This is a genomic window from Pantoea sp. Ap-967 (assembly GCF_011752565.1).
GTDB lineage: Bacteria > Pseudomonadota > Gammaproteobacteria > Pseudomonadales > Pseudomonadaceae > Aquipseudomonas.
The window spans coordinates 115,344-172,425 of record NZ_VWXK01000010.1 but is presented as its reverse complement, the minus strand read 5'-3'; the positions used below and the strand labels follow the sequence as shown (position 1 = coordinate 172,425).

Here is a 57,082-nt window from a genome sequence, read left to right as displayed (position 1 = left end):
CGCGCGGTGGCAAGGTGCAAGAAGTCGAGGCCAACGTGGTCGCCGACCCGCCCAAGAAGCCGGACAACAAATACGGCAGCCGCCCTATCTGAGTGGCTGAGTACAGAAAAGCCCGCCGTCGCTGCGGGCTTTTTTGTGGGCGCCTATCGGCGCTTCGCGAGCTTTGCTCGCTCCTACGGGGTCGGTGCGCGGGCTGGTAGGAGCGAGCGCAGCTCGCGATGCGCCGTCAGGCGCTCAATCTGTCAGCGCCAGCGCGATAGCACGTCAGGCAATTGCGACAACCGCTGAATCTCGGCATCCGGCGCCTGCTCACCCGTCCAGGCCTTGCCCTGTGGGTTGAACCACACGGCCCGCAAGCCGGCCCGCTGGGCTCCGGCGATGTCATCGCCGGGGTGATCGCCGACGTGCACCGCCGCACTGGCCTGCGCCTCGCCGCGCTTGAGCGCTTCGAGGAATGGCGCCGGGTCCGGCTTGCCGATGCCCAGGTCCTCGGCGCACAAGGCGAAGCGGAAGTAATCGGCAAGCCCCAGCCGGCGTACGTCGGCATTGCCATTGGTCACTACGCCCAGGGTGTAGTGGTGGCGCAGGATTTCCAGTACCGGCACCACCTCGGGGAATACTTCCACCTGGTGGCGGGCGTGCAGGAACACCTCGAACCCTTCGTTGGCCAGATCCTGGGCCTGTTTATCGCTGTAGCCGACCGCTTCCAGGGCATGGAACAGCACGCGCCGGCGCAGGGCGCTGATGCGGTGCTTGAGCCCCGGCTCGGCCTGAACCAGGCGCTCGCGGATGGCGAACAGGTGTTCCACCGGCACGCCACCGAGCACCGGAGCGTTGGCCTGCAGCCAGTCGCGCAGCACCACCTCCGCGCTGGCAATCACGGGTGCGGTATCCCACAGGGTGTCGTCGAGGTCGAAGGTGATCAGCTGGATGCTCATGAGTCTGTGCCTTTGCTGCGTTTGGCCCTGGGGTGGGCGCTGTCGTACACCGCGGCCAGGTGCTGGAAGTCCAGGTGGGTGTAGATCTGCGTGGTGCTGATGTCGGCGTGGCCGAGCATTTCCTGCACCGCGCGCAGGTCCTGGGACGATTCCAGCACGTGGCTGGCGAAGGAATGGCGGAGCATGTGCGGGTGCAGGTGCTGGCCCAGCTCGCGCTCGCCGGCGGCCTTGACCCGCAGCTGAATGGCCCGGGGGCTCATGCGGTTACCCTGGCGGGTGATGAACACCGCGCTGTCGCGTGGGCCGCCGATGCCGCGCAGCTTGAACCAGGCCTGCAGGGCCTCGCGCGCCTTGCGCCCAACGGGCAGCACGCGGCTCTTGCTGCCCTTGCCGAGCACCTGCACCAGGCCGGCGGCAAGGTCGAGCTGTTCCAGGTCGAGGTTGTTCAGCTCCGACAGGCGCAGCCCGGAGGAATAGAACAGTTCCAGGATGGCCTGGTCGCGGCGGGCGATGAAGTCGTCATCCACGCCGCCATCGAGCAGTTGCAGGGCGCGGTCAGTGTCCAGCACCTTGGGCAAGCGCCGCTCGCCCTTGGGGGCGCTCAGGCCGCTGGCCGGGTCGTGCTGGCAGTGGCCTTCGCGGTTGAGGTAGCGGTACAGGCCGCGCACGGCCGACAACAGCCGTGCCAGGCTGCGTGAGGACTGGCCCTGGTGGTGCTGGCGGGCGATCAGCTGGCGCAGTTGCTGGATCTGCAACGCGCCCCAGCCGGCGATGCCCTGGCTGTTGCAGTAGTCGATGACCTTGTCGAGGTCGCGGCGGTAGGCCAGCAGGGTATGCTCGGACACCTGGCGCTCGTTGCGCAGGTGTGCGCAATAAGCCTCCAGCAGGCGCTCCATCAGCGCACCGGGCGCAGGGTCTGGGTGACGCGCGGCACCACGCGGCCGAGCACTTCGGCAATGTAGCCGAGGAACAGGGTGCCGACGCTGCTCTTGTAGTGCTGCGGGTCGCGGCTGCCGATCGCCAGTACGCCGTGCAGGCCTTGGTACTCCAGGGCGGCCACGGCGCTGGAACCCACTTCCTGGTGCTGCTCCTTGCCGAACAGGAATGCCAGCTCGTGCTCGCGCAGGTTGCCGCTGACGGTCTTGCCGCCGCCAAGCAGGCCGCCGATGGCCTGTTGCGCCTCGGCGCTGCTGACCCAGCGGCCAACGGGTGCTGCGTTGTCGCCGAACAGGATGAGGCTGACGAAGGGCACGTGGAATTCCTGGCGCAGGCTGTCTTCGACGGCCATTACCACTTCTTCCAGGCTGCCAGCGTCGAGCAGGTCGAGGATCAGCCGGCGGGTCTTGTCGAACAGCCGGTCGTTGTCGCGGGCCACGTCCATCAGTTGCGACAGGCGGTGGCGCATCTCGATGTTACGGTCACGCAGCAGCTTCAGCTGGCGCTCCACCAACGACACGCTGTCGCCGCGCTGGTGGGGAATGCGTTGCTCGACCAGCAGCTCGTCGTGCTCGGCGAAGAACGTGGGGTGGGCGCGCAGGTAGGCGACCACCGCGTCGGCGTCGAGCTCATCGGGCTGCTGGGGTACTGGCTGATCGGTCATGGCGGTTACTCGCTTAGAGACGAACCTGTCCTTCGTAGACGCGCACGGCCGGGCCGGTCATCAACACGGGCTTGCCGGGGCCGGCCCACTCGATGTTCAGGCGGCCACCGGGCAGGTCCAGGGCCACTGGGGAGTCCATCCAGCCCTGGCTGATCGCGGCCACGGCCGCGGCGCAGGCGCCGGTGCCGCAGGCCTGGGTTTCACCGGCACCGCGCTCCCACACGCGCAGGTTGGCGCGATGGCGGTCGATGACCTGGAGGAAGCCGACGTTCACCCGTTGTGGGAAGCGCGGGTGGTGCTCGATTTTCGGGCCCAGCGCATGCACAGGCGCGGTGTCCACGTTATCGACGCGCAGCACGGCGTGCGGGTTGCCCATGGACACGGCGGCAATCGAATGCACCTGGCCGTCGACTTCCAGCGGGTAGTTCAGGGCCTGGGCGTCGGCGACGAAGGGGATGTCAGCCGGGATCAAGCGCGGCGGGCCCATGTCGACACACACCTGGCCGTCGTTCTGCACGTCCAGCTCGATGACGCCGCCCTTGGTTTCCACGCGGATGCGCTTCTTCGCGGTCAGGCGCTTGTCCAGCACGAAGCGGGCGAAGCAGCGCGCACCGTTGCCGCACTGCTCGACCTCGGAGCCATCGGCGTTGAAGATCCGGTAGCGGAAGTCCACTTCCGGGTTGCTCGGCGCCTCGACGATCAACAGCTGGTCGAAACCGATACCGGTGTGGCGGTCACCCCATTGCCTGGCATGCTTGGGCTGGATGTGCGCGTGCTGGCTGACCAGGTCGAGAACCATGAAGTCGTTGCCCAGCCCATGCATCTTGGTAAAGCGCAGCAGCATGGGTTTACTCCGGCAGCAGGCTTTCGCCAGCGTACAGTTCGGCAATGGTTTCGCGGCGGCGAACTTCGAAGGCCTGGTCACCGTCGACCAGGATCTCGGCGCAACGGCCACGGGTGTTGTAGTTCGAGCTCATGACGAAACCATAGGCGCCCGCCGACTGAACGGCCAGCAGGTCGCCTTCGGCCAGGTTCAGCACGCGCTCCTTGGCGAGGAAGTCGCCGGTTTCGCAGATCGGCCCGACCAGGTCGTAGGCACGGCCTTCACCTTCACGTGGGGTGACCGCGCTGACACCCATCCAGGCCTGGTAGAGGGCCGGGCGGATCAGGTCGTTCATCGCCGCATCGATGATGGCGAAGTCCTTGTGTTCGGTGTGCTTGAGGTATTCCACGCGGGTCAGCAGGGCGCCGGCGTTGGCCACGATGTAGCGGCCTGGTTCGAACACCAGGGCCAGGTCACGGGTGCCGACGCGCTCGCGGATGGCCTTGATGTAGTCGGCCACCAGTGGCGGCTCCTCGTCACGGTAGCGCACGCCCACACCGCCACCCAGGTCCAGGTGGCGCAGGTGGATGCCGCACTCGGCCAGGCGGTCGACCAGGGCCAGCAGGCGGTCGAGGGCATCGAGGAACGGGTCGACGGTGGTCAGCTGCGAGCCGATGTGGCAGTCGACACCGACCACGTCCAGGTTCGGCAATTGCGCGGCGCGCACGTAGATGGCTTCGGCGTCGGCAATGGCGATGCCGAACTTGTTTTCCTTGAGGCCGGTGGAAATGTACGGGTGGGTGCCGGCATCGACGTCCGGGTTCACCCGCAGCGAGATCGGCGCGACCTTGCCCATCTCGGCAGCCACCACTTGCAGGCGCTCAAGCTCGTCGGTGGATTCGACGTTGAAGCAGTGCACGCCGACTTCCAGGGCGCGGCGCATGTCTTCGCGGGTTTTGCCCACGCCGGAGAACACCACGCGGTCGGCACGGCCGCCGGCGGCCAGCACCCGCTCCAGCTCACCGCCGGAGACGATGTCGAAGCCTGCGCCAAGGCGCGCCAGGACGTTCAGCACGCCGAGGTTGGAGTTGGCCTTGACGGCGAAGCAGACCAGGTGCTCGGTGCCTTGCAGGGCATCGGTGTAGCTGCGGTACTGGGCCTCGATGTGGGCGCGCGAGTACACGTAGGTAGGGGTGCCGAAACGTTCGGCGATGGCCGAGAGGGCCACGCCTTCCGCGAACAGTTGACCGTCGCGGTAGTTGAAAGCGTTCATCTGATTTCCTTACTGCTCTGGCGACTGCTCGGGCTGGATCGGCTGCTCATCTTGCGGCTGGACCGCAGGGGCGTGCTGGTGCTGGTGCGATTTTTTCGGGCCTTTGCCGTCCTTGCCATCTTCAGGCAGGTACAGGGGGCCCTTCTGGCCGCAGGCCGAAACGAGGCAGGCAACCGCGACCAGCGCCGCGAGCGAGGAAATCAGGCGCTTCATGGGTGAAATCCTTTGAAATATGCAGTATTGCGCCCGAGTATACCGAGCGACCGGCGGCTTGCCTATGCAAGAGCCGGTCCGTCGGGCGGGCTATGCTTGGGTGTTGCCTGTGCCGGCACTGGCCCCCCTGTGGCAGCGGGTTTGCCCGCCAAGAGGCCGCTGCAGGCAGTCGCTAGCCTTTGCATTCAGGGCTCGGCGCCCGTATCTTGCCCGGCTTGCCCGTGAAGCAGTCAATTTCGAGGTTCCTGCAATGAGTTTGAGCGAAGCGCGTTTCCATGATCTGGTCGACGCGACCCAACAGGCCCTGGAAGACCTGTTCGACGAGAGCGGCCTGGACCTGGACATGGAGAACTCCGGCGGTGTTCTCACCATCAAGTTCGAAGGCGGCGCCCAGCTGATCTTCAGCCGCCAGGAGCCGCTGCGCCAGCTGTGGCTGGCCGACCGCTCCGGCGGCTTCCACTTCGACTACGACGAAGAAAGCGGCAAGTGGGTGTGCGAGAAAAGCGAAGAGCTGCTGGGTGAAATGCTCGAGCGTATCGTCTGGGAGCGGGCCGGCGAGAAGCTGGACTTCGACGAGATCTGACATGAGCACTCCGGCGCGGCCAGCCAAGCCGCTCTACAGCAATGTCAGCCCCGCAGTGCCGTCGCCCTGCATCAGCGTGTGCCGGCTGGACGAACAGCGGGTGTGCACCGGTTGCCACCGGCATGTCGAGCACATTCGCGAGTGGCGTTCGGCCGATGACGAGCGGCGCCGGCAGATCTGCCGCGAGGCCCAGGCGCTGCGCGCGCGGGCTTGAGTATTTGCCCGGCTGTGGTAGTGTCGGGTTGTGCGTCACCGACGCGAAAGCATTGACAAACCCCGCCCTTGGGCGGGGTTTTGCTTTATCTGCCTGTGCAAAATCGCCTGTTCAAAGGAGTCTGACTGGATCATGAGCACCAAGCCTTCCCTTATCCTCACCCGACTGGACGTACAGCGTCTCGAGCGCCTGATCGACAGCCTCGATGACAGCGCCCCGGGCGTGCTTGCCTTGCAGGAGGAGCTGGACCGTGCCGGGCAGGTGGTTGGGCATGAGGAAGTGCCGGCGGGCGTGGTCACCATGAACTCGCGGGTGCATTGCCGTGAATTGGCCAGTGGCAAGGATTACCACCTGACCCTGGTGTACCCCAAGGATGCTGGCGGCGAGGGCAAGGTGTCGGTGTTGGCGCCGATTGGCTGTGCGCTGCTGGGGTTGTCGGTGGGCGAGCAGATCGATTGGCCGGCGCCGGGGGGCAAGACCCTGAAGCTTGAGTTGCTGGATGTGGAGTATCAGCCAGAGGCTGCTGGGGATTTCGACCTTTGAGATCTTGGGGGCGCTTTGCGCCCCATCGCGAGCTTTGCTCGCTCCCACAGGTGATCGCATACCCTTGTAGGAGCAGGCTTGCCTGCGATGGGCTGCAAAGCAGCCCCGGCTTTATCTAAGGTTCCAACGTGGCGTGCAATTTCGCCAACCCCTCGTTCAGCGCCTGCTCCAGCTCGCGCTTGTAGCGCAGGTAAAGGCTGGTCGAGCCTTGCTCGTCTTCAAGCAGCTCGGACAAATCCAGGTCCGTGATGTAACAGCGGTAGTGCCCGGCGCTGCGGCGCTGGCCGAGGATCTGCCGGGCGACCACCTCATACAGCTGCTCGCCATGGTCCAGCTCGGAGAACTCCAGCTGGTCGCAATACAGCGTGACATGCACCTCATCCCCCGCACCGGCCTGCAGGATGGCCTGAACCTCGTAGTACGGCTGGTCACTGGCATCGCTCGGTGCCGGGCGTGGCTCCACGCTGCGCGCCTTGCCTGGCCCGCTTGGCAGCAATTGGCCGTAGTGGATATCCAGTGAAGCCTGTTGCAGGCAGTCCAGCGGCAGGCGTGCATCGTGGCGCATCAGCACCGAGCGCAGGAAACGCTGCAGCGGCAGCAGCAGGTGGTTTTCATCGTGCAGCGGCAGGCGTTGCTGCCACAGCGCGTTGTACTCGTCGAGCACGTAGAGGTCGGCCCAGCCGTCGAACAGGCGGTAGAACACCTGGATGCAACCCGGCTGCTCCTGTGCCAGCACCAGCGGCAGGTCGTGGTCCTGCAGGGCGTTGGCGTCGAGGTACAGCGGGCTGTAGGTGCTGCGCTCCTCGCCCAGGCAACCCAGCACGGCCTCATGCCCGGCCAGGGTCGCCAGGCTGACCTGGCCGGGCAGCAACTCCAGCACGTGGGTGTACTGGGCCACCTGCAGCACGTAGCGGTGGTTGCGGCCCTGGTCGAGCAGCAATTGCACGGTGTCGAAAATCTCCTCCACCCGCTGGCTGATGGCCTGGGCGCGGTTGTGGCAGAAGCAGCGCACCCGCACCCGCGGGCGGTGGCTGCGCTGGCCCAGGCTGTTGAGGAAATCGCGCAGGCAACGCAGCAGCGCGTGCTCGCCGTCATAGCGCTGCACCAGCACTTCGTTCCAGCTGTTGAGGGTGACCTGATCGAGCGTCAGCACCAGGTTCTCGCGTACCCCGGCATAGCTCAGCGAGTCGGTGCGCTCGGTGGTCATCATGATGTTCAGGTCACGGTGGTGGCGCAGTGGGTCGACGCCGACGTTGACCAGCAGCAGGATTTCGTCGGCCACGCTCGGTTGCAGCAGGCGTACTTCGCCAACGCCCTCCAGGGGCAGCGGGATGCCCTGCTGCAAGCTGCCGACCAGGTTGAACAGCTCGAACTCGGTCAGGTCGCTGTCGCCTGGGTGCAGTGCCAGGCGCGTGCTGCTGTCGATGACGCCGTTGCGGTGGGCCCAGGTCAGCAGTTCCAGCAGCTCGCGGCAGCGCTTGATCGGGCTGAAGTGCTCCCACTCATGGGTGCCCAGGTTGCCGTTGTACAAGCCCCAGTGATGGCTGCCGGGTTCCTTGCGGTTGGGCGAGTGCACCAGGGTGACGGTGTCTTCGGCGATGTCCGGGGCAATGCCTGGGTTGATCGCTTCGATCTTGCCGGCGCGGCGCTCGAAGGCGGCGTACAGGCGCCGGCCCAGCACGTTGAGGTCGCGCTGGTCGGCGCGGGTGCTGGCGTTCTGCTGCTGCGCGAACTGGTTGAGAAAGCGGTAGCTGTGGTTGAGCTCGGCCACCAGTTCCCGGCGCTCCACGGCCACCTGGCGCACTTTCCACTGGCTGCGGCTGTCGAGCAGCGCCAGTTGGCGCTCGTCCCAGCCCCACTCATCGGCCAGGCGCTGCAGCAGCTGGCGTTGCCAGCCGTGGTTGCGGTTGCGCTCCAGGCCGCTGAGCTTCTTGTTCACCTTCAGGTACAGGCTGCGCCGCACCAGCTCCAGGCGCGCGGTTTCGCCCCGGGCCTGCAGGTAGCGCTCGATGCGCCGGTACACCATCACGTAGGGGTCGAGCTCGTCGAGGTCGAGCTGGTTGGCGAACACCGCCTGCTTGTAGTCCAGGCTCAGGCAGCGCACGTTGGGGTGTTCGCTGGCATAGACCTCGGTCAGCAGCAGCTTGAGCAGCGACTTGTAGGGCGAGTCGATGCCCTTGAACAGTTGCCACAGGCCGGCCCCCACGTATTCGCCAGGCGGAATGTGCGCCAGGTGGCCAAGGTCGAGGGCATCCTGGTTGCGAATGAAGCGCTTGGACAGCAGGGTTTCGGCATAGCCCTGGTAGTTGTGCTCTTCATACGCCGGCACCAGCCACCACAGCGGTGTGCGCCCGGCCAGCCAGATGGCGGTGCGGTAGAACTCGTCGAGCAGCAGGTAGTGCTGGGTGGTGCCACAGTCGTCGGAGCTCAGCTGGCCGTCGCGCAGGCCCTGGGCGAAATGCTGCGGGTCGATCAGGAAGAAGTGCGCCTCGGCGCCCTGGCTGGCGGCCCAGGCTTCGAGCAGCTGGCACTTGCGCCGCAGTTCGTCGCGCTGGGTGTCGTCCAGGCCTGGGGCGTGGCATACCCACAGGTCCATGTCGCTTTGCTCGGCCTGGGCCAGCGAGCCCAGGCTGCCCATCAAAAACAGGCCGTGGATCGGCCGCGGCGGGTTGCCGTGGCGGGCCTTGTAGGCGAACGAGCGGGCCAGGCGCTGGGCCTCGGCAACCCGTTCGGCGTCGGGCTCGAAGCCGGCCACGCCAGCTGGGGTGGCGCCGGACACGTAGCCGGGCAGCAGCGGGTGGTTGACGTGGAACAGCAGCGGCAACAGGGTCAGCACCAGTTGCTGGCGGGTCGACAGGCCTTCCATGGCCCGCTCCAGGCGGCCCTGGTTGATATGCAGAAAACGCGCACGCAGCGTCGCCAGCACCTTGCGGTCGATGCCTTGGTCGAGGTCGGGGCGGATTTCGTGGGGGTGGTTCATGGGGCACTCAGGGCGGGCCGGGGGAGCTGTGGCGAGTTTAGCCTGAGTGGGGCAGTGGGATAAGCGCTGAATGGGTTTTTGACGTCATTTTTCTAACGCGTGGTCAGGCCTCTTCGCGGGGCAAGCCCGCTCCTACACAAAGGACGGCGCCTGTAGGAGCGGGCTTGCCCCGCGAAGAGGCCAGCACAGGATCAAGCAGGCTGTGGCGTTTTAAGAATGCTAAGCAACAGTTGAACGCTTTCAGCCGCATCGTTCCCGAGGCTGGTGAGGTAGCCACCATCGGGCTGGTCGGTGAGCTCTTTTTCATGAAGGCGCTTGGCCGCGGCGATCAAGGCGGGCGAAGCATTGCTGCCAACTTTGATGCCTTCCTGGTGGTTGTCCAGGTTGAACAGGGCAAGCACTTCCAGTTCGGCGATCAGTTCGGGGGTGAAGGACATGGCGACTCCTGACTTCCAGACAAGGATGGCGGCACCGCCAGCGGTGCCTGACCCTGGAGTGTAGTCGGCTTATTCGTCGTCGCCTTGATCTGCCTCAGGCGGCAGCTCCGGCAGGGCGCGCAGGGCGGCTTCGTACCACTGGCCGTCGAAGGCGCGGTCGTCCTTGAGCATGTTGTCGATCTCGATGGCCAGCACGTGGGCCATCAGGTTGAGGATGTCTTCGCGCTCGTAGCCGACCAGGGTCAGCTTGTTGAACGTGGCCTTGGCCGCTGGCGGCTCGCCGCTTTCAATCTGGTTTTCGATGGCTTCGGTCAGTGTCGCCTCGGCGAAGGCTTCGTCGTCGTTTTCGATGTCGTCGTGCTCGCTCATGGCGCGGCTCCTGTGGTGGGACGCACAGTGTGCCACGCCCGCGCCGGCAATGCCTGGCCATCGACGGGGTGCATGACGCTGGTCAGGAAAACGCCCAGGGGCTATAACAGCCCAGCCATCCCCACACGGCCTGGAGGCTGTTACCCCATGCTCAAGCTTCACGGATTCTCGGTCAGCAACTACTACAACATGGTCAAGCTGGCCCTGCTGGAGAAGGGCCTGCCCTTCGAGGAGGTCGCGTTCTATGGCGGCCAGGCGCCCCAGGCGCTAGCGGTCAGCCCGCGGGGCAAGGTGCCGGTGCTGCAAACCGAGCACGGTTTCCTCAGCGAAACCAGCGTGATCCTCGACTACCTGGAAACCCTGGGCGGCAAGGCGCTGCTGCCGAGCGACCCATTTGCCCAGGCCAAGGTGCGCGAACTGCTCAAGGAGATCGAGTTGTACATCGAGCTGCCAGCACGTACCTGCTATGCAGAGGCCTTCTTTGGTGCGGCGGTCGAGCCGTTGATCAAGGAGCGTGCGCGTGCCGAGCTGTTGGCAGGCTTTGCCACGCTCAAGCGCAATGGGCGGTTTGCCCCCTATGTGGCGGGTGAGCAGTTGACTGTGGCCGACTTGATGTTCTGCTTCTCGGTCGACCTGGCCTGTGCGGTGGGCAAGAAGGTACTGGGCATCGACTTCCTGGCGGACTTCCCCCAGGCCAAGGCATTGTTGCAACTGATGGGCGAGCACCCGCACATGGCGCGCGTGGTGGCAGACAAGGACGCGGCGATGCCGGCGTTTCTGGAGATGGTGCGCAGCGGCAAGCGCTGAAGTCGGCGTTGGGGCCTTCGCGGGGCAAGCCCGCTCCTACAGGGTGTAGGGGCGGGCTTGCGCAATGGGCCTTAGCGCGAAGCCAGCAGGGCCTTGCCGCGAACCACGGCGGCGCGCACCTGGGCCGGTGCGGTTCCGCCAATGTGGTTACGGGCATTCACCGAACCTTCCAGGGTCAGCACGGCGAACACGTCCTGCTCGATCTGGTCGCTGAACTGGCGCAGTTCGTCCAGGCTCATCTCGGCCAGGTCCTTGCCGGTGTCCACGCCATACTTCACCGCATGGCCGACGATCTCGTGGCAATCACGGAACGGCAGGCCGCGGCGTACCAGGTAGTCGGCGAGGTCGGTGGCGGTGGAGAAACCGCGCAGGGCCGCTTCACGCATGATCGCGTGCTTGGGCTTGATGGCCGGAATCATGTCGGCGAAGGCCCGCAGCGAGTCGCGCAGGGTATCGGCGGCGTCGAACAGCGGCTCCTTGTCTTCCTGGTTGTCCTTGTTGTAGGCCAGCGGCTGGCCTTTCATCAGGGTCAGCAGGCCGGTCAGCGCGCCGAACACACGGCCGCTCTTGCCACGCACCAGTTCCGGCACGTCCGGGTTCTTCTTTTGCGGCATGATCGAGCTGCCGGTGCAGAAGCGGTCGGGCAAGTCGATGAACTGGAACTGGGCGCTGGTCCACAGCACCAGCTCTTCGGAGAAGCGCGACAGGTGCATCATCGCCACGCTGGCGGCAGCGCAGAATTCGATGGCGAAGTCGCGGTCCGAAACGCCGTCCAGCGAGTTGCCGGCCACGGCTTCGAAGCCCAGCAGCTTGCAGGTCAGTTCACGGTCGATCGGGTAGGTGGTGCCGGCCAGCGCGGCGCTGCCCAGGGGCATGCGGTTGGCGCGCTTGCGGCAGTCGACCAGGCGCTCGTAGTCGCGGCTGAGCATTTCGAACCAGGCCAGCAGGTGGTGGCCGAAGGTGACCGGCTGGGCCGTCTGCAGGTGGGTGAAGCCAGGCATGATGGTTTCGGCTTCGCGCTCGGCCTGCTCCAGCAGGCCCTGCTGCAGGCGGGTGATTTCGGCCAGGATCAGGTCGATTTCGTCGCGCAGCCACAGGCGGATATCGGTGGCCACCTGGTCGTTGCGGCTACGGCCGGTGTGCAGCTTCTTGCCGGTGATGCCGATGCGGTCGGTGAGGCGGGCCTCGATGTTCATGTGCACGTCTTCGAGGTCGACGCGCCAGTCGAAGCTGCCGGCCTCGATTTCGCCCTGGATGGTTTTCAGGCCATCGATGATGGTGTCGCGCTCGGCGTCGCTGAGCACGCCGACCTGCGCCAGCATGGTGGCGTGGGCGATCGAACCCATGATGTCGTGGCGGTACAGGCGCTTGTCGAAGTCGACCGAGGCGGTGAAGCGGGCGACGAAGGCGTCGACGGGCTCACTGAAGCGGCCGCCCCAGGACTGATTGGTCTTGTCGGTGCTCATGGATTCACTCATTGCAGGCGTGAACGAAAAAGTGGCGCCGATAATAGCAGGGTTGGGCCTGCTACCGCAGGGCGTCGGTCGACAGAAACCGGTGGAAAACATCAATGCAGGCGGGCGATGACGATATTCAACGATTGAACGGCAGTGTTCCACGGACCGTCTACAGTTGGACAGAGGACTGGCAGCGATTCTGCCGGCTCAGTGAATCTTTGGCCTTCGTATCGGTCTAGAGCGTGACCGCAGTGTCGCTCGACCTGCTCTTGTCTACGCTATACCCGTGAGACTCACTCAGGAATCCAGAGCAATTATGAATGTCCTGATCGTTGATGATGAACCCCAAGCCCGTGAACGCCTGACGCGGCTATTCGCTGAACTGGAGGGGTACACCGTGCTGGAGCCCAGCGCCACCAACGGCGAGGAGGCCCTGGCTCTGATCGAAAGCCTCAAGCCCGATGTCGTCCTGCTGGACATCGGCATGCCGGGCCTGGATGGCCTGCAGGTTGCCGCTCGCCTGTGCGAGCGCGAGGCGCCGCCGTCGGTGGTGTTTTGCACCGGCGACGATGAATACGGCGCCGAGGCCTTCAAGGACAGTACGCTCAGCCATGTGACCAAGCCGATCCAACCCCAGGCCCTGCGCGACGCCCTGCGCAAGGCGGAAAAACCCAACCGTGCGCAACTGGCGGCGCTGACCCGGCCGGGCAGCGAAGGCGGCAACCCGCGCAGCCATATCAGTGCGCGCACGCGCAAGGGCATCGAATTGATCCCGTTGCCCCAGGTGATCTATTTCATTGCCGACCATAAATACGTGACCTTGCGCCACGAAGCCGGGGAAGTGTTGCTCGACGAACCGCTCAAGGCCCTGGAAGATGAATTTGGCGAACGCTTCGTGCGTATCCACCGTAATGCCCTGGTGGCCCGTGAACGCATCGAGCGCCTGCAGCGCACGCCGCTGGGGCATTTCCAGCTGTTCCTCAAGGGCCTGGACGGCGATGCCCTGACCGTCAGCCGCCGGCATGTGGCGGGTGTGCGCAAGATGATGCAAACCCTCTGACCGCCGTTTCGCCGGCCTGTGAACCTGCGCGGCCCTGGCAGGCGCCGCGCCGGGTCTGTTGATCCGTATCTGCAAGCGATGCCGTTGATGCTGTTATCATCGGCGGCATTTCTCTGCATCGGGGCGTTTCATGTCCACTCGCGAAATCCGCATTGCCACCCGTAAAAGTGCCTTGGCCCTGTGGCAGGCCGACTACGTCAAAGCCCGCCTTGAACAGGCGCATCCGGGGCTGTTGGTGACCCTGGTGCCCATGGTCAGCCGTGGCGACAAGCTGCTTGATGCACCGCTGGCGAAAATCGGCGGCAAGGGGCTGTTCGTCAAGGAACTGGAAACCGCGCTGCTGGACAACGAAGCCGACATCGCCGTGCATTCGATGAAAGATGTGCCCATGGATTTCCCCGAGGGCCTGGGCCTGTTCTGCATCTGCGAGCGTGAAGACCCGCGTGATGCCTTTGTCTCCAACACCTACGCCAGCCTCGCCGCACTGCCGGCCGGCAGCGTGGTCGGCACGTCCAGCCTGCGCCGCCAGGCCCAGTTGCTGGCGCGCCGGCCCGACCTGAAAATCCAGTTCCTGCGGGGTAACGTCAACACCCGCCTGGCCAAGCTCGATGCCGGCGAGTACGACGCGATCATCCTTGCCGCAGCGGGCCTGATTCGCCTTGGCTTCGAAGACCGCATCACCGACTCGATCAGCGTCGAAGACAGCCTGCCAGCGGGCGGCCAGGGCGCCGTGGGCATCGAATGCCGCAGCGCTGACAGCGAAATCCACGCCTTGCTGGCTCCGCTGCACCATGCCGATACCGCCGACCGGGTGGTGGCCGAGCGGGCCTTGAACAAACGCCTGAATGGCGGCTGCCAGGTTCCGATTGCCTGCTACGCCGTGCTTGAAGGCGAGCAGCTGTGGCTGCGCGGCCTGGTTGGCCAGCCCAGCGGCGGCACCTTGCTGGTGGCCGATGCCCGCGCACCGCGCGCAGCGGCGCAGGCCCTTGGCGAGCAAGTGGCCGAAGCCCTGCTGGGCCAGGGCGCCGAAGCCATCCTCAAGGAAGTGTACGGCGAGGCCGGGCACCCGTGAGCGCCTGGCGCCTGCTGCTGACCCGGCCCGTCGAGGACTGCGCAGCACTGGCGCAGAGCCTGGCCGCTGCCGGTGTGGCGAGCAGTTGCCTGCCGCTGCTGGCCATCGAGCCGGTGGCGCTGCAGGGCCGGCAGCAGCTGGCCGGCCTGGCGCAGTGCCAGGCGATCATCGTGGTCAGCAAGCCAGCAGCCCGCTTGCTCCTTGAAAACCTGGCCACGGCAGGGCTGCAAGCGCCCGCCACAGGCTGGTTCACCGTGGGTGAAGCGACGGCGGCGGTGCTGCAGGCCGCGGGCTTGCAAGTGAGCTTTCCCACGGGCGGTGACGACAGCGAGGCGTTGCTCGCGCTGCCGCGCCTGCGCGAGGCTATCGCCGCGCCCGCCGCCCATGTGGTGATTGCCCGTGGCGTGGGAGGTCGCGAACTGCTGGCAGAGCGTCTTGCAGAGCAAGGTGCTAGGGTCGAATATCTGGAACTGTATCGTCGCTGCCTGCCGGCATACCCGGCGGGCACCCTGGTGCGCCGCATCGAAGCGGAACGCCTCAACGGGCTGGTTGTCAGCAGTGGGCAGGGTCTTGAACACCTGCAATTGATGGCCGCCGCCGATTGGCCGCAAGTCGCGCGCCTGCCCTTGTTCGTGCCCAGCCCGCGGGTTGCCGAACTGGCCAGGGCCGCCGGGGCCCAACAGGTTGTGGATTGCCGTGGCGCCAGTGCCACGGCCTTGCTGGCAGCCGTGCAGCGCAGCGCTGCACCTGCCTCTTAAGGCGCTAAGCTCTGAGCGAGGCGCCCCCATGCAAAGGATGGATACGTGAGCGAAACTGTCTTGTCCAACAATGATCAGCCGTCGGCGCAGCAGCCGGTTGAACCCGCCCCCGAAAAGCCCGCGAAGCGCGCTGGCAGTGGCCTGGCCCTGCTGGCGCTGCTGGTTGGCGCCGCCGGGGTGGCGGTTGGCGGTTGGGGTGTCTGGCAGGTACGCCACCTGCAAGGCAGCGAGCTGAGCCAGGGCCAGCAGCTGGAGGCGCTGAACCAGCGCGCCGCCGCCTTGCAGCAGCGTGAACAGCAAACCAGCGCGCAACTGGCCAGCCTGCCGGCGGCCAGTGAACTGGAAGACCGCCGCCGCTTGGTGGCGCAACTGCAAGGCGACCAGCAACGCCTCAGCCAGCGCCTGGAAACCGTGCTTGGCGAAAGCCGCAAGGAATGGCGCCTGGCCGAGGCCGAGCACCTGCTGCGCCTGGCCACCCTGCGCCTGTCGGCGTTGCAGGACATCACCAGCGCCAAGGCCCTGGTCGAAGGCGCCGACGAGATCCTTCGCGAGCAGAGCGACCCGGGCGCCTTCGCCGCCCGGGAGCAACTGGCACGCAGCCTGGCGACTCTAAGCAGCACCCAACAGCCAGATCGCACCGGCCTGTTCCTCAAGCTGGCTGCCCAGCGCGAGCAGGTGCAGCAGCTCAGCGCCCAGTCGCCGGAGTTCGCCAGCAACGCCGATGCCCTCGGTGCCCTGACCGCCGACGGCGACGGCGCCAGTCGCCTGTCGCAGTGGTGGGCGGAAATTTCCAAGTATTTCCAGATCGACTTCAACGCCGATGACAACGTGCGCCCGCTGCTGGCCGGCCAGCAGCTGAACCAGCTGCGCCTGGCCCTGAGCCTGACACTTGAGCAGGCCCAGTGGGCTGCGCTCAATGGCGAAAGCAAGGTCTACAGCAAAGCCTTGGATGATGCGCGCAGCGTACTGCTGGCCAACTTCAATGCCGACAACCCACAGAGCAAGGCCATGCTCGACAGCCTCAATGCCTTGGCCGAAGAGCCTGTGTCGGTGGTCACCCCGGACCTGGGTGAAAGCCTGGCGGCCGTGCAGGCCTATATCCAGCGCCGCCACCTGCCGGCCGAGGCACAAGGGGGCAAGCCATGAAGCGTGTCTACCTGCTGGCGGTGCTGGCGATCGTGATTGCCGCCGCATTGGGCATCGCGGTGGCCAAGCACAGTGGCTACGTACTGATCGCCTACGGCGGCTTCCGTTACCAGTCTGGCTTGTGGGCCGCCCTGGCCGCGTTGGTGGGCATCGTCGTGGTGCTGTGGCTGTTGCGCTATGGGGTTGGCCTGGTGCTCACATCCTCTGGCGTGGTCAACCCGTGGTCGCGGCGCAACCGCAGCCGGCGCGTACGCATCGCCATCGAGCAGGGCCAGCTGGACCTCGCCGAGGGCCGCTGGGCCAGCGCCCAGCGTCACCTGCATCGCGCCGCCGAGGCTGAACGCCAGCCGCTGCTGTATTACCTCGGTGCTGCCCGCGCAGCCAATGAGCAGGGCCGCAAGGACGACAGCGACCAACTGCTGGAGCGTGCACTGGAGCGCCAGCCCCAGGCTGAACTTGCCATCGCCCTGACCCACGCGCAGTTGCAGATGGACCGTGGCGAGTCCGAGGGCGCCCTGGAAACCCTGCTGGTCATGCATGAGCGTCACCCGCAGAACAACCAGGTGCTGCGCTTGCTCCAGCGCCTGTACCTGGAGCAGGGCGACTGGTCGGCGTTGATCCGCCTGCTGCCGGACCTGCGCAAGAACAAGGTGCTGCCGGCCACCGAGCTTGCGGCGCTGGAACAGCGTGCCTGGGGCCAGAACCTGAACCTGGCGACGACCCGCGGCGAAGATGCCCAGAGCGCCCGCCAGGCCCTGGAGCGTGCCTGGCAGCAGTTGACCGCCGCCCAGCGCCAGGAACCGCAACTGGTGTTGGCCTATGCCGAGCAGCTACGCCAGGTGGGCGCACAGGGCGAAGCCGAACAGGTGCTGCGCACCGCCCTCAAGCGCGAGTACGAGAGCCACCTGGCACGCCTGTATGGCCTGGTGCGTGGCGATGACCCGGCGCGTCAGCTGCAAACCGCCGAGGGCTGGCTCAAGGCCCACCCGCAAGACCCAAGCCTGCTGCTGACCCTGGGGCGCCTGAGCCTGCAGAATCGCCTGTGGGGCAAGGCGCGTGATTACCTGGAAAGCAGCCTGCGCATGGAGCGCAACCCGGAAGCCTGTGCCGAACTGGCGCGTCTGCTTGCCGGGTTGGGCGAAACCGAGCGCAGTAACCAGCTGTTCCAGGAAGGCCTTGGCCTGTTGGATGAACGCTTGCTGGCCTTGCCACTGCCCGAAGGCGTACGCGCCTGACCCTGCCGTGGGCCCGCGCTGAGCCGCGGGCCCACGGTTGCAGTCGACCTGCAAAGAAATTTCCTACAAGTCGCGTAGAAACTTCCGTACCCCTCAAGCGACGTGTCGCCACCGTAGTGCCTTGAAACAAAGCCAGCCTTTCCTCTACCGTTTCAGGCCACTTTCGATTACCGGACCCCAACACCCATGCTGCCGGCCCGTCTGCGCACATTTTTTGTTCCTGCCTGCCTGGGCGCCTGTGCCGTGCTGTGGGCATCCTTCCATCTGGAGCACCTGGTGGGCCTCGTGCCTTGCCCGCTGTGCTTCAGCCAACGGGCGCTGCTGGCGGTGTATGCCGTGGTCTGCCTGGCGGCGCTGCTGCATGCCCCAGGCCTGCGTGGCCTGTTGCGTTACGCACGGGCGGCATTGGCTTGCGCAGGGTTGGGGGCGCTGTTGGCGGGGCGGCATGTGTGGCTGCAGGGCGTGGCCGGCGGCCACGTGTGTTCACTGCCGTTTTCCCATGTGTTCGAGCAACCCTGGCGCAAGGCCGTCCACGAACTGTTGTTCGGCGGCCCGGACTGCAGCTCGCTGGCCTGGAGCTTTCTCGACCTGACCTTGCCTGAGTGGAGCCTGCTGGCATTCCTGCTGCTGGCGGCGATGCCCCTGAGCGCTCTGCTGGCGTATCGTTTCCGCAGCCTGGCCCAGGGTTGACCCAAGGCAAGGCAGGGGCAATCGCTCGACCAGTGGTGCCGTACCCAGGCATTAAACACTTGTATGAACTTTGTCGCCTGCGTACCTTGAAGGGCAGCACGTGCGGGAATAATCTCCCAGCACGCATACCGAAAACACAACTGCTCGATGCCGTCCTGCTGATGTCACCTTTGTGCTACGCGGTCGTGGTGCGAGGTGCAGCGGCATCTACCCAGAAGGGAAGAGATCGCCATGCTCGATAGTTGTCAGAACGCCCAGGAACGCTGGGGTGGGGTTCACAAGCTGATCGACCGTTGGCTCGAGGAACGCGAGGAGCTGGTTCAGGCTTTCCGTACCTTGCGCGACGCCAGGCCGGCCTTTGCCGACAAGCACCAGAGCCGCGACTTCTGCGCCGTGCTGGTCGACTATGTGTCCGCCTGGCATTTCGAGGTCAGTGAGCAACTGGTTACCGAGGCCAAGGCCTTTGGCGACGAGAAAGCGCTGAAGCTGGCCGAGGAAATCAACCCGCGCATCAACGACATCACCCAGATCGCGCTGGCGTTCAACGACCACTGCGAAAAGGGCGAATGCAAGGACACCGAGCGTTTCGCCGAAAAACTCGGCAAGCTTGGCAGCCTGCTGCATGAGCGCTTCGAGCTTGAAGACTGCCTGATCGAGGTGCTGCACAACGCGCACAAGGAAGAGGGCGCGGTGCAGGCGTGAAGACCGGCGTCAGTCGCCGACCGCCAGCAGCTCGATTTCGAACACCAGGGGCGTGTAGGGCGCGATCAGGTCACCGGCGCCCTCGGCCCCATAGGCCTGCGCCGATGGAATCACCAGGCGCCAGGTTGCGCCGGCCTTCATGTGCGGCAAGGCCACCTGCCAACCTTCGATCACCGAATCCAGGCTGAACCACTGCGGCTGCTGGTTCTGGTCGAACACCGACCCGTCCGGCAGCTTGCCGGTATAGCGCACCTGAACCCTGCCACCGGGCTTGGGTTGCGCGCCATCGCCACTTTTCAGCTCGCTGTACAGCACCCCTTCCGGCAGTTCATGAACCCCCGCACGTGCCCGTTCGTTGGCCATGAAGCGGGTTTCCACTGCTTGCAGCTTGGCCACTTCGGCCTGTTCGGCGGCATGGTTTGCCTGTTCGTCGTGCTGTTGCAGGATGGCTTGCATGCGCGCCTTGTCGAGCTGCGGCGGCTGGCCCTGGTAAGCCTGGCGCAGGCCTTCGACCAGTGCATCGAGCTGCAGCCCGGGCACTTCCTGGCGCAGCCGCTCACCGAGGCTGGCACCCAGGCTGTAGGCCAGGTCGTGGTCGCTGGCAGGGGCGGTGTCGGTGGCGGCCAGGGCGAAGGGCGTTATCAGGAACAGGCTGAGCACAAGATAGCGAGACATGGCGGGTCTTTGTCTTGAGTGATGGGTGGCTGTCGGACCAGGCGCTGCTTATGCGGCGCATCGCGAGCGCCTAGGATAATACCAACCGCTCGAATAAATAATGTAGGCGGGCGTAGCTCGCGATGTGCCACCCAGGCAGCACAGTCAAAAACCTGCAACGATTTGTTAAGCAACTACACTTGCACCCAGCTGCAAGATAACAACTTTGCCCAGGCATGCAACGCGGCGCCAACGTAACTGTCACATGCCCTAGCGGCGGTAGCAGCAGAAGCATAGTATTAGCCGCAATCTCGTCAGCCAGGAGGTAAACCATGTCGGCCAAAAAGAAGCCAGTAAGTACGCCGTTACACCTGCTCCAGCAACTTTCGGGCAGCCTGCTCGAACACTTGGAAGACGCCTGCTCGCAAGCGCTGGCTGATGCGGAAAAATTGCTGGCCAAGTTGGAAAAGCAACGGGTCAAGGCCCAGGAAAAACTGCACAACGGTCGTTTGAAGTTGCAGGACGTGGCCAAGGCCGGTAAAGCCAAGGCTCAAGGCAAGGCACAAAAAGCCATTGGCGAACTTGAGGGCTTGCTCGATTCGCTCAAAGAGCGCCAGACGCAAACCCGCACCTATATCCAGCAACTCAAGCGTGATGCCCAGGAAAGCCTGAAACTGGCCCAGGGTGTAGGCAAGGTGCGCGAGGCTGCAGGCAAGGCGTTGGACCAGCGCGCAGTCGCTGCCAAGGCTGCCAAACCGGCAACTGCCAAAGCGTCTGCCCGCAGCACTGCCGCCAAGGCCCCGGCTCGCGCCGCTGCTGCCAAGCCAGCTGCCGCCAAGGCCCCGGCTCGCGCCGCTGCTGCCAAGCCAGCTGTCGCCAAGGCCCCGGCTCGCGCTGCTGCTGCCAAGCCAGCTGCCGCCAAAGCCCCGGCTCGCGCTGCTGCTGCCAAGCCAGCCGCCGCCAAGGCCCCGGCTCGCGCTGCTGCTGCCAAGCCAGCCGCTACCAAGGCCCCGGCTCGCGCCGCCGCCGCCAAACCGGCTGCAGCCAAGCCCGCCGCCGCTGCCAAACCAGCCGCTGCCAAGGCTCCGGCCAAAGCCAGCGCTGCCAAGCCCGCTGCCGCCAAGCCAGCGGCTAAACCTGCTGCCGCCAAGGCCCCTGCGAAGCCAGCGGCTGCCAAGCCTGCAGCCAAGGCGCCAGCCAAACCAGCAGCAGCCAAACCAGCAGCCAAACCGGCCGAGTCCAAGCCGGCCACGCCAGCTGCAACCACCTCTGCCAGCACCCCTGCGGCAGCCTCGGCACCCGCCAGCAGCCCAGCTCAGGCGCCGTCTTCGGCATCCTGACGCGCTGCGGCCGCGACGCGCAATTGCTCCAGCGCGTCGTGGCCACGGGCCTGGTCCGGCGCCAGCCGGGTCAGCCAATCTTCCTCCAGCCCGTGCGCCCCGCTGGGCCATGGCTGTGCACAGGCCTCCAGCCGTTGCAGCAAGGTTTTTTCCGCCTGCAATTCCAGGCCCTTCAATTGCTCGCGTAGCACGGCCAACTGGGCATCCTGCTGTGCGGCGTCCCGCCATTGCTGGCGCAGCGTACGCAGCGGCATGACCACTTCCTTCTGCCAGCTTTCGGCCAGTGCCTGCAGCGCCTGGGCGCGGTCGCGGCTGTAGGCGACTGCACGCCGCTGCAGCCAGGTGGCGCAAAGCAGCAGGCAAACATCGCCACCCAGGGCTTGCAACTGCAGGCAGGCCGTTTCAACGCCGGGGCGGGCATACAAGGCCAGGGCGTGATTCCACAGGTCGGTGTGCATGATTCCACTCACGCTGAGGGCCGAGGAAGCTGGTAGACTCCGCGACCACTATGATCAGACTATCCAACCTCACTTTACAGCGTGGTCCGCAGCGCTTGCTAGAAGGCGCCGAGATGACCCTGCACGCCGGTCACAAGGCCGGCCTGATCGGCGCCAACGGCGCCGGAAAATCCAGCCTGTTCGCCTTGCTGCGCGGTGAGCTGTCGCCCGATGCCGGCGACTGCCAGCTGCCCGGTGACTGGCGCATCGCCCACATGCGCCAGGAGGTCGACACCCTCGACCGCCTGGCAGTGGACTATGTGCTCGACGGCGACGCCCGCCTGCGCAAGGTCCAGGCCGAACTCGCCGTGGCCGAGCAGGCCCACGACGGCACTGCCCTGGCCCGCCTGCACAGTGAGCTGGAAGTCGCCGACGGCTATACCGCCGATGCCCGCGCGCGCAAGCTGCTGGCCGGCCTGGGCTTCACCAACGAGCAGATGGACCGCCGTGTCGGCGACTTCTCCGGCGGCTGGCGCATGCGCCTGAACCTGGCCCAGGCGCTGATGTGCCCGTCTGATTTGCTGCTGCTCGACGAACCCACCAACCACCTGGACCTCGATGCGATCCTGTGGCTGGAGGACTGGCTCAAGGGTTACCCGGGCACGCTGTTGCTGATCTCCCACGACCGCGACTTCCTCGACGCCGTGGTCGACCACGTGCTGCATGTGGAGCAGCGCAAACTCAACCTGTACAAGGGCGGCTACACCGCCTTCGAGCGCACCCGTGCCGAACGCCTGGCCCAGCAGCAGCAGGCCTACGAGAAGCAGCAGGCGCAGCGCGCGCACATGGAAAAGTACATCGCCCGCTTCAAGGCCCAGGCCACCAAGGCCCGCCAGGCGCAGAGCCGGATCAAGGCCCTGGAACGCATGGAAGAGTTGTCGGCGGCGCACGTGGATTCGCCGTTCGACTTCGTCTTCCGCGAGTCGCAGAAGATCTCCAGCCCGTTGCTCAGCCTGTCCGAAGGGCGCCTGGGCTATGGCGACAAGGCCATCCTCGACAAGGTCAAGCTGCAGCTGGTGCCCGGTGCGCGCATTGGCCTGCTGGGCCCTAACGGCGCCGGCAAGTCGACCCTGATCAAGAACCTGGCCGGTGAGCTGGAGCCGCTGTCGGGCCGCCTGGTACGCGGCGAGAACCTGGCCGTGGGCTACTTCGCCCAGCACCAGCTCGATTCGCTGGACGACAAGGCCAGCCCGCTGCTGCACCTGCAGCGCATTGCCCCGGCCGAGCGCGAGCAGACCCTGCGCGATTTCCTTGGCGGTTTCGACTTCCACGGCGACCGTGTCGACGAGCCGGTGGTGAATTTCTCCGGCGGTGAAAAGGCTCGCCTGGCCCTGGCCTTGATTGCCTGGGAACGGCCGAACCTGCTGCTGCTCGACGAACCGACCAACCACCTGGACCTGGAAATGCGCCTGGCGCTGACCATGGCCCTGCAGGAGTTCGCCGGGGCTGTGGTGGTGGTTTCCCACGACCGTCACCTGCTCAAGAGCACCACTGACGATTTCCTGCTGGTGGCTGACGGCAAGGTCGAAACCTTCGATGGCGACCTCGACGACTACAGCCGCTGGCTGGTCGAGTACCGCCAGCGCAGCGCGCCTGCCAGCAGCGCCCCGGCCAACCCGGACAAGACCGACAAGAAGGCCCAGCGCCAGGCGGCCGCGGCCTTGCGCCAGCAACTGGCGCCGCACAAGAAGGCGGCGGATAAGCTCGAAGCCGAGCTCAACCAGGTGCATGCGCAACTGGCCGAAGTGGAGGCAGCGCTGGGTGACAGTGGCGTCTACGAGGCGGCGCGCAAGGATGAGTTGCGTGACCTGCTGGCGCGCCAGACCAAGCTCAAGCAGCGCGAAGCGGAGCTGGAGGAGGGCTGGATGGAAGCCCTGGAAACGCTGGAAAGCATGCAGGCTGAGCTTGAGGCGTTGTCCTGAGCCTTTGATGGTTCACACCCGCCGACGCTGAACGTGGTAGGAGCGAGCGCAGCTCGCGATAGGCTGCAAAGCAGCCCCGGCATCATGTGCCGCGAGGCTGAAAACCCGGGGCCGCTGCGCGCCCCATCGCGAGCTGCGCTCGCTCCTACCAGGCCGGCGCAAACCCTGTAGGAGATCACCCAGCCCCCACGGGCTGCGCTGTCGCGCAGGGAACAGTGCCAGCAGCCGCGCCGCAAACCCTGTAGGAGCGGGCTTGCCCCGCGAAGAGGGCGGTACTGGAAAAATTCGCTGGTTATTTTTTCGCCAACCCTTTAGCTTAACGTTTTGCAACAATTGTTGAGCGAGGTGTGTGATGTCGATGGAAGTGTGGTTGGGCTTCTTTGCCGCGTGCTGGGTAATCAGCCTGTCGCCGGGTGCCGGGGCGATTGCCTCGATGTCCAGCGGGCTGCAGTACGGTTTCTGGCGTGGCTATTGGAATGCCCTGGGCCTGCAACTAGGCCTGATCGTGCAGATCGCCATTATTGCTGCCGGCGTCGGCGCCATTCTGGCGGCGTCCGCCACCGCCTTCCAGGTCATCAAGTGGTTTGGCGTCGCTTATCTCGTTTACCTGGCCTACAAGCAATGGCGTGCGCTGCCGATGGAAATGGCCGACGAGTCTGGCGTGCGCCCGATCGGCAAGCCGCTGAGCCTGGTGTTCCGTGGCTTCCTGGTCAACGTCAGCAACCCTAAGGCGCTGGTGTTCATGCTCGCGGTGCTGCCGCAGTTCCTCAACCCGCACGCACCCCTGCTGCCGCAGTACATTGCCATTACCGTGACCATGATCAGCGTCGACATGGTGGTGATGGCGGGCTATACCGGCCTTGCGTCGCGGGTGCTGCGCCTGCTGCGCACGCCCAAGCAGCAGAAACGCCTGAACCGCACATTCGCCGGGCTGTTCATCGGCGCCGCCACCTTCCTTGCCACCCTGCGCCGGGCGCCGATCTGACAGCCTGCCGCCAGGCCGTTCGCTGGGCAGGTGCAAGCACACTTGCCCGGCGAAGGCCCAAACCCCGTTCCCCCAGTTCACCTGTCGTCACCTCAAGAGGCCCTGCCATCGAAGTTTGGCCATGCCCAGCCGCCCAAGGCCTAAAATAGGGTGTTGGGGGGCAATAGCGGAGGTGCAACATGCGTATGGCCAAAACCCTGCAGCGGCGCCTGGACCAGGCCAACTGCGATTACGACATCATTCCCCATCCACACTCGGCCACCAGCCTTGAGTCGGCGCGCACGGCCGGTGTACCTGCCGAGCGGGTTGCCAAGTCGGTCATGCTCGACGACCGTCACGGCAATTACCTGATGGCCGTGCTACCGGCCAACCGCCACATGGACATGAGCAAGGTGCGCATGTCCGGCGCCTGGCAGCTCACCCGCGAAAGCGCCTTGCCGATGCTGTTCGGCGATTGCGAGCGTGGGGCCATTCCGGCAATGGGTGATGCCTACCAGATCAGGATGCTGCTCGATTCGAGTCTTACCCGCCAGGGCGATGTCTACCTGGAGGCAGGTGACCACGATCACCTGATTCACATGAGCATGGAGCAATATCTCAAGCTGGTGCCGCACGCCGAAGTGCGCGAGCTGTGCTGATGTGCTCCAACCAACGCCGGGCGGGCATCGTCGATGGCCTGCCCGGCACACAGGAGGAAACATGGAAGCGCCGATCCATCCCTTTGCCGAACTGTTCAAGCAACTGGGCTTGCCCGACGATGCCGTGAGCATCGACCAGTTCATTGCCAGCCACTCGCCGCTCAAGAATGAGATCAAGCTGGTGGATGCGCCGTTCTGGAGCGAGCCCCAGCGCGCCTTTCTCAAGGACAGCATCATTGAAGATGCCGATTGGGCGGTGCCTTTCGATCAACTCAACGAGGCCTTGCGCCGCCCCCGAAAATAAAGTGCCCAGCGGCACCTGACGAGTGATTGGCCGTTGCTATGCTCAGGAAAACAATAAGGGGATAGCGTGATGAAAGATCCCTACGCACCAGGTTTCTGGTGCTCCGTGACAGTCCTGGGCACCCTGACGGCCGGTTACTTCTACGGCATCCGCCACACCCAGCAGATGAACCAGGCGGTGCAGTTCCTCTACGCCGCTGCCGCGGTGACCGCGGCGGTCGCGTTGCTGGGGCTGACCTGGATCGCCTGGCAGCAGTTGCACCTGAACAAGCGCGAGGTGATCCAGGGGCGAACGTTGCTCACCATCTGGAACACCAAGGTTGCGCTGCGCCGCGTCGAGACGGTGTTCGACCGCTACTTCTGGGGCAGCTACTGGCACTCCGGGCGTACCTTCGAAGAAGTGATGGGCGAACTCAAGGGCACCCCGCTGGAGCAAAGCCTGGATGCGCTCAAGCACCAGTGCCGGGCACTGGACCGGGAAATCCACGACCACCATCACCACTGGCTGGCCAACGCCCGCGACCTCTCCAGCGTGGCCACGGCAATGGCCCGCGAGCGTTATCAGTTGGACCTGTGCGAGCCGTCGAGCAGCGGCCAGGGCAACACCGCCGTGCTCAACCGTGACCTGGAAGTGCTGGTGTACACCTGGTCGGCGCGCCTGCGCAGCTTCGACCATCAGCTGGACGAGCTGGAGCGCGCCTACCACTGAGGCGCGGTCATTCGCCGCGAATGTACTGCTCCATCTGCTGGATCAGGCTGGCCTGTTCGGCGATGGTTTCCTTGACCAGGTCGCCGATCGACAGCAGGCCGAGCAGCTGGCCGTTGTCGACCACCGGCAGGTGGCGCAGGTGGCGGTCGGTCATCAGGTTCATGCAGAAATCGAGCTTCTGCTTCGGCTCCACCGTCACCACCGGCGCGCTCATGATCTCGCGCACCGGCGTTGCCGCCGAAGAGCGGCCCTTGAGTACCAGCTTGCGCGCATAGTCGCGCTCACTGACGATGCCCACCACCTGGTTGCCCTGGACCACCGGCAACGCACCCACGTTTTTTTCCGCCAGCACTTTCAGGGCGTCGAGCACCGAGTCATCCGGGCCGATGGTGTACACGGTCTGGTGCTGGGACTTGGTCTTGAGGATTTGTTCGACGGTCTTCATACGAGCCTCTGCGGGTGGAAAAGACGAACGCTTAACGTAAATAAAGCATCCGGCACGCAGGCCTGCACGGCAATGCAGGAAACGGCATCGAGTCGATTGAAAAACGTCATGGACGTTCTGTAGGAGCGGGCTTGTCCCGCGAACACCGGCGCAGCCGGTGCCATGCCCCGCGTCGTTTGCTTCGCGGGGCAAGCCCGCTCCTACAGGATCGTGTGTCGATCAAAGCTTGGGCATCTGCCCAATCCGCGCCACCATCTCGCTCACCACCTGCAAGTCGAGCATGAACTGCTCCACGGTCTTGAACTCGTTGTCGTTGTGCCCGGTGTATTTCACGTCCGGCATGGCCAGGCCGAACTGCACGCCGTTGGGCAGGTCATGCACCGAGGTGGCGCCGGCCGATGTGCCGAATTCGTGCTTCATGCCCAGGTTCTCGCTCGCCACGTCGAGCAGGGCCTTGACCCACTCGCCCTCGGGGTTGCGGTACATCGGTTCGTCCAGGCTGTAGTCGAACGCTACCGACGTGTGGCTCTGGCGGGCCCAGTTGCCGAGTTTTTCGGCCAGCTGGTCCTTGAGCGTGGCGAGCGGCTTGCCCTTGGGAATGCGCAGGTTGACCGCCAGTTTCAGGCCTTTGTCATCCACGCCCACGAACGTCAGCGAGGTGGTCAACGGGCCCATGAAGCTGTCTTGGAAACCGATGCCCAGCTGCTTGCCCAAGTAATCCAGCCCCCAGTTTGCGCTGGCATAGCGGGCGGCATCGGTGAACTGGTTGCGCTTGAGCGGCACCTGCGGGCCCAGGCCGTCGAGGAAACCGAGCATGCGCGCCACCGGGTTGACGCCCGACTGCGGCTCGGAAGAGTGGGCCGATATGCCGGTTACGGTCAGCAGTACCTGCTTGCCCTGCACCTTGGCGTCGATGCGGAAGTCGTTGCCGTTGCGCTTGACGTAGTCGGCGCCGGCCGCTTCCAGGCGCTTGGCCAATGCCGCTGGGTCGTCGGCCAGCAAGGTCGCCACCGAGGTGGTGGGGATCTGGTTGGTGGCAAGCCCGCCCGTGAGGTTGACGATTTCAGCGCCTTTGCCGCTGGCCGGGCGCTTGCTGAAGCTGGCCATCACCGTGCCGTAGCCTTTTTCGGCGATCACCACCGGGTAGCCGCCGTCCAGGGCGAGGTTGTAGTCGGGGGTAGGGTTGCGTTCGAAGTAATACGGGATGGCGTCGCCGCTGGTTTCCTCGGTGGTGTCGATCAGCAGCTTGAACTGCCGGGCCAGCGGCAGGTTTTCGTCCTTGGCCACTTTCAGTGCATACAGCGCCACGATGATGCCGTTCTTGTCGTCTTCGGTTCCGCGGCCGTACATGCGGTCGCCCACCAGGGTGACCTTGAACGGGTCGAGTTGGGTGCCATCGGCCAGTTTCCAGTTGGCGGGGTTCACCGGCACCACGTCGGCGTGGGCATGGATGCCGACCACTTCCTTGCCTTCACCGAGCGAGATCTCGTACACGCGGTTGTCGATGTTGCGAAATGCCAGGCCAAAGCTGTCGGCCAGGGCCTTGATCTTGCCGGCGATCTTGAGGAATTCGGGGTTTTCGTGCTGCGGCACGCCGTCGACGGCGAAGGTCGGAATGGCTACCAGCTCGCGCAGGTTGTCGGTGGCGGCCTTGGCGTACTTGATGCGGGTGTACAGGCCCAGCAGGCGGTAGACCTCGTTCTGCTGCTCGGGGCTCAGCGCCTTGCCGGCGAGGTAGGCGTCCAGGGTGGCGCCGAGGTTGCCGGCCTTGGCTTGCTCGCTGGCTTTGAGCTTGCCGAGAAACTGCTTGAAGTCGGCCGGGTCGCTGCCGTCGAACGCTTTGACGATGGCCGCCGACTGCTGTTGCGTGAGGTTGGCCTGGGCGGGCTGGGTGAACAGGCCGATGCTGGCCAGCAGAAGCGTGGCGGCGGTGAGTTTGTGCAATGGCATGGCGTGGCGCGTTCCTTCGCAGGCAAATGAAGGGTTCACGCTAACACCATTGGCCCTGGCACGGGAGGGTGCCGAACGCGACATGTCGCACAAATGACCAAAACGACAAAGCCCGCACAAGGCGGGCTTTGGAGGTATGGCGCACTCGGCGGGATTCGAACCCACGACCCCTGCCTTCGGAGGGCAGTACTCTATCCAGCTGAGCTACGAGTGCAACGCGGTGGCATCATACCGATCTCAGTTGGTGGCGTCCATCGCCTTGATATGTGGCTGTTTTTCCATGCCAGCCGATACCGCCGCCTGCGCGGGGCAAGCCCGCTCCTACAGGGCAATCAACTCTGGCCTCAAGCCCTCGACCCGCCGTGCCGGTGGCGGCAGGTAACCGCCATCGCCGGTAATCTGATGCAGCACCTTCTCGCGCAGCCCATGCAAGGCTACCCCGGTACGCAGGCGCGGGTGCGGCAGGTCGATTTCCACCACCGACTTGATCCGCCCGGGGCGCGGCTCCAGCACCACCACCCGGTCTGCCAGGTACGTCGCCTCCTCGGCATCGTGGGTCACCAGCAACGTGGTAATGCCCGCCCGCTCGCGAATGGCCAGCAGCTCGTCCTGCAGTTGCTGGCGGGTTAGCGCATCCAGCGCGCCGAAGGGTTCGTCGAGCAACAGAATGCGGGGGCTGGCCACCAGCCCACGGGCAATCGCCACACGCTGGGCCATGCCGCCAGACAGTTGGTGCGGGTAGGCCGACTCGAACCCCACCAGCCCCACCAGTTGCACGAACTCATGCACGCGGCGGGCGCGTTCGCCCTGGGTCAGGTGTTCATTGACCAGGCCCAGGGCAATGTTCTGCTCCACCGTCAGCCAGGGAAACAGCCGGTGCTCCTGGAACACGATGCCGCGTTCACCGCCAATGCCACTGACCGCCTGGCCGTCGACACGGATGCTGCCGCTGTAGTCGGTGTCCAGCCCCACCAGCAGGCGCAGCAGGGTGGACTTGCCACACCCCGAGGCGCCGACGATGGCGATGAACTCGCCTTCGTTGATCGACAGGTTGAAGTTGCGGATGGCCTCCAGCGGCTGGCCATCGACGCTAAACACCTTGCCGACCCCTTCGAAGGTCACCAGCGCAGGGGTGGTGTCGGCCTGGTTGGCGGCGAGCAGGTGCGAGGTATTGAAGGCATTCATGCGGTTCTCCAGCGCGTGGCGCGCGATTCGAGGCGTTGGCCCACGGTGCCGAGCAGGGCCCCGACCAGGCCGATCAGGAGCATGGCGGCCATCACCTGGTCCATGCGAAACAGCTGCTGGGCGCCGATCATCAGGCTGGCGATGCCGCCGTCCGAGGGCATGAAGTATTCGGCGCCGATGGTGCCCAGCCAGGCATAGATCAGCGACAGGCGCAGGCCGGCGAATATCGCTGGCGCTGCGCCCGGCAGCACCAGCAGGCGCAGGCGTTGCCAGAGGTTCAGGCGCAGGGTGCGGGCCGCTTCGGCCAGTTGCGGCGACAGGCCGGCAATGCCGCGCTGGGTGGCGATCAGCAGCGGGAAGAACGCCGCCAAAGCGACGAACACGTGCTTGGCGCCTTCGCCCAGGCCGAACCAGGCGGTAAGCAACGGCACCCAGGCGAACAGGGCAACCTGGCGCAGGGCCGACAGGCTCGGCCCGAACAGGCGCTCGGCCTTGTGCGAAAGGCCCAGCAGCAGCCCGGCCAGCAAGCCGGCGCCGCCGCCCAGGGCCAGGCCGGCCAGGGTGCGTTGCAGGCTCAGCAGCATGGCTTGGGGCAGCGAGCCATCAGCCAGGCCGCTGAACAGGGTGCGCAATACGTCCAGCGGCGAGCTGAGGATATTCGGGTCGACCCAGCCAAAGCTGTTGCTCGCCTGCCACAGCGCCACCAGCGTCGCTGGCAGCAACAGGCTTTGCCAGCTGCGTGGCAGGGGCCCGCGCTGCTGTTCGCCGGTGGCCGGTTGCGGCCAGTACAGCAGGCGTTTTTCCACGGCTGAGAAACCACGTTCGAGCAGCGCGCCCACCAGGCCGATCACCAGGATGCACAGCAGCACCAGGTCGAGCATGAACAGTTGCCGGCCCCATACCATCAGGTAGCCGATGCCCTCGCTGGAAGCCAGCAGTTCCACGGCCAGCAGTGACGTCCAGCCGGTGGCCAGGGCCAGGCGCACGCCGGTGAGGAAAGCGGGCAGGGCGGCCGGCAGCAGCAGGCGCAGGAACAGCAGGTGGCGGGGCAGGCGCAGCGCGGCGGCGGCTTCGCGCAGTTTCGGCTGGGCGTCCCGCACCCCCACCAGGGTATGCAGGGTAACCGGCACGACCACCGCTTTCACCAGCACCACCAGCTTGAGCAGTTCACCAATGCCGAAGAACAGCATGAACAGCGGAATCCAGGCCAGGGTTGGGATCTGCGCCAGGGCCACGAAGGTGGGCAATACCAGCGTTTGCGCGTTGCGCGAGCTGCCCAGCCAGGTGCCCAGCAGCAAGCCGCTGGCCACCCCTGCCAGCAGCCCCCAGAACAGCCGCTGCAAGCTTATCCACAGGTGCCCCCACAGCTCACCAGAGCCAAACTCCAGTGCGCTTTGCCACACCAGCGAAGGCGCCGGCAGGATCTGCTCGCTCATCCAGTGCAGCCGGCTCGCCACAACCCACAGCAGCGCCACCCCCACCGGTACCAGCCAAGGCAATACCCGCCCCAGCAATGCGACGCCCCCTTTGTAGGAGCGGCCTTGCGCCGCGAATGGGCCGCGTAGCGGCCCCCCGCGATTGCTGCTCAGAACTCCATTCACCGGCCACCCCTCAAACCATTCCAATGTTATTCACTTATGGAATTAAAAAATCCACCAAGTGGCATTCAAGAGATAAGAGCATGCAGCCCCTGCATACGGAAGCCCCTTCGCATTGCGTTTTCCTCATATTTTCCATGCGTTCCCCGCAAGCCCCCCGGCAAGCCGCATACCGACTGATTTATGCCTTCCAGTTACTAAAAAATGAGGTTTTGATCTTTGTAGCTTCTAACCATTACTGCCTAGCTTCTGGCCAAAGCGCCGGCCATCGCCGGTGGCAGCCTGCCAAGGAGCCTTGCCATGAAAACCCCGCTGCGCCACCTGATCACCGCCCTTGGGCTGGCCTTCACCCTCGGTGCCCACGCCGCCGAGCCGGCCAAGCCGCAGAGCATTCGCATTGCCGTGCCCGACCTCAGTGCCGGCAGCAAGCCCAGCGCCGCTGGCGTGGTCGACGTGCTGCGCGACCAACAGTTGCTGGAGAAGGAATTTGCCAAGGACGGCATCCGCATCGACTGGCATTTCTTCAAGGGCGCAGGCCCGGTGGTCAACGAAGCGCTGGCCAACGGCCAGGCCGACTTCGCCTACCTGGGTGACCTGGCCGCCATCGTCGGCAAGGCCAATGGCCTGGATACCCGCGTGCTGTCAGCAGGCGTGCGTGGGGTGAAAAGCTACCTCGGCGTGGTGCCGGGCTCTGGCATCAAGACCCTGCACGACCTCAAGGGCAAGCGCGTGGCGGTGTTCCGCGGCACCGCCAACCAGCTGTCGTTCGCCAGTGCCCTGGCCAGCCAGGGCCTGTCCGAGCGCGACCTGAAAGTAATCAACCTGGACTTCAACGCCGCCAACGCGGCCTTGGCGGCCAAGCAGATCGACGCCACCTGGGGCCTTTCCAACCTGCTGTCGCTGCGTGAGCGCGGGCTGGTCGAGCTGCCAGTGAATTCCCGCGACTTGCAGGGCGCCGGCAGCACCCAGGCGGTACTGCTGGGCACCGGCGACTTCATTCGCAAGTACCCCGAGCTGGTGCAGCGCCTGGTCAATGCCCAGGAGCAGGCCACCGCCTGGCTGCGCGACGAACACAACCGCGATGCCTACGTGGACCTGGTGGCAAGCAACGCCAGCTGGCCCCGCAGCATTCTCAGTGACGACCTGGCCAACGAAGACCTGGCCCACTACTTCGACCCGCGCCTGGACGCCGACTTCGTCGCCCAGTTGCAACAAGGCGTCGACCTGGCCGCCCGCGAACGCCTGATTCGTCGCAGCTTCCAGGTTGCCGACTGGATCGAGCCGCGCTTTCTCGATGCCGCGCTGAAACAGGAACAGGCCGTGCAGGCCGCCCGCTGAACCCCCGACCCTCACCGTAAGGACCACGACCATGAGCAATGCCGCACTGGCCACCGCGCCACGTACTCTCGAACTCGACATCCACCCGGTTGCCGGCCGTATCGGCGCCGAAATCCGTGGGGTGAAGCTGTCTGCCGACCTTGATGCCGCCACCGTCGAGGCCATCCAGGCCGCCCTGGTGCAGCACAAGGTGATTTTCTTCCGCAACCAGGTGCACCTGGACGACCAGAGCCAGGAGGGCTTTGCCAAGCTGCTGGGCGAGCCGGTCGCGCACCCCACCGTGCCGGTGGTGGACGGCACCAGTTACCTGTTGCAGCTGGACGGCGCCGAAGGCCAGCGGGCCAACTCCTGGCACACCGACGTGACCTTCGTCGATGCCTACCCCAAGGCGTCGATCCTGCGCAGCGTGGTGGCCCCGGCATCCGGTGGCGATACCGTGTGGGCCAACACGGCGGCGGCCTACCAGGAGCTGCCCGAGCCGCTGCGTGAGCTGGCCGACAAGCTGTGGGCGGTGCACAGCAACGAGTACGACTACGCGAGCCTCAAGCCCGACGTGGACCCGGCGAAGCTTGAGCGTTACCGCAAGGTGTTTACCTCGACCGTGTACGAAACCGAGCACCCGGTGGTGCGGGTGCACCCGGTCAGTGGTGAGCGTGCGCTGCAACTGGGGCATTTCGTCAAGCGCATCAAGGGGTATTCGCTGGCCGATTCGCAGCACCTGTTCGCGGTGCTGCAAGGGCATGTGACACGCCTGGAGAACACTGTGCGCTGGCGCTGGCAGGCGGGTGACGTGGCGATTTGGGATAACCGGGCGACCCAGCATTACGCGGTGGATGACTACGGCACCCAGCCGCGGATCGTGCGGCGCGTGACCTTGGCCGGTGAAGTCCCGGTGGGTGTCGATGGGCAGTTGAGCCGCACCACTCGCAAGGGGTGATATGGGGGCACCTTCGGTGCATCGCGAGCTGTGCTCGCTCCTACCGGGTTGCGCAGGACTGGTAGGAGCGAGCGCAGCTCGCGATGCGCCGAAGGCGCTCAAACGTCGGTATCACAGGCAATCAACTGCCTGACCAACCCCTGCGCCAGCGGCGACAAACCATACCCCACCCGGCTCACCACCCCATAGCGGGTATAGAACGCTTCTTCCTGTTCCGGCAGCAGGTCCACCAGCTTCAATGCCACCAGCCCCCGCTCCATCTGGTAAGGCCGCAAGTTCGCATTGCAGGCAATGCCGATGGTGTCCGAATGCATCACCACGTTCAGCAGCGCATACCCATGCTCGCACTCCACCGTCGGCAGAAAGTCCTGCCGGCCGCTAAGGTCGCTGAGAATCTTGCGGATGTTCGGCGGGCGCATGGTGGTCGCCAGTGGGTAGTCGAACACATCCCGTGCGCGCACCTCGGCCAGCTCGGTCAACGGGTGCCCGGCGCGGCAGCAGAAATGCCAGCGTTGCGGCGCCAGCTTGTGCACCCGGTAGTCCGGGTCGGATTCGAACTGGCGGGTGTCGGCGACGAAGAACTCGATTTCCTCGGCGATCAGCTTGCGGTTCAGCGCCTGCCAGTTATCCACCTGGAAACAGGTGCGCGCCGCCGGAAATTCCGCCACGAAGCGCGCCACCGCCCGCGGCACCAGGCCGCCAGCCGGTGCCGGGCCGGAGCCGAAGCGCACCACGCCAGTGGTGGCGCCGTTGAACTGGTGAATCTCGTTCACCAGGTTATGCGCGCCATGCACCAGCCGGCGCGAATGCTCCAGCACCAGCAAGCCCTGGCGGGTGGGCGAAAGCTCCTTGCTGGCGCGGTCCACCAGGCGGCAGCCGACGTTGTGCTCCAGGGTCTGGATGCTGCGGCTAAAGGCCGATTGCGACAGGTTCACCGCGGCCGCCGCCGCGACGAAACTGCGGTGCTCGACAAGGGCGATGAAGTGGCGGAGCTGGCGGAGATCGATATGCATTTTCTACATGGAAACTTTCGGTGGAATGCAATTGATGAACAGGGTTAGCCCCCTTATAAAGGGTGTTACTTATTCCACAAAATATGAAATGCAAATATTTATATCTCTTAAAAGAATATAAGCCCAACTGACCGCGATTCGGTTCCGCCAACGGAAATGCTCGCCCAGGGCCCATGCCTCAAGGAGCATCTGCATGTTCGGACTTTCCCGTTGGCCTGCGCGCGCGTCGCGTTTCCCCCTGCAACCCCTGGCCGCTGGCGTATTGCTGGCGGCCGCCAATAGCAGCTTTGCCGAAGAGCCCGTCGCTGCCAGCCCGGCCGTGGAGCAGGAAGCCAAGCTTGGCACCGTCACGGTCAACGCCCGCCGCCGCGAAGAAACCGCGCAGAGCGTGCCCACCCCCATCAGCGTGCTTGGCAGCCAAGCCCTGGAAACCCAACGCATCTACCGTGTGCAGGACCTGCAACAGCTGGTGCCCAGCACCAACGTGGCCTATGTGCATGCGCGCCAGTCGAGCATTTCGATTCGCGGCCTGGGCAACAACCCGGCCAGCGATGGCCTGGAAGGCAGCGTTGGCATCTACCTGGACAACGTTTACCTCGGCCGCCCCGGCATGGCGGTGTTCGACCTGCTCGATGTCGAGCAGCTGGAAGTGCTGCGCGGCCCGCAGGGCACGCTGTTCGGCAAGAACACCACCGCTGGCGTGCTGAACATCACCACACGCAAACCCACCTTCCAGCGCGAAGGCAGCATCCAGCAGTCGATTGGCGAAGATGGCTACCTGCAGACCCAGGGCAGTTTCTCCGGGCCGATCAGCGAAACCCTGGCCGGGCGCATCAGTGCCTACCGCAGCGAAGACGACGGCTATGTGAAGAACATCCACAACGGCGACGACCTCAACGGCGGCAAGCGCCAGGGGTTTCGCACCCAGCTGCTGTTCCAGCCGAGCGATACCTTCAACCTGCGCTGGATCGGTGAATACAACGAGGAAGACTCCAACAACGGCATCCTCAGCCTGTACAGCACAGGGCCCACCATCAATGGCGTCAACCGCTATGAAAGCCTGGCAGCCCAGGCCGGCGCCACGCTGGTGTCGGGCAAGGACCGCAAGGTCAACTTCGACGCCGACCAGCAGGTGACGGTGTTCCAGGGCGGCACCTCGGTGGAGGCCAACTGGACCCTGCCCAACGACTTCACCCTGACGTCGATCACCGCCTACCGCTGGTGGGACTTCACCCCGCGCAACGACGATGGCCTCAACGTGCCGGTGTTCTACAGCGCCGGGGTGTCGGTGCGTGACAAGCAGTATTCCCAGGAACTGCGCCTGGCCTCGCCCACCGGCGGTGCGTTCGACTACGTGCTGGGCGCGTACTACTTCAAGCAGGACCTGGACAACAAGTCGTTCACCTATTACGGCTCCCAGGCCGACATCTGGAACATCACCCCGGCCGGCGCCCTGGCCAATGTCGATACCCTCGGCAACGGCCATATCGATACCAACAGCTACGCGCTGTTCGCCCAGGGCACCTGGCACGCCACCGACCGCCTGGACTTCACCGCTGGCATTCGTGGCACCTATGAAGAGAAAAGCGCCTGGGTCACCCGTGATGCACCCACAGGTGGCGCAGCGGTAACCGGTGCCGCCGCCACGGCGCGCCAGGCCAGGGTAGGGGCCTACGACTCGGGCGACCTCAACCAGTACAGCTTCAGCCCCTCTGGCCTGTTGGGCGTGAGCTACCGCTTCAACGACCAGTTGCTGGGCTACGCAACCCTCACCCACGGCGAGAAGTCTGGCGGCGTGAACCTCACCGTGGGTGCTGCGCCTCGGCTGGGCACCGACTCGCTGCTGGTTGGCACCGAGCGGGTCAACAACGCTGAAGTGGGCCTCAAGAGCACGCTGTTCGATAACCGCCTGCAGTTGAACACCAACCTGTTCTGGGCCGAAGTGCATGGCTACCAGGCCAACGTCTACGACCAGGTCAACCGTGTGCAGTACCTGGCCAACGCCGGCAGCGTGCGCTCGCGCGGCCTTGAGTTCGAAGCCACGGCGCTGCCGATTCGTGGCCTGACCCTGAACTTCAACGGTTCGTGGAATGACGTGCGCTACCTCAAGTACGACGACGCGCCATGCCCGGCGGAAGTCAGCCTGGCCAACGCCGCCGCCACCTGCGACTTGTCCGGGCACTCGGTGGTCGGCGCCTCCAAGTACATCGCCAACCTCAATGGTGAATACAAGTGGCAGGCCACCCAGCACGTCGAGCCCTACGTGACCGCCAGCTACGCCTTCCGCTCGAAGGCGGTGGGCACCATCGACGACTCCGACTACGGCCAAATTCCCAGCTACGCGCTGATCAACCTTTCTGCTGGTGTGCGCCTGGACCAGGGTGACGGCGTGGTCGACCTGTCGCTGTGGGTGAAGAACGCCGGCGACAAAACCTATTTCACCAGCCTGTGGAATTCCGCCAACGGCGGTTATGCCGGCGTGCTCGGCACCCCGCGCACCGTGGGCGCCACCGCCCGTTACGACTTCTGAGTAAAAAGGAGCTTTGCCATGAATGCCAAGACCGAAACCCCCGCACTGCCCGAAGGCGCCTGCCTGACGGCCAAGGTGCCAGCGCGCGATGAAGCGCTGCTCGGCGACGTGGTGGTCAACCCGTATCGCCTGGCGCCGCTGACCGCGATCATCCGCGACGGCGGGCGCAGCCTCAGCTCCGCCCATGTGCGCGTGCGCGGCAAGGGCGAGCGCGGGGTAGACATTGTTTATGAAGTGTCCGACCGCTCGCTGTGGACCTACGGCGGCATCCCGGTGTTCGGCCTGTACCCGGACCACGTCAACCAGGTGGAAGTGACCTACAAGCTCGATGGCGAGCGGGTGCGCGAGCAGTACCAGATCTACGCGCCAGCCGTGCGCCTGCCGGTGGTGGCCCGGCAAACCGCTGCACTGCCACAGGTGGAGCCGGTCAAGGTGGCGCCAGGCTTCGAGCAGCGCCTGTACCTGTTCAACCACCTGCAAGGCGACATTCCCGGTGGCCGCGCCTTCAAGTGGAATGCCCTGGGCGGCGCCGCCGAGTGGGACCAGGTGGGCACCAATTGGATTGCCGACAGCAACGGCGACGTGCGCTGGTACTTGGACATCGAGCAGATCCACGATTCCAACCGCCGCGACGGCCTGGGCGGCACCATGGGCTTCCAGCAGACCCGCGACGGCAAGCTGATCTGGGGCCAGGGCCAGACCTATTCCAAGTACGACTTGCTGGGCCGGCGCATCTGGCAGCGCAGCCTGCCGGACAAGTTCGCCGACTTCTCCCATGAAATCCGCGAAACGGCCAACGGCACCTACCTGCTGCGGGTCGGCACCAGCGACTACCGCCGCCCGGACGGCAAGCGCGTGCGCTCGATACGCGACCACATCATCGAGGTCAGCGAGGCTGGGGACGTGCTGGACTTCTGGGACCTGAACCAGATCCTCGACCCTTACCGTGGCGACCTGCTGGAAACCTTGGGCAAGGCGGCGATCCAGCTGCCCGAGGGCGTGACCAAGCAGGATGACCGGCTGGCCAACGAACTGGCCGAGGGCGACCTGCCGTTCGGCGACACGCCGGGCGTGGGCACCGGGCGCAACTGGGCCCACGTCAACGCCATCGACTACGATGCCGATGACGACAGCATTATCGTTTCAGCGCGCCATCAGGGCGTGGTGAAGATTGGCCGTGACAAACAGGTGAAATGGATTCTCGCCTCGCCCCAGGGCTGGCCGCAGCACCTGCAGGACAAAGTGCTCAAGCCGGTGGCCAGCGAAGGCTTCGACTGGTCATGGACCCAGCACACCGCCTGGCTGACCGGCAAAGGCACGCTGACCGTGTTCGATAACGGCTGGGGGCGCGACTTTGCCCCGACCAAGCTCAGCGGCAACTACAGCCGGGCGGTGGAGTACAAGGTCGATGAGGCCAAGGGCACCGTCGAGCAGTTGTGGGCGTACGGCAAGGAGCGCGGCGACGAGTGGTACAGCCCGGTGACCTCGGTGGTGGCTTATCGGGCGGAAACCGATACCCAGTTCATTTATTCCGCTTCGGTGAATTTCCTCACACCGGAAAAGCTTACTACCACCGTGCTCAATGAGGTGCGGCGGGGGACCCAGGAGGTGCTGGTGGAGCTCAAGGTGCATAGCCGGCAGCCGGGGTCTGTTGGCTACAGGGCCCTGGTAATCGACCTGGCCAAGGCGTTTTGATTTTGGTCGCCTGACATAAATTTTGTGTTTGCGCGTCAATCGAGCGCCGCCCGCGCGGCGCATCGCAGGCAAGCCTGCTCCTACATCTGTTTCGGGCCAGTGTTCATGTTACCTGCGCGCGCGGCCCCTTGGCGCACGCCTGTAGGAGCAGGCTTGCCTGCGATGCGCCGCGTGGGCGGCGCTCGATCTTCCAGGCAACAACGATGCCTCGGCGACCCTTCGTCCTTCACATTTCCTTACCCTTGATCGTCTACCCTAAAGCGGCATTTCCAGACAGGGTGTTCAACCATTCGTTCTTTTTTTCGAACAGCCTATTGTCCAACACCCCAGCAGCCGCTTAGCATTCGTTTGAGATTTCAAACGCTCGATGCCCTGCCTTGGGCGCTTTTCAAACAATCAACAATTTCGGGAAGCCGACATGCAGCTCAAAGACGCTCAGTTGTTCCGCCAGCAAGCCTTCATCAATGGTGAGTGGCTGGATGCGGATAACGGTCAGACCATCAACGTGACCAACCCGGCCACGGGTGAAGTCATCGGTACCGTGCCGAAGATGGGCACCGCGGAAACCCGCCGCGCCATCGAAGCTGCCGACAAGGCCCTGCCGGCCTGGCGCGCACTGACCGCCAAAGAGCGCTCGAACAAACTGCGTCGCTGGTTCGAACTGATGATCGAGAACCAGGACGACCTGGCTCGCCTGATGACCACAGAACAAGGCAAGCCACTGGCCGAAGCCAAGGGCGAAATCGCCTACGCCGCCTCGTTCATCGAGTGGTTCGCCGAAGAAGCCAAGCGCGTTTACGGCGACACCATCCCGGGCCACCAGCCAGACAAGCGCCTGATCGTCATCAAGCAGCCAATCGGCGTTACCGCGGCCATCACCCCGTGGAACTTCCCGGCCGCCATGATCACCCGTAAAGCCGGCCCGGCCCTGGCCGCTGGCTGCACCATGGTGCTCAAGCCTGCCTCGCAAACCCCGTACTCCGCCCTGGCCCTGGTCGAGCTGGCCACCCGTGCCGGCATCCCGGCTGGCGTGCTGAGCGTGGTTACCGGCAGCGCTGGCGAAGTTGGCGGCGAGCTGACTGGCAACTCCCTGGTACGCAAGCTGTCCTTCACCGGCTCGACCGAAATCGGTCGCCAGCTGATGGAAGAATGCGCCAAGGACATCAAGAAAGTTTCCCTGGAGCTGGGTGGCAACGCCCCGTTCATCGTGTTCGACGACGCCGACCTGGACAAGGCCGTCGAGGGCGCGATCATCTCCAAGTACCGCAACAACGGCCAGACCTGCGTCTGCGCCAACCGTATCTACGTGCAGGACGGCGTGTACGACGCGTTCGCCCAGAAGCTGGCCGCCGCTGTTGCCAAGCTGAAGATCGGTAACGGCCTGGAAGAAGGCACCACCACTGGCCCGCTGATCGACGGCAAGGCCGTTGCCAAGGTTCAGGAACACATCGAAGACGCCGTGGGCAAAGGCGCCAAGGTGCTGTCCGGTGGCAAGCTGATCGAAGGCAACTTCTTCGAGCCGACCATCCTGGTCGACGTGCCGAAAACCGCCGCCGTTGCCAAGGAAGAAACCTTCGGCCCACTGGCGCCGCTGTTCCGCTTCAAAGACGAAGCCGAAGTCATCGCCATGTCCAACGACACCGAATTCGGCCTGGCCTCGTACTTCTACGCCCGCGACATGAGCCGTGTGTTCCGTGTTGCCGAGGCCCTGGAATACGGCATGGTGGGTATCAACACCGGCCTGATCTCCAACGAAGTCGCGCCGTTCGGTGGCATCAAGGCCTCGGGCCTTGGCCGCGAAGGTTCCAAATACGGTATCGAGGACTACCTCGAAATCAAATACCTGTGCATCAGCGTTTGATCGCACGGTAACCCGTTTCACAGGCTTTACCTCTGCCAGCGGGGCGCGAGAGCGACGTCTCGCTGGCCTTTTTGACATGCAGCACCTGGTGGCCAGGGCGTTTTCGGCAGTCGATCAACGAATACTGTTCGAAGGCGCAGCCAGCCACCCCCGAATAAAAGCGCCGCCACTCGGCGCAATGAGGGCATTATGAGCAAGACCAACGAATCCTTGATGCAACGTCGTGTCGCCGCCGTCCCACGTGGCGTTGGCCAAATTCACCCGATCTTCGTCGAATCGGCGAAGAACGCGACCGTGATCGACGTTGAAGGCCGCGAACTGATCGACTTCGCCGGCGGCATCGCAGTACTGAACACCGGCCACCTGCACCCGAAAGTGGTTGCAGCCGTGCAAGAGCAGCTGACCAAAGTCAGCCACACCTGCTTCCAGGTGCTGGCCTACGAACCCTACGTAGAGCTGTGCGAGAAGATCAACAAGCTGGTGCCAGGCGACTTCGACAAGAAGACCCTGCTGGTAACCTCCGGCTCCGAAGCCGTTGAAAACGCCGTGAAGATCGCCCGTGCCGCCACTGGCCGCGCTGGTGTGATCGCCTTCACCGGCGGCTACCACGGCCGTACCATGATGACCCTGGGCCTGACCGGCAAGGTCGTGCCGTACTCCGCTGGCATGGGCCTGATGCCAGGCGGCGTGTTCCGCGCCCTGTTCCCGAGCGAGCTGCACGGTGTGAGCGTTGACGACGCCATCGCCTCGGTTGAGCGTATCTTCAAGAACGACGCCGAGCCACGCGACATCGCCGCGATCATCCTTGAGCCTGTGCAAGGCGAAGGCGGCTTCCTGCCAGCGCCGAAAGAGCTGATGAAGCGCCTGCGCGAGCTGTGCGACAAGCACGGCATCCTGCTGATTGCCGACGAAGTGCAAACCGGTGCTGGCCGTACCGGCACCTTCTTCGCCATGGAGCAGATGGGTGTTGCGCCTGACCTGACCACCTTCGCCAAGTCCATCGCTGGCGGCTTCCCGCTGGCCGGTGTCTGCGGCAAGGCCGAGTACATGGACGCCATCGCCCCAGGTGGCCTGGGCGGCACCTACGCCGGCTCGCCAATCGCCTGCGCCGCGGCCCTGGCCGTTATCCAGGTGTTCGAGGAAGAGAAACTGCTGGATCGCAGCAAAGCCGTGGGTGAGCACCTGACCACCGGCCTGCGCAAGATCCAGGAAAAACACTCGATCATCGGTGATGTCCGTGGCCTGGGTTCGATGATCGCTGTGGAAGTCTTCGAGAAAGGCACCCACACCCCGAACGCTGCTGCCGTGGCCCAAGTGGTTGCCAAGGCACGTGACAAGGGCCTGATCCTGCTGTCCTGCGGCACCTACGGCAACGTTCTGCGGATTCTGGTTCCGCTGACCGCCGAAGACGCACTGCTGGACAAAGGCCTGGCCATCATCGAAGAGTGCTTCGCTGAACTCGCCTGATGTGACACGTTTCATGAAAAACCCGCCTCGGCGGGTTTTTTTTTGTGCCCAGGAAAGCTCAGGAGCGCTATGGTTGTGGAAGGACTTGCCTTGGAAGCTGCGAAGGACTGTGTGTCAGGGATATTCAGGAGTTGGCCATGAGTGCTGCAGACCCCACCCCACCTAGCGTGTTGATTGTCGAGGGCGACCCCTGGGTACGCGACATGCTGCGGGAAATGCTGCTCAGCGTGCGTTGCGACGCCCGCCTGCAGGTGTGTGCCGACGGCTCGCAGGCGATCAGTGCGCTGTCGAGCAAGCCCGACCTGATCATTGCCGCCCGTGAACTGCCCGCTGGCGACGGCCTGGATCTGCTGCGCAAGGTCCGTAGCCAAACGGAGAAGTCGGCCCTGCCGTTCATCCTGCTGAGCGAGCGCAGCGACCCCGCCAGCGTGAAGGAAACCCTGCGCTTTCATCCCACTGAATACCTGAGCAAGCCGCTGAACTTCGACAAGCTGCGCAAGCGCCTGGAAGTGTTGTTGGTGCATGCCGGCGAAGAGGTGTCGTGCCCGATTCCGGCGTTGCTGCCGGGGGTGAAACTCAGCGACTACCTGGAACAGCGTCGGGCAACTGCTGATGGCGGGCCACTGTTTGCCGATGTGCAGTTGGCGATCAAGCGTGCGCTGAACCCCCAAGGGCTGAACCTCAGGGTGCTGGAGTCAGAGGTGCGTGACGACCCGCAGATCACCGCCGTGCTGATCGCTGCCGCCAACAGCGCTGCCCTGCACCGCGATGCCCCGGCGCAAACCTTGCTGCAGGCGCTGAACAAGTTGGGCAGCACCCAGAGCATGAACTTGATCCTGGGCATGACCCTCAAGCGCAGTGCCCACCTCAGCGACGCGCTGTTGACCCAGCATGCCACCCGGTACTGGAACCTCTCGCTGCACACCGCCGAATACGCCCGCTCGCTGGCGCGCATGCTCGACCTGGACCAGGAGCGCTGCTATTGCGCTGGCCTGCTGCATTCGCTGGGCGACCTGGCGGTGCTGCGCTGCCTGCAGGAATGGCGCCTGGCCGGTGGCGAGCTGGATGAAGACAAGGTGCAACTGGCACTGAACGAATTCGGCGCAGCCTTCGGTTCCGCCCTGCGCACCCGCTGGCGCTTGCCGCTGGGCCTGCGGGAATTGATTGCGGCGATCTACCAACTGGGCGGCGGGGTGTATTCGCGGGAGATCCTGGCGATGAACCTGGCCGGGCAGCTGGCGCGGTTGCCGGCGGACCAGGGGTTGGAGCGGCTGGCCAACGGCAAGACCGCGCGGCTGCTGAAAGTCGGGTTGCCGGAGTTGGGGCGGTTGCGCAAGGTGGAGAATACCGAAGGCAAAGCCGAACCTGTGGCTGAAACCCCGGTGATCGACGTGTTGCCCGAACAACCAGAGCAAGCCGAGCCGCCTGAACCCACTGCCTGAGCCCGCCTTCTAGATCGAGCGCCGCCCGGCTGGCCCATCGCGAGCTGGCGCTCGCTCCTACCGGGTGGGGCGCGTGCCTGGTAGGAGCGAGCAAAGCTCGCGATGCGCCGCGCAGCGGCGCCCATCTTGCCACCACCCGACAAACGGTCAAGATGCGTCAAGCACGACAAAACACGACGTTAACTGTGGGATTTCCCTCACAAATAGCGATATTCCGCTAAATTTCCTCACCACCGCTGCAACTTTTCCTGCTATTGCCCGTCACATCGCGCGATCAGTGCCTTCGCACTTACCGGTCCACAAGGATGTGACATGCCACCACTCGCCATTCGCCTGTTTCTGCTGGCCGCTTGCCTGAGCGCTGCGCAAGCCAGCCTTGCCGCTACCCCGGACGACCCCCTGCTGCGCCAGCAACAACGCGAACGGGCATTGCGCGAGCAGCTTGAAGCCCAGCCCGATGTACGCCTGGAAGCACCCACCGGCGGCCAAGGCCTGCTCCCCAAGCAGGAAACACCCTGCTTCAAGATCAACGACATCCGCCTGATTGGCGATGCCGCCGAGCAGTTCCAGTGGGCGGTAAAGGCCGCCAACCCCAAGGAAGACCCAGCGCTAGGCCGTTGCCTGGGCTCGGCCGGTATCAACCTGACCATGAAGCGCATGCAGAATGCGATCATCGAGAAGGGCTACGTCACCACCCGGGTACTGGCCGAAGCCCAGGACCTGAGCAGCGGTATCCTGGTACTCACCCTGTTGCCAGGGCGCATTGGCGATATCCGCTTTGCCGAAGGCACCAGCCAACGCGCCAACCTGTGGAACGCAGTACCCGCCAAACCCGGCGACCTGCTGAACCTGCGCGACATCGAGCAGGGCCTGGAAAACTTCAAGCGTGTGCCCACTGCCGAGGCCGACATCCGTATCGCCCCGGCCAGCGGCAGCCAGGCCAAGCCCGGCGAGAGCGACGTAATCATCGCCTGGCGCCAGCGTTTCCCAGCCCGCCTGAGCCTGCAGTTGGACAACGGCGGCAGCAAGACCACCGGCAAGTACCAGGGCGCCGTGGCGCTGTCGCTGGACAACCCGCTGAACCTCAACGACCTGTTCTACGCCAGCTTCAACCACGACCTGGGCGGCGGTGAGTCGGGCGACAAAGGCTCCAAGGGCCACACCCTGCATTACTCGGTGCCGTTCGGCTATTGGCAACTGGCAGTCACCAGCAGCGAGTACGACTACCACCAGACCGTGGCCGGGGCGAACCAGAACTTCCAGTACCGCGGCGAAAGCCGCAACAACGAGCTGCGCCTGTCACGCCTGGTGTACCGCGATGCCGTGCGCAAGACCACGCTGTGGAGCAGCCTGTGGACGCGCGCCTCCGACAATTTCATCGACGACACCCAGATCCAGCAGCAGCACCGGCGCATGGCCGGCTGGCAGGCTGGGGTCAACCACCGCGAATTCATTGGCCCGGCCACCCTCGACCTGGGCGCCAGCTACCGCCGTGGCACCGGGGCCCATGGCTCGCTGGAAGCGCCGGAAGACGCCTTTGGCGACGGCTCGGCCCGCTCCAAGATCATCCTCGCCGACGCCCAGTGGCAGGTGCCGTTCGCAGCCTATGGCCAGCGCCTGCGTTACCTGGGCGCCTGGCGTGCGCAATGGAACCGCACCGAGCTGGTACCCCAGGACCGTTTCAGCATTGGCGGGCGCTACAGCGTGCGGGGGTTCGATGGCGAAAACATCTTGTCTGCCGACCGTGGCTGGACCCTGAGCAACGAACTGGGCCTGGCCCTGGGTAACAGCGGGCAGGAACTTTACGCCGGGGTCGATTACGGCGAGGTCGGCGGCAATTCCGCCGATTACCTGGTAGGCCGGCGCCTGGCCGGTGCCGTGGTGGGGGTGCGTGGAGCCTATCGCAACCTCTCCTACGACTGGTCGTGGGGCACACCGCTGAAGAAGCCGGACGGCTTCGAAACCGCCAATTTCACCAGCGCCTTCACCGTCGCGCTGTCGTTCTGAGGAACTGCCATGCGTTTCGACACGTTTGAGATCACAGCCCCCGGGGTGTTCGACGAGCCGTGGAACGAAGCCACTGCCCTGGGCAGTGCCACCTGGCTGTGGATGCATTCTGCCGCGCACCGCGACGCGCCCCTTCACACCTTGTCGAGCCTGTTGCTGCCGGCCCTCAAGCACCGCCAGTTCGTGCTTGGCAGCCAGGGCGGCCAGCCAGTGTTCTACCTGTCGTGGTTGAGCCTGGACGAAGCCGCCGAGCGCCGCTACCTGACCCACTCGCCCATCGAGATGGAGGAGGCCGACTGGTGCAGTGGTGAGCGCCTGTGGGTCAACGACTGGATCGCGCCGTTCGGCCACACCGAAGTGCTCAGCCGCCTGCTGCTCAGCCGCGTGTTCCCCAACAGTTGCGCCCGCGCGCTCTACCACAAGGGCGAACAGCGTGGCCTGAAGATCAAGACCTTCCATGGCATCGGTGTGATCCCCGAACAGGCCCGTGCCTGGTTTGCCGCCCACCCACTGGCCACCTCTGCCTGACCCGCCAACGCAAAGGGAATTGCAATGAACAAGCACCTTTACCGGATCGTTTTCAACAAGGCGCGCGGCCTGCTCATGGTGGTGGCCGAGAACGTCAGTGCCCAAGGCAAGGCGCCAGGCACCACCCAGGCGCCGGGGCGCCGTGCGGGGCCGTGCATCGCCACTTTGGGCCAGCTGCGCTTCGCGGTGATGGGCGCGCTGGGGTTGGTCAGCCTGAGCGTTGCGCCGGCCTGGGCCGCAGGCATCGTGGCCGACCCCTCGGCGCCGGGCGGCCAACAGCCAATGGTGATCGAAAGCGCCAATGGCACGCCGCTGGTGAACATCCGCGCGCCAAGTGGTGCTGGGGTATCGCACAACACCTACAACCAGTTCGATGTCGATGGCCGTGGTGCCATCCTCAACAATGGCGCCAACAACAGCCAGACCCAGCTGGCCGGCTGGGTGGAAGGCAACCCCTACCTGGGCAACGGCAGCGCCCGGGTGATTCTCAACGAGGTCAATGCCAGCAACCCCAGCCAACTGCGCGGCTACGTGGAAGTGGCCGGCAAACGCGCCGAAGTGGTGATCGCCAATCCCGCCGGCATCACCTGTGATGGTTGCGGTTTCATCAATGCCGACCGCTCCACCCTGACCACCGGACGTGCCCAGCTGGAGAACGGCCAGATCACCGGCTACCGCGTCGAGGGCGGTACCCTGAGCATCACCGGCAAGGGCCTGGATGCCCGCGACAGCGACTACACCGACCTGATCGCACGCACCGTCGAGGTCAATGCCGGGGTTTGGGCCAGTGACCTCAAAGTGACCGCCGGGCGCAACCAGGTCAATGCCGACAACACCCAGGCCACGGCGCTGGCTGATGACGGCAGCCAGAAGCCTGAAGTGGCCATCGATGTGGCAGCGTTGGGCGGCATGTACGCCGGCAAGATCAAGCTGGTGGGCACCGAGGCCGGCGTTGGCGTGCGCAACGCCGGGCAAATCGGCGCCATGGCCGGGGAAGTGGTGGTCAGCGCCGATGGCAAATTGAGCAACCAGGGCGCGATCAGCAGTGCTGGCGCGCTGCAGGTGGCGGCCACGGGCGTGGACAACAGCGGCAGCGCCTACGCCAAGGGCTCCCTGGCCGTCACCAGCGCCGGCACGGTAAACAACAGCGGCGTGCTCGCCGCCCAGGGTGACGTGAACATCCAGGCCAACCAGCTCAGCAGTGGCCAGGCGTCGCTGCTGGCCGCAGGCGTGGATGCCGATGGCAAGTCCAGCGGCAATGCGCGCCTGCAGGCCAGGGCAAAGCAAATCAGCGCCAACGGCCAGAACCACGCCAGCGGCACGCTCGACCTGCAAGGCGAGCGCATCGACTTGCGCAACAGCCAGACCCAGGCCGGTGACCTGCAGCTCAATGCCACTCAGGGCGACCTGGACCTGGCCGGCAGCCAGGTCGACAGCGCCGGTTCACTGGTGGCCAATGCCAGCGCAACCTTGCGCAGCGACCAGGCCAAGGTCAACGTTGGCAACCTGCAGCTTTCGGCCAAGGACATCGCCAACGTTGCGGGCGAACTGGTGCAAACCGGCCAGGGCGCCTCCAGCATCAAGGCCAGCGGCACGCTGGACAACCACGGTGGGCGCATCGCCAGCAATGCCCAGGACCTCAACCTGCAAGCCAGCCAATTGAACAACCAGGCGGGCAAGGTCGAGCATGCCGGCAGCGGGCAGTTGGCGGTACGTGCCGACCAGTTGGAAGGCAAGGCCGGCACCCTGGCCAGTAACGGCAACCTGCAACTGACCGCCCAGAACGCCGTGCTTGCCGGCGGGCAAACCCAGGCACGTAACCTGGTGCTCGATGCCCAGACGCTCGACACCCGCGACGGCACCGTTATCGCCACCGCAGGCGGTAACCTGGAGGTGCGCAATGCCCAGCGCCTGGACAACCGCGGTGGCACGCTCGCCGCCGGTGGCGCGGCCAGCTTTGGCGTGGGCGAACTGCTCAACGACAACGGCACCCTCAGCGCCGGTGGCACCTTGAACGTGCAGGCCCAGCGCCTGAGCAACCTGGCTGGTACCGTGGCCGCCACCCAGGCCATGCAAGTGATCGCTGGCCAGCTGGACAACACCGGCGGGGTGCTGGGTTCGGTGAGTGCCGGCCTGCAGCTCACATTGGATAAGGTGCTGCTCAACCAGGGCGGGCGCCTGGAGGCCGCTGGGGATATCCAGGTCAGCGCCCTGGGTGTGGATAACCGCCAGGGCGTGGTCAGTGGCCGTGGCTTGCTGCTCGACAGCCGTGGCCAGCGCTTCGACAACAGCGGCGGCACCCTCGATGCCGCTGCCACCCTGGACCTGCGCAGTGGCGAGCTGCGTAATGCCGCGGGCTTGATCCAGGCCGGCGGCCGCCTGCTGGTCGATACCGGTGACCAGGCTCTGCGCAACAGCGACTCGGGCGCCACCAAAGGCATCGTCGGCCAAGGCGAAGTCGAGCTGCGCAGTGCGCAGCTGGTCAACGACGGCGGCTTCATCGCCGCCAAGGGCAACCTGCTGCTGGCCGCCGACAGCCTGGAAAACCACGGCCAAATCGTTGGCGAAAGCCAGGTGCGCCTGGTCGGCCAGCAGCTCGACAACCAAGGGGGTGAAGTTCAGGCGCGCGGCGCGCTGGCCATCGAACAAGCCAGCGCCGTCGACAACCGCAACGGCCTGCTGCGCAGCGCCGGGCAACTGAGCGTCACCACCGCGCAGCTCGACAACCGCGCCACCGGCAGCCAGGACCATGGCATCGAAGGCCAGTCGCTGCTGGTGCGGGCCGACACCCTGGACAACCGCACCGGCGCACTGCGCGCCGACAACGCCATCGACCTGGGCCTGGCAACCGGCCTGAACAACGATGCCGGCCTGGTATCGGCAGGCACCCAGCTGCTGCTGGCCGAGCGTGACAGCGGGGCCGGGCGCCTGCGCATCGACAATGGCAGCGGTACCCTGATCGCCGGCAGCCTGCTGTCGATGAACGCCGCCTATTTCAGCGGCAGTGGCCGCGCCTTGAGCCTGGGCGACCTGATCCTGCGCCAGCAGGGCGACCTGACCACGGCCGGGCAACTGCAGGCCAACGGCACCCTGGATATCGCCATCGGCGGCACGTTGAGCAACAACGGCCAGCTGCTGGCTGGCAAGGCGCTCAAAGTGAGCAGCCAGGCGCTGGACAACCAGGCCAGCGGCGAGGTGTCTGCCACCGATGTGAATGTGCAGGTGGCCGGCCAATTGACCAACCGTGGCCTGTTCGATGGCCAGAAGGTGCGGCTGCAGGCCGCTACCCTCGACAACCTGGGCACTGGGCGTATCTACGGCGACCAACTGGCCATCGCCGCGCAAACCCTGAACAACCGTGACGAACAAGGCCGCGCTGCGGTGATTGCCGCCCGTGACCAGTTGGACATCGGTGCCCAGCGCATCGACAACCGCGAAGACGCGTTGATCTTCAGTGCCGGTAACCTGGCCATCGGCGGCGCACTCGATGCCAACGACCAGGCCACCGGCCGCGCCGTGTTGCTGACCAACGCCAGTGCCACCGTCGAAGCGCTGGGCGATGTGCGCCTGGCCGTGGCCGAGCTGCGCAACACCAACGAACACTTCAGCACTACCCAGGTGCAGGTCAGCAGCGAACAGCTGCGCGAGTACCAGCTCAGCGGTTCGCCCAACCGTTACCGGCCAGATGAGGTCACCGTCTACAACGACGAAGTCGACCACCTGAGCACCCCCACCGGCACCCGCGACAATTTCAACCGCTACGACTACACCCGCACGGTGACCGAAACCCGCATCCTCACCTCGGCGCCGGGGCAGATCCTGGCGGGCGGTGACCTGACCTTCAGCGGCGATACGGTGTTCAACGACAAGAGCCGCATCCTCGCCGGTGGCTTGCTGCAGGCGGGAGCTGCCACGGTGACCAACACCGAGGTGGATGGCCAGCGCGTTACTACCGATGCCGGCACCGCCACCAATTTCTACCGCATCCAGCGCAAGGGCCGTGACCGCCAAGGCACCAATATCACCGCCTACCGCCCGGCGCCGTTGATCCAGGACATCGACCTCACGCCGACCGAGTACGGCGAGCACGCCACCATCAACGGCAGCGGCACGCAGATCAGTGGCCGCGAGCAGCAGGCGGTGGGCCAGCAGGTGGCGACCGTTGGCGCCGTCGATGCCCAGGTCAGCGACCAGCACCGCGTGGGCGCGGTGGTGGAGGTCAAGCTCAACGATGGCCAAGGCGTCGCCGACCTGGTGCGCAGCGGTGCGCCGAGCCTGGCACTGCCGAGCAACAGCCTGTTCCAGACCAACCCCACGGCCACCCAGGGTTACCTGATCGAGTCCGACCCACGCTTCACCAGCTACCGCCAGTGGCTGTCGTCGGACTACATGCTCGACCGCCTGCAGGTCGACCCGGCCACCACCCAGCTGCGCCTGGGTGACGGCTTCTACGAGCAGAAACTGATTCGCGAGCAGATCGCCCAGCTTACCGGGCGGCGTTTCCTCGACGGCTACGCCAGCGACGAGGCCCAATACCGGGCGTTGATCGACAACGCTGTCACCTTGGCCAACGACTGGAACCTGGTGCCGGGCGTGGCCCTGACCGCCGAGCAGATGGCCCAGCTCACCAGCGATATCGTCTGGCTGGTGCAGCGCCAGGTCACCCTGGCCAGTGGTGAAACCCGCCAGGTGCTGGTGCCCCAGGTGTATGTGCGGGTGCGCGAAGGCGACCTGACCGGCAACGGCGCGCTGATTGCCGGCCAGCAGCTCAAGCTCGACGTCAGTGGCGATTTGCTCAACAGCGGCAGCCTTGGCGGGCGCAGCGTGATGGCGCTGACCGCGCAGAACATCGACAACCTCGGTGGGCGCATTCAGGCCAACAATGTGTCGCTGCAGACCCGCGACAACCTCAACAACCTTGGCGGCCTGATCGGCGCCACCGACAGCCTGGCCATCGAAGCCGGCAAAGACATCAACCTCACTTCGCAAACCCGTGACAGCAGCAGCGAGCAAGGTACCCGCACCAATGTTTCGCGAGTGGCTGGGCTGTTCGTCAGTGGTGCCGAGGGCACGATGAACGTGTCTGCTGGCAACGACCTCAACCTCGCCGCAGCGCAGGTGGTCAACACCGGTGCTGGTGGCATCACCCAGCTTGAAGCCGGGCGCGATGTAAACCTGACCACCGTGGGCGAAAGCCATCAGCAATCGCTGGTGTGGAACTCCAGCAACTGGCGTAACGAAGCCAGCCGCGGCGAGGTGGGCAGTACCGTGCAAACCATGGGCGACCTGCGCGTGCAGGCCGGCCAGGATATTGCTGCCCGTGGCGCCACCCTGAGCAGCGAGCAAGGCATGGTGCTGGCCGAGGCTGGGCGCGACCTCAACCTGCAGGCCTCCGAGCAGTACCAGTTCGCCGACGAAGCGCACAAGTTCAAGGGCAGCAACGGGCTGTTCTCCAGCAAAACCACCACCCTGCGCGATACGGTCAGCCAAACCCAGGCCAGCGGCACCACCCTGAGTGCCGAGCAGGCATACCTGCAGGCTGGCCGCGACATCAACGTGCGCGGCAGCGATGTGGTGTCCACCAGCCAGACCGTGTTGGCCGCCGATCGCGACATCAACATCGAGGCGGCCAGCGAAAGCAGCAGCGAGCGCCACGACAAAACCACCAAGAAGAGCGGCCTGTTCAGCGGTGGCGGCATCGCCGTGACCATCGGCACTCAGGAGCAAAGCGTCAAAGACCTCACCACCCGCGAAACCGCCCGAGCCAGCACGGTGGGCAGCACTGAGGGTGACATTCTGATCGAGGCCGGGCGCCAGTACCGCCAGGTGGGTAGCGACGTGATGGCGCCGAAGGGCGACGTGGATGTGCTGGCCCAGCAGATCGCCATTACCGAGGCCCGTGAAACCAGCGAGCGCACCCGCGAAACCCGCTTCAAGCAGACCGGTTTCACCCTGACCATCACCAACCCGGTGATCAGTGCCATCCAGACCACCCAGCAAATGCACGATGCCTCGAAAAAAACCGAGGACGGCCGCATGCAGGCGCTGGCGGCGGCCACCACGGCACTGGCGGTGAACAATGCCGCCACCGCCGTGGCCCAGGACCCGGGCATGGCCGGGGGCATCAACATCAGCCTGTCGCTGGGCACCAAGCAGCAGCAGAGCACCACCGTGCAGCAAAGCGATGCGGCCAAAGGCTCCACGGTCGTTGCGGGCAATGATGTGCGCCTGCGTGCCACCGGTGCTGGCAGCGACAGCGATATCACCGTGCAGGGCAGTGACATCCGCGCGGGCCATGACGCCTCATTGGTGGCCGATGGCGACATCAACCTGCTGGCCGCGCGCAACACCAGCCAGCAGGACAGCGACAGCAAGGGCAGCAGCGCCAGCGTGGGCATCGGCTTCTCGCTGGGGGGCAGCCGTAACGGCTTCACCCTGGACCTGGGCGTAAGCGGCAACCGTGGCGAAGCCGACGGCGACACCCTGACCCACACCAACAGCCATGTGCAGGCCGGCAACACCGCCACGCTCATTTCCGGCGGCGACACCAACCTGCGTGGCGCGGTGGTCGGCGGCAAGCAAGTGATCGCCGACGTGGGTGGTGACCTGAACATCGAGAGCCTGCAAGACACCGACACTTTCAAGGTCGACGAGAAGAGCATGGGCTTTGGCATCAGCCTGTGCATTCCGCCGTTCTGTGCCGGTGTCAGCTCGGTGTCGGTGGACGGTGCAAGCGCGAACTTCGGCGGCACCAACATGGACTCCGATTACGCCAGCGTCACCGAGCAGTCGGGTATCAAGGCCGGTGATGGTGGCTTCGATGTGCGGGTAGGCGGCAATACCGACCTGGTCGGCGCCGTGATCGCCAGCAGTGACCAGGCTGTGCAAGACGGCAAGAATCGCTTGGTCACCGCCAGCCTGACCAGCAGCGACATCCGCAACAAGGCCGAGTACGACGCCAGCACCTTCAGCATCGGCGGTGGCTGGAAGGCGGCCGGCAAGGACCAGGAAGGCAAGGTGCAAACCGGCGGCAAGGCCACTCCGGGCACCGAACTGCCGACCAACGACGATGAGTTCGGCGCCAGCCTGCCGATTGCCATCAGTGCCAGCGACAGCGCCAGCAGCGTGACCCGTAGCGGCATCAGCGGCGGCTCGATTCTGATCACCGATGAAGCCGCCCAGCGCGAGCGCACCGGCAAGGGCGCCGAGCAGACCATCGCCGAGCTCAACCGCGATGTCTCCAGCGACCGCGACAGCACCAACGCGCTCAAGCCGATCTTCGACGAAGAGCAGATTCGCGCAGGCTTCGAAATCGTCAACGCCTTTGCCAACGAGGCCGGCACCTTGCTGGCGAACAAGGCCAAGGAAGTCGATGCCAAGCGCAAGGCCGCCGACGAAGCCGACGCAAAAGCGAAGACTACCGCCGATTACGAGGCCGCCCAGGCCTTGTACGACGATGCGCGCAGGTTGCGTGGCGAGGCGGACGGCATTGCCGGTAACTGGGGCTCTGGCGGCACTTATCGGCAGATCACCACAGCCTTGGTGGCCGCCGCCAGCGGCAATATCAGCGCGGGCAATGGCGCGTTCCTGCAGGGCATGGTGGTCAACTACGTGCAGCAGCAGGGCGCGAGTTACATCGGCGACCTGGTGGCCAACGGCACACTGGATGAAGGCTCACCACTGCACGCCGCACTGCACGGCATCGTCGCCTGCGCCGGGGCTGCCGCCAGCAGCCAGAGCTGTGGCAGCGGTGCGGCCGGGGCGGCGGCGTCGAGCTTGCTGACCGGGCTGTTCTCGGAGGCGAGCGCAACCGAGAGCGAAAGCCAGCGTGAGGCCAAGCGCAACTTGATCGTCAGCCTGGTTACCGGCCTTGCGGCGACCACTGGCCTGGATGCCGCGACCGCGACCGGGGCGGCTGCGGGGGCTGTGGATAACAACTGGCTGGCGACCCAGCAGTTGGTGCAGGCGAAGAAGGAGTTGAAAGAGGCTCAAGGACGGATAGCTGAACTCAAGGTTATCGCTAAATGGGCATTCATCAGCAGAAAGCAGGATTTGTTGACGCAGACGGGCGTGGGTGCCGGATTGCTTCAGGCAGGGTTCGACGACATCAAAGGTTTAGCCGATTTCATCATGCACCCGATCGACGGGCTCAACGGAATGAAGCAGCTGGTGAGCGATCCGCAGGTGAGGAAGCAGTTCGGTGATGAAATCGTCAACGAGCTTAACGCGAAGATAGATCGTGTAACTATTGCTCTTGAGCAGGGGGGCGACGATAAAGCGTATCAGTTGGGCCAGGATCTTGGGGAACTGGTCTGGCAGGTCGGGAGCATTGCCACGGGAGTCGGTGGGGTAGCCAAGGGGGGGGTAAAGCTGGCAAGTGTCGGCATCAAGCTTGGGACCCGCAGCCTGGAGAATATGGCGGGCATGGGGCGTTTCGAAAAGCTCTTGGCCAAGGGCGGGCAATTCAATCCCAATGGTACGCCTGTGATGGACTTCCGGGCTTTGAGCAACGCACAGAAGAGCATCGTTGGTGACCTGATGGGCGGCGAGCGTATTCAGCAGATCGTTCCGGGTGCGCAGAAGATTGGTCGAGCACCTGACATTGGGCAGACGGGTATTGATGATCTGTACAAGGTCAGCAAGCCTGATGTGGACTTCCTGATTGTCGAATACAAGTTCGGGTCTTCGACGCTCAAGCAGACCAAGGATGGCATGCAGATGAGCGATAGCTGGTTGACAGGCGCGAACACTAACTACAATCGCGTCCTCGAGTCCGTCAGCGGAGATGCGCGCGAAGCGCAGAGAATCCGTCAAGCGATGGCTGCGGGACGTGTCGAGAAGTGGCTAGTACACACCGATCCTTTCGGCAACGTAACCGTTGGCGTTCTGGATAAGGCTGGCAAATACGTGGTCAACCCTACGGCCACTTCCAAGTTACTGGGGATTAAGTGATGAAGCTGCGCGCACCTCTGGGAGAGCCCGCTTATTGGGCTGAGTGGGTTGCTTTTGGGGATGAGTCGATCGATCTTGGCTGGCAAACGGCCAGTAAGCCTTTCGGTGATCCATCGTATGGGCCACAGTATCTGTTCGAGCTGGCGCAGGACCATTGGCATCAAATGTTGCGTCGTTACTCTGCCGGGCTGCCTGTTTCATCCTTGGCGCATTACTTTCCTGGTTTGCTAGAAGCCTGGGAGCGCTCTCAAGCGCTGGGTGGTGAGCAATGGAATGAACAGCAGCGCTATACCCGCAATGCCTGGCGAGTCAACTATGACCACTACATCGTCTGCTTTTGGATCGTGGGCCTGGCGTTGGCGCTGGAAATACCAGACGATCAATGGCAGCGATTGGTCAGGTTGGTGGGAAACGAGGGTGAGGACAATCTGCTGGACCGTGTCATGGCGATCCGCTCGCCGCAAAGACGGATCGGCAACGAACTGCTGTACCCCAGGCCTTACGAACGACTGCAAGCGGCCATTGATGCGCCACCCGACCAGCAAGCCGGCCTGTTGCTGGAATTCGTCGACCACTGGTACACCGAGGTGGGTAGCGGCGCGCGCTCCGGCAAATACCCCCAGGCAGCTGCATTCAAGCACCCTTACTGGTATCGCTATGGCGATGAGAATTTTGCCGGTGGCGCCTACTTTGGTCGCTGGTGTGTCGAGGCGGTAGCTGTGGTCAAGGCGTTCGGCTTGGATGATCGGCTCTGCCTCGGCCATCAGCATTATCCCCAGGCACTTTTGCATGAAGCGTCGCCGTTACCCCCTCCACCGGTAGCGCAGCCCGAAAAGCGCAGCTTCTGGCAGAAATTGTTGGGTAGATAAAAACCGGTGTGCGCGATCGTTTGCCTGAGTGTTCGATTGGAATTATTGAGGGGTGCATCGAAATGAGGGACGAATTTTTCCAGTCGTTCATCGCCAACATGGGGGAGGGAAGACGCTGTGAGGTGGTGCCGGCCTCGACGATCGACAAATATCGCACCGCGCTACCAGATGCTTTATTGGGATACTGGCAGAAAGAAGGCTGGTGTTCTTATGCGGACGGCCTGTTCTGGCTCGTTGATCCAAGCGTGTACAAGGACACGCTCGACAGCTGGCTTGAAGGTACCGAACTGGCAGCGATTGACAATTATCATGTCATCGCCAGGGATGCGTTCGGTTCGCTGTATGCCTGGGGCGAGCGCTATCAACGCAAGATAACGCTACTCAGCCTTACGGGTCGCATCGTTGCATTGAAAAACCAGCTCCAGAAGGTTAATCCTGAGCCGGACCGGGCAGTTGGCATTTTCTTGGGTATGTCGAAGCCGGAAAACTTCGATTTCGAAGACGAACAGGGTAAACCCCTGTTTCAGCGAGCGCTGAACAAGCTCGGGCCAGTTGCTGCCAATGAGATGTACGCTTTTGAGCCCGCGCTGTGTATTGGCGGGCGGGCTGATCTTGAGCATCTGGTGAAGGTCGACATGGATGTTCACTTGATGATTCTGGACCAGCTCCGGCGTTGATGGGGTAGGGCCTGTGGGATTGGGCGCTGCTTGCACAGCGCATCGCGAGCGTTGCTCGCTCCTACAGGAGATCGCACCCCTGGTAGGAGCGAGCGCAGCTCGCGATGCGCCGCGCGGGCGGCGCTCGATCTCACCGGCCCATGCCAAGCTCCGCATCATCCAACAAGGCCTTGGCCAGCGCGCTCAAGTAATGCGCGGCCCAGATCAATTGCGGGTCGTTGTCCATCACGGCGGTCAGCGTTAGGTCGCGCACGCAGCCCAGCAATTCCGAGGCCTGGTCGCGGGCGTGCTGGCAGGGGATGCCGGGGGCGATCTGGAACAAGGGTTGTTTGAAGGTTTCGCCTTGGTAGAAGCAGGTTTTGCCGGGGGTGGTGCGGTTGTCTGCGGTCATGTGTTCTCTCCCTGAGTTGTTGAGGTGGATGGGGCGATCATCACAGCCTGAGGGAGGGTGGGTTGGGGACGATTTTTTCATGACGCTTTCTCATGTCATTACCCCACCCAATCGTTTCCACACGAAGGGTGGCGGTTGTACACGGAGTGGAAAACCAGGCATGAGAACCCCGGCAGGCCTTGCGGCCTTCCGTATACAACCGCCATGACGGCAGCCGCACTCTCATTGATTGTCAGGTTTCCACACCCG

General features: G+C 64.7%; 48 protein-coding genes and 1 tRNA gene (1 of these 49 running past the window's edge). 30 read left to right on the top strand and 19 right to left on the bottom strand.

All coding sequences use genetic code 11. The annotated features are described in order from the left end of the window. Nucleotides 1–92 carry the end of a transcriptional regulator SutA gene (sutA, locus tag F3J45_RS13165; RefSeq protein WP_056794110.1) on the top strand. 238 nt of this gene lie to the left of the window's left edge, so 92 of the gene's 330 nt are visible here — the last part of the coding sequence; its start codon lies beyond the left edge, outside the window; the stop codon is at nt 90–92. 150 nt (nt 93–242) lie between these two features. Here sutA and F3J45_RS13160 read toward each other — a convergent pair whose 3' ends face one another. Genes F3J45_RS13160 through F3J45_RS13135 form a run of 6 tightly spaced genes read right to left on the bottom strand, consistent with a single transcriptional unit; the run spans nt 243 to nt 4,847 of the window. Continuing rightward, nucleotides 243–938 (bottom strand): HAD family hydrolase, encoded by a 696-nt coding sequence (locus tag F3J45_RS13160; protein WP_167062917.1) that lies wholly within the window; start codon nt 936–938, stop codon nt 243–245. After that, nucleotides 935–1,834, bottom strand: a complete 900-nt coding sequence (gene xerC, locus F3J45_RS13155; protein WP_167062914.1) for a tyrosine recombinase XerC — start codon at nt 1,832–1,834, stop codon at nt 935–937. The genes F3J45_RS13160 and xerC overlap by 4 nt, the downstream gene beginning before the upstream one ends. Beyond that, nucleotides 1,834–2,538 carry a DUF484 family protein gene (locus F3J45_RS13150; RefSeq protein ID WP_167062911.1) on the bottom strand — a complete coding sequence of 235 codons (705 nt, stop codon included), beginning with the start codon at nt 2,536–2,538 and terminating at the stop codon, nt 1,834–1,836. Before F3J45_RS13150 ends, xerC begins: the two co-directional genes overlap by 1 nt. Nucleotides 2,539–2,551: 13 nt before the next feature. Next, nucleotides 2,552–3,376, bottom strand: coding sequence for a diaminopimelate epimerase (gene dapF / locus F3J45_RS13145; protein WP_205299788.1), 825 nt, complete (start codon nt 3,374–3,376; stop codon nt 2,552–2,554). A gap of 10 nt (nt 3,377–3,386) precedes the next feature. Then, complete coding sequence (gene lysA / locus F3J45_RS13140) at nt 3,387–4,634, bottom strand: diaminopimelate decarboxylase (RefSeq protein ID WP_167062905.1); 1,248 nt, start codon at nt 4,632–4,634, stop codon at nt 3,387–3,389. 9 nt (nt 4,635–4,643) lie between these two features. Further along, entirely contained in the window at nt 4,644–4,847 is a 204-nt protein-coding gene (locus tag F3J45_RS13135; RefSeq protein ID WP_167062902.1) for a lipoprotein, read from the bottom strand. 250 nt (nt 4,848–5,097) lie between these two features. Between F3J45_RS13135 and cyaY the strand changes: the two genes are divergently transcribed. The 3 genes from cyaY to rnk all read left to right on the top strand — a co-directional run bounded on the left by cyaY (nt 5,098) and on the right by rnk (nt 6,187). Next, nucleotides 5,098–5,430: an iron donor protein CyaY gene (gene cyaY / locus F3J45_RS13130; RefSeq protein WP_167062899.1), complete on the top strand. Its 333-nt coding sequence runs from the start codon at nt 5,098–5,100 to the stop codon at nt 5,428–5,430. Between the two features lies 1 nt (nt 5,431). Continuing rightward, nucleotides 5,432–5,644, top strand: coding sequence for a DUF1289 domain-containing protein (locus F3J45_RS13125; protein ID WP_167062896.1), 213 nt, complete (start codon nt 5,432–5,434; stop codon nt 5,642–5,644). A 132-nt stretch (nt 5,645–5,776) separates the two neighbouring features. Continuing rightward, entirely contained in the window at nt 5,777–6,187 is a 411-nt protein-coding gene (gene rnk / locus F3J45_RS13120) for a nucleoside diphosphate kinase regulator (RefSeq protein WP_167062891.1), read from the top strand. A gap of 115 nt (nt 6,188–6,302) precedes the next feature. Here rnk and F3J45_RS13115 read toward each other — a convergent pair whose 3' ends face one another. The 3 genes from F3J45_RS13115 to F3J45_RS13105 form a co-directional block, all read right to left on the bottom strand. After that, nucleotides 6,303–9,167 carry a class I adenylate cyclase gene (locus tag F3J45_RS13115; RefSeq protein WP_167062889.1) on the bottom strand — a complete coding sequence of 955 codons (2,865 nt, stop codon included), beginning with the start codon at nt 9,165–9,167 and terminating at the stop codon, nt 6,303–6,305. 191 nt (nt 9,168–9,358) lie between these two features. After that, on the bottom strand, nt 9,359–9,604 hold the full coding sequence (locus tag F3J45_RS13110) for a TIGR02647 family protein (RefSeq protein WP_167062886.1): 246 nt from the start codon (nt 9,602–9,604) through the stop codon (nt 9,359–9,361). A gap of 69 nt (nt 9,605–9,673) precedes the next feature. Then, complete coding sequence (locus F3J45_RS13105; RefSeq protein ID WP_167062883.1) at nt 9,674–9,973, bottom strand: hypothetical protein; 300 nt, start codon at nt 9,971–9,973, stop codon at nt 9,674–9,676. Between the two features lie 147 nt (nt 9,974–10,120). Here F3J45_RS13105 and F3J45_RS13100 point away from each other — a divergent pair, with 147 nt between their 5' ends. Further along, nucleotides 10,121–10,780: a glutathione S-transferase gene (locus tag F3J45_RS13100; protein WP_167062880.1), complete on the top strand. Its 660-nt coding sequence runs from the start codon at nt 10,121–10,123 to the stop codon at nt 10,778–10,780. Nucleotides 10,781–10,851: 71 nt separating this feature from the next. Here F3J45_RS13100 and argH read toward each other — a convergent pair whose 3' ends face one another. Then, nucleotides 10,852–12,246, bottom strand: coding sequence for an argininosuccinate lyase (argH, locus tag F3J45_RS13095; RefSeq protein ID WP_027916957.1), 1,395 nt, complete (start codon nt 12,244–12,246; stop codon nt 10,852–10,854). 307 nt (nt 12,247–12,553) lie between these two features. On the opposite strand from argH, the gene F3J45_RS13090 reads away from it, so the two are divergent. The 7 genes from F3J45_RS13090 to rsd all read left to right on the top strand — a co-directional run bounded on the left by F3J45_RS13090 (nt 12,554) and on the right by rsd (nt 18,900). Beyond that, complete coding sequence (locus tag F3J45_RS13090) at nt 12,554–13,297, top strand: LytTR family DNA-binding domain-containing protein (protein ID WP_167062877.1); 744 nt, start codon at nt 12,554–12,556, stop codon at nt 13,295–13,297. Between the two features lie 130 nt (nt 13,298–13,427). Then, nucleotides 13,428–14,369 carry a hydroxymethylbilane synthase gene (gene hemC, locus F3J45_RS13085; RefSeq protein WP_167062874.1) on the top strand — a complete coding sequence of 314 codons (942 nt, stop codon included), beginning with the start codon at nt 13,428–13,430 and terminating at the stop codon, nt 14,367–14,369. After that, nucleotides 14,366–15,127: a uroporphyrinogen-III synthase gene (locus F3J45_RS29855; protein ID WP_205299763.1), complete on the top strand. Its 762-nt coding sequence runs from the start codon at nt 14,366–14,368 to the stop codon at nt 15,125–15,127. The genes hemC and F3J45_RS29855 overlap by 4 nt, the downstream gene beginning before the upstream one ends. A gap of 45 nt (nt 15,128–15,172) precedes the next feature. Beyond that, nucleotides 15,173–16,273: a uroporphyrinogen-III C-methyltransferase gene (locus F3J45_RS29850; RefSeq protein WP_205299762.1), complete on the top strand. Its 1,101-nt coding sequence runs from the start codon at nt 15,173–15,175 to the stop codon at nt 16,271–16,273. Further along, the gene (locus tag F3J45_RS13075; RefSeq protein ID WP_167062872.1) at nt 16,270–17,508 is read left to right on the top strand and encodes a heme biosynthesis protein HemY; all 1,239 of its coding nucleotides are present in this window, start codon (nt 16,270–16,272) and stop codon (nt 17,506–17,508) included. The genes F3J45_RS29850 and F3J45_RS13075 overlap by 4 nt, the downstream gene beginning before the upstream one ends. 186 nt (nt 17,509–17,694) lie before the next feature. Then, on the top strand, nt 17,695–18,198 hold the full coding sequence (locus F3J45_RS13070) for a disulfide bond formation protein B (protein WP_167062870.1): 504 nt from the start codon (nt 17,695–17,697) through the stop codon (nt 18,196–18,198). A gap of 231 nt (nt 18,199–18,429) precedes the next feature. Next, complete coding sequence (rsd, locus tag F3J45_RS13065) at nt 18,430–18,900, top strand: sigma D regulator (RefSeq protein WP_167062867.1); 471 nt, start codon at nt 18,430–18,432, stop codon at nt 18,898–18,900. A gap of 9 nt (nt 18,901–18,909) precedes the next feature. On the opposite strand, the gene F3J45_RS13060 is transcribed toward rsd, so the two are convergent. Then, a complete protein-coding gene (locus F3J45_RS13060) occupies nt 18,910–19,575 on the bottom strand; it encodes an FKBP-type peptidyl-prolyl cis-trans isomerase (RefSeq protein WP_167062865.1) in 666 nt (221 codons plus the stop codon). A gap of 311 nt (nt 19,576–19,886) precedes the next feature. Between F3J45_RS13060 and F3J45_RS13055 the strand changes: the two genes are divergently transcribed. Beyond that, nucleotides 19,887–20,894: an AlgP family protein gene (locus F3J45_RS13055; protein ID WP_167062863.1), complete on the top strand. Its 1,008-nt coding sequence runs from the start codon at nt 19,887–19,889 to the stop codon at nt 20,892–20,894. Here the strand turns inward: F3J45_RS13055 and F3J45_RS13050 are convergent. After that, nucleotides 20,870–21,352, bottom strand: a complete 483-nt coding sequence (locus F3J45_RS13050) for a TIGR02444 family protein (protein ID WP_167062860.1) — start codon at nt 21,350–21,352, stop codon at nt 20,870–20,872. The two genes, F3J45_RS13055 and F3J45_RS13050, sit on opposite strands and share 25 nt — an antisense overlap. A gap of 50 nt (nt 21,353–21,402) precedes the next feature. On the opposite strand from F3J45_RS13050, the gene F3J45_RS13045 reads away from it, so the two are divergent. The 5 genes from F3J45_RS13045 (at nt 21,403) to F3J45_RS13025 (ending at nt 25,948) form a co-directional block, all read left to right on the top strand. Then, the gene (locus F3J45_RS13045) at nt 21,403–23,313 is read left to right on the top strand and encodes an ATP-binding cassette domain-containing protein (RefSeq protein WP_167062858.1); all 1,911 of its coding nucleotides are present in this window, start codon (nt 21,403–21,405) and stop codon (nt 23,311–23,313) included. 352 nt (nt 23,314–23,665) lie between these two features. Beyond that, nucleotides 23,666–24,298 carry a LysE family transporter gene (locus F3J45_RS13040; RefSeq protein WP_167062856.1) on the top strand — a complete coding sequence of 211 codons (633 nt, stop codon included), beginning with the start codon at nt 23,666–23,668 and terminating at the stop codon, nt 24,296–24,298. 179 nt (nt 24,299–24,477) lie between these two features. After that, nucleotides 24,478–24,936 (top strand): aminoacyl-tRNA deacylase, encoded by a 459-nt coding sequence (locus tag F3J45_RS13035; RefSeq protein WP_167062853.1) that lies wholly within the window; start codon nt 24,478–24,480, stop codon nt 24,934–24,936. A gap of 61 nt (nt 24,937–24,997) precedes the next feature. Continuing rightward, nucleotides 24,998–25,240, top strand: a complete 243-nt coding sequence (locus F3J45_RS13030) for a DUF2789 domain-containing protein (RefSeq protein WP_167062850.1) — start codon at nt 24,998–25,000, stop codon at nt 25,238–25,240. 69 nt (nt 25,241–25,309) lie between these two features. Continuing rightward, complete coding sequence (locus F3J45_RS13025) at nt 25,310–25,948, top strand: NADH:ubiquinone oxidoreductase subunit N (RefSeq protein WP_167062847.1); 639 nt, start codon at nt 25,310–25,312, stop codon at nt 25,946–25,948. A gap of 7 nt (nt 25,949–25,955) precedes the next feature. Here F3J45_RS13025 and F3J45_RS13020 read toward each other — a convergent pair whose 3' ends face one another. The 5 genes from F3J45_RS13020 to F3J45_RS13000 all read right to left on the bottom strand — a co-directional run bounded on the left by F3J45_RS13020 (nt 25,956) and on the right by F3J45_RS13000 (nt 31,027). Further along, complete coding sequence (locus F3J45_RS13020; RefSeq protein WP_167062844.1) at nt 25,956–26,393, bottom strand: CBS domain-containing protein; 438 nt, start codon at nt 26,391–26,393, stop codon at nt 25,956–25,958. 219 nt (nt 26,394–26,612) lie between these two features. After that, complete coding sequence (locus tag F3J45_RS13015) at nt 26,613–28,343, bottom strand: dipeptidase (RefSeq protein WP_167062841.1); 1,731 nt, start codon at nt 28,341–28,343, stop codon at nt 26,613–26,615. A 137-nt stretch (nt 28,344–28,480) separates the two neighbouring features. Continuing rightward, nucleotides 28,481–28,557: transfer RNA gene (locus F3J45_RS13010), tRNA-Arg, on the bottom strand. 107 nt (nt 28,558–28,664) lie between these two features. Then, a complete protein-coding gene (locus F3J45_RS13005; protein ID WP_167062838.1) occupies nt 28,665–29,528 on the bottom strand; it encodes an ABC transporter ATP-binding protein in 864 nt (287 codons plus the stop codon). Next, nucleotides 29,525–31,027, bottom strand: a complete 1,503-nt coding sequence (locus F3J45_RS13000; RefSeq protein WP_205300498.1) for an ABC transporter permease — start codon at nt 31,025–31,027, stop codon at nt 29,525–29,527. Before F3J45_RS13000 ends, F3J45_RS13005 begins: the two co-directional genes overlap by 4 nt. A 399-nt stretch (nt 31,028–31,426) precedes the next feature. Between F3J45_RS13000 and F3J45_RS12995 the strand changes: the two genes are divergently transcribed. Then, on the top strand, nt 31,427–32,464 hold the full coding sequence (locus F3J45_RS12995) for an ABC transporter substrate-binding protein (RefSeq protein ID WP_167062835.1): 1,038 nt from the start codon (nt 31,427–31,429) through the stop codon (nt 32,462–32,464). A 31-nt stretch (nt 32,465–32,495) separates the two neighbouring features. Continuing rightward, the gene (locus F3J45_RS12990) at nt 32,496–33,401 is read left to right on the top strand and encodes a TauD/TfdA family dioxygenase (protein WP_167062832.1); all 906 of its coding nucleotides are present in this window, start codon (nt 32,496–32,498) and stop codon (nt 33,399–33,401) included. 98 nt (nt 33,402–33,499) lie between these two features. Here F3J45_RS12990 and F3J45_RS12985 read toward each other — a convergent pair whose 3' ends face one another. After that, a complete protein-coding gene (locus F3J45_RS12985; protein WP_167062829.1) occupies nt 33,500–34,414 on the bottom strand; it encodes a LysR family transcriptional regulator in 915 nt (304 codons plus the stop codon). Nucleotides 34,415–34,607: 193 nt separating this feature from the next. Here F3J45_RS12985 and F3J45_RS12980 point away from each other — a divergent pair, with 193 nt between their 5' ends. The 10 genes from F3J45_RS12980 (at nt 34,608) to F3J45_RS12935 (ending at nt 56,442) form a co-directional block, all read left to right on the top strand. Further along, nucleotides 34,608–36,944, top strand: a complete 2,337-nt coding sequence (locus tag F3J45_RS12980) for a TonB-dependent receptor (RefSeq protein ID WP_167062826.1) — start codon at nt 34,608–34,610, stop codon at nt 36,942–36,944. A gap of 18 nt (nt 36,945–36,962) precedes the next feature. Continuing rightward, a complete protein-coding gene (locus F3J45_RS12975; protein ID WP_167062823.1) occupies nt 36,963–38,639 on the top strand; it encodes an aryl-sulfate sulfotransferase in 1,677 nt (558 codons plus the stop codon). Nucleotides 38,640–39,057: 418 nt separating this feature from the next. Then, the gene (gene gabD, locus F3J45_RS12970; RefSeq protein WP_167062820.1) at nt 39,058–40,500 is read left to right on the top strand and encodes an NADP-dependent succinate-semialdehyde dehydrogenase; all 1,443 of its coding nucleotides are present in this window, start codon (nt 39,058–39,060) and stop codon (nt 40,498–40,500) included. A gap of 189 nt (nt 40,501–40,689) precedes the next feature. Next, nucleotides 40,690–41,967 carry a 4-aminobutyrate--2-oxoglutarate transaminase gene (gene gabT, locus F3J45_RS12965; protein WP_167062817.1) on the top strand — a complete coding sequence of 426 codons (1,278 nt, stop codon included), beginning with the start codon at nt 40,690–40,692 and terminating at the stop codon, nt 41,965–41,967. 137 nt (nt 41,968–42,104) lie between these two features. After that, entirely contained in the window at nt 42,105–43,409 is a 1,305-nt protein-coding gene (locus tag F3J45_RS12960) for a response regulator (RefSeq protein WP_167062814.1), read from the top strand. Between the two features lie 312 nt (nt 43,410–43,721). Beyond that, entirely contained in the window at nt 43,722–45,416 is a 1,695-nt protein-coding gene (locus F3J45_RS12955; RefSeq protein ID WP_167062811.1) for a ShlB/FhaC/HecB family hemolysin secretion/activation protein, read from the top strand. Between the two features lie 9 nt (nt 45,417–45,425). Then, on the top strand, nt 45,426–45,944 hold the full coding sequence (locus F3J45_RS12950) for a toxin-activating lysine-acyltransferase (RefSeq protein WP_167062809.1): 519 nt from the start codon (nt 45,426–45,428) through the stop codon (nt 45,942–45,944). A gap of 24 nt (nt 45,945–45,968) precedes the next feature. After that, a complete protein-coding gene (locus tag F3J45_RS12945) occupies nt 45,969–54,896 on the top strand; it encodes a hemagglutinin repeat-containing protein (protein WP_167062806.1) in 8,928 nt (2,975 codons plus the stop codon). Next, nucleotides 54,896–55,765 (top strand): PoNe immunity protein domain-containing protein, encoded by an 870-nt coding sequence (locus F3J45_RS12940; RefSeq protein WP_167062803.1) that lies wholly within the window; start codon nt 54,896–54,898, stop codon nt 55,763–55,765. The genes F3J45_RS12945 and F3J45_RS12940 overlap by 1 nt, the downstream gene beginning before the upstream one ends. 62 nt (nt 55,766–55,827) lie before the next feature. Next, nucleotides 55,828–56,442, top strand: coding sequence for a GAD-like domain-containing protein (locus F3J45_RS12935; protein ID WP_167062800.1), 615 nt, complete (start codon nt 55,828–55,830; stop codon nt 56,440–56,442). 130 nt (nt 56,443–56,572) lie between these two features. On the opposite strand, the gene F3J45_RS12930 is transcribed toward F3J45_RS12935, so the two are convergent. After that, nucleotides 56,573–56,833: a DUF3077 domain-containing protein gene (locus tag F3J45_RS12930; RefSeq protein WP_167062797.1), complete on the bottom strand. Its 261-nt coding sequence runs from the start codon at nt 56,831–56,833 to the stop codon at nt 56,573–56,575. Between the last annotated feature and the right edge of the window lie 249 nt (nt 56,834–57,082).

What these genes read in the sequence shown, in the direction of transcription:
- F3J45_RS13160 (WP_167062917.1), bottom strand. Translation starts at nt 938, where the DNA reads ATGAGCATCCAGCTGATCACCTTCGACCTCGACGACACCCTGTGGGAT.
- xerC (WP_167062914.1), bottom strand. Translation starts at nt 1,834, where the DNA reads ATGGAGCGCCTGCTGGAGGCTTATTGCGCACACCTGCGCAACGAGCGC.
- F3J45_RS13150 (WP_167062911.1), bottom strand. Translation starts at nt 2,538, where the DNA reads ATGACCGATCAGCCAGTACCCCAGCAGCCCGATGAGCTCGACGCCGAC.
- lysA (WP_167062905.1), bottom strand. Translation starts at nt 4,634, where the DNA reads ATGAACGCTTTCAACTACCGCGACGGTCAACTGTTCGCGGAAGGCGTG.
- F3J45_RS13135 (WP_167062902.1), bottom strand. Translation starts at nt 4,847, where the DNA reads ATGAAGCGCCTGATTTCCTCGCTCGCGGCGCTGGTCGCGGTTGCCTGC.
- cyaY (WP_167062899.1), top strand. Translation starts at nt 5,098, where the DNA reads ATGAGTTTGAGCGAAGCGCGTTTCCATGATCTGGTCGACGCGACCCAA.
- F3J45_RS13125 (WP_167062896.1), top strand. Translation starts at nt 5,432, where the DNA reads ATGAGCACTCCGGCGCGGCCAGCCAAGCCGCTCTACAGCAATGTCAGC.
- rnk (WP_167062891.1), top strand. Translation starts at nt 5,777, where the DNA reads ATGAGCACCAAGCCTTCCCTTATCCTCACCCGACTGGACGTACAGCGT.
- F3J45_RS13115 (WP_167062889.1), bottom strand. Translation starts at nt 9,167, where the DNA reads ATGAACCACCCCCACGAAATCCGCCCCGACCTCGACCAAGGCATCGAC.
- F3J45_RS13110 (WP_167062886.1), bottom strand. Translation starts at nt 9,604, where the DNA reads ATGTCCTTCACCCCCGAACTGATCGCCGAACTGGAAGTGCTTGCCCTG.
- F3J45_RS13105 (WP_167062883.1), bottom strand. Translation starts at nt 9,973, where the DNA reads ATGAGCGAGCACGACGACATCGAAAACGACGACGAAGCCTTCGCCGAG.
- F3J45_RS13100 (WP_167062880.1), top strand. Translation starts at nt 10,121, where the DNA reads ATGCTCAAGCTTCACGGATTCTCGGTCAGCAACTACTACAACATGGTC.
- argH (WP_027916957.1), bottom strand. Translation starts at nt 12,246, where the DNA reads ATGAGCACCGACAAGACCAATCAGTCCTGGGGCGGCCGCTTCAGTGAG.
- F3J45_RS13090 (WP_167062877.1), top strand. Translation starts at nt 12,554, where the DNA reads ATGAATGTCCTGATCGTTGATGATGAACCCCAAGCCCGTGAACGCCTG.
- hemC (WP_167062874.1), top strand. Translation starts at nt 13,428, where the DNA reads ATGTCCACTCGCGAAATCCGCATTGCCACCCGTAAAAGTGCCTTGGCC.
- F3J45_RS13075 (WP_167062872.1), top strand. Translation starts at nt 16,270, where the DNA reads ATGAAGCGTGTCTACCTGCTGGCGGTGCTGGCGATCGTGATTGCCGCC.
- F3J45_RS13070 (WP_167062870.1), top strand. Translation starts at nt 17,695, where the DNA reads ATGCTGCCGGCCCGTCTGCGCACATTTTTTGTTCCTGCCTGCCTGGGC.
- rsd (WP_167062867.1), top strand. Translation starts at nt 18,430, where the DNA reads ATGCTCGATAGTTGTCAGAACGCCCAGGAACGCTGGGGTGGGGTTCAC.
- F3J45_RS13060 (WP_167062865.1), bottom strand. Translation starts at nt 19,575, where the DNA reads ATGTCTCGCTATCTTGTGCTCAGCCTGTTCCTGATAACGCCCTTCGCC.
- F3J45_RS13055 (WP_167062863.1), top strand. Translation starts at nt 19,887, where the DNA reads ATGTCGGCCAAAAAGAAGCCAGTAAGTACGCCGTTACACCTGCTCCAG.
- F3J45_RS13050 (WP_167062860.1), bottom strand. Translation starts at nt 21,352, where the DNA reads ATGCACACCGACCTGTGGAATCACGCCCTGGCCTTGTATGCCCGCCCC.
- F3J45_RS13045 (WP_167062858.1), top strand. Translation starts at nt 21,403, where the DNA reads ATGATCAGACTATCCAACCTCACTTTACAGCGTGGTCCGCAGCGCTTG.
- F3J45_RS13040 (WP_167062856.1), top strand. Translation starts at nt 23,666, where the DNA reads ATGTCGATGGAAGTGTGGTTGGGCTTCTTTGCCGCGTGCTGGGTAATC.
- F3J45_RS13035 (WP_167062853.1), top strand. Translation starts at nt 24,478, where the DNA reads ATGCGTATGGCCAAAACCCTGCAGCGGCGCCTGGACCAGGCCAACTGC.
- F3J45_RS13030 (WP_167062850.1), top strand. Translation starts at nt 24,998, where the DNA reads ATGGAAGCGCCGATCCATCCCTTTGCCGAACTGTTCAAGCAACTGGGC.
- F3J45_RS13025 (WP_167062847.1), top strand. Translation starts at nt 25,310, where the DNA reads ATGAAAGATCCCTACGCACCAGGTTTCTGGTGCTCCGTGACAGTCCTG.
- F3J45_RS13020 (WP_167062844.1), bottom strand. Translation starts at nt 26,393, where the DNA reads ATGAAGACCGTCGAACAAATCCTCAAGACCAAGTCCCAGCACCAGACC.
- F3J45_RS13015 (WP_167062841.1), bottom strand. Translation starts at nt 28,343, where the DNA reads ATGCCATTGCACAAACTCACCGCCGCCACGCTTCTGCTGGCCAGCATC.
- F3J45_RS13005 (WP_167062838.1), bottom strand. Translation starts at nt 29,528, where the DNA reads ATGAATGCCTTCAATACCTCGCACCTGCTCGCCGCCAACCAGGCCGAC.
- F3J45_RS12995 (WP_167062835.1), top strand. Translation starts at nt 31,427, where the DNA reads ATGAAAACCCCGCTGCGCCACCTGATCACCGCCCTTGGGCTGGCCTTC.
- F3J45_RS12990 (WP_167062832.1), top strand. Translation starts at nt 32,496, where the DNA reads ATGAGCAATGCCGCACTGGCCACCGCGCCACGTACTCTCGAACTCGAC.
- F3J45_RS12985 (WP_167062829.1), bottom strand. Translation starts at nt 34,414, where the DNA reads ATGCATATCGATCTCCGCCAGCTCCGCCACTTCATCGCCCTTGTCGAG.
- F3J45_RS12980 (WP_167062826.1), top strand. Translation starts at nt 34,608, where the DNA reads ATGTTCGGACTTTCCCGTTGGCCTGCGCGCGCGTCGCGTTTCCCCCTG.
- F3J45_RS12975 (WP_167062823.1), top strand. Translation starts at nt 36,963, where the DNA reads ATGAATGCCAAGACCGAAACCCCCGCACTGCCCGAAGGCGCCTGCCTG.
- gabD (WP_167062820.1), top strand. Translation starts at nt 39,058, where the DNA reads ATGCAGCTCAAAGACGCTCAGTTGTTCCGCCAGCAAGCCTTCATCAAT.
- gabT (WP_167062817.1), top strand. Translation starts at nt 40,690, where the DNA reads ATGAGCAAGACCAACGAATCCTTGATGCAACGTCGTGTCGCCGCCGTC.
- F3J45_RS12960 (WP_167062814.1), top strand. Translation starts at nt 42,105, where the DNA reads ATGAGTGCTGCAGACCCCACCCCACCTAGCGTGTTGATTGTCGAGGGC.
- F3J45_RS12955 (WP_167062811.1), top strand. Translation starts at nt 43,722, where the DNA reads ATGCCACCACTCGCCATTCGCCTGTTTCTGCTGGCCGCTTGCCTGAGC.
- F3J45_RS12950 (WP_167062809.1), top strand. Translation starts at nt 45,426, where the DNA reads ATGCGTTTCGACACGTTTGAGATCACAGCCCCCGGGGTGTTCGACGAG.
- F3J45_RS12945 (WP_167062806.1), top strand. Translation starts at nt 45,969, where the DNA reads ATGAACAAGCACCTTTACCGGATCGTTTTCAACAAGGCGCGCGGCCTG.
- F3J45_RS12940 (WP_167062803.1), top strand. Translation starts at nt 54,896, where the DNA reads ATGAAGCTGCGCGCACCTCTGGGAGAGCCCGCTTATTGGGCTGAGTGG.
- F3J45_RS12935 (WP_167062800.1), top strand. Translation starts at nt 55,828, where the DNA reads ATGAGGGACGAATTTTTCCAGTCGTTCATCGCCAACATGGGGGAGGGA.
- F3J45_RS12930 (WP_167062797.1), bottom strand. Translation starts at nt 56,833, where the DNA reads ATGACCGCAGACAACCGCACCACCCCCGGCAAAACCTGCTTCTACCAA.